At 35.2% G+C, this 57,671-nt stretch carries 52 protein-coding genes (1 of these 52 only partly in view); 32 read left to right on the top strand and 20 right to left on the bottom strand.

Features of this window, described 5'->3' with window-relative positions:
• The 7 genes from CJF42_RS02180 to yacG form a co-directional block, all read left to right on the top strand.
• Window positions 1-59, top strand: the 3' portion of a protein-coding gene (locus CJF42_RS02180; protein WP_095365124.1) for a pilin. Its footprint begins 358 nt before the window's first position; only the last 59 of its 417 coding nucleotides appear in the window; its start codon lies beyond the left edge, outside the window; the stop codon is at window positions 57-59.
• Window positions 60-803: 744 nt separating this feature from the next.
• Complete coding sequence (locus CJF42_RS26605) at window positions 804-1,505, top strand: O-antigen ligase family protein (protein ID WP_141235463.1); 702 nt, start codon at window positions 804-806, stop codon at window positions 1,503-1,505.
• Between the two features lie 84 nt (window positions 1,506-1,589).
• On the top strand, window positions 1,590-3,281 hold the full coding sequence (gene pilB / locus CJF42_RS02170; protein WP_095365096.1) for a type IV-A pilus assembly ATPase PilB: 1,692 nt from the start codon (window positions 1,590-1,592) through the stop codon (window positions 3,279-3,281).
• A gap of 106 nt (window positions 3,282-3,387) precedes the next feature.
• Window positions 3,388-4,620 carry a type II secretion system F family protein gene (locus CJF42_RS02165; protein WP_095365095.1) on the top strand — a complete coding sequence of 411 codons (1,233 nt, stop codon included), beginning with the start codon at window positions 3,388-3,390 and terminating at the stop codon, window positions 4,618-4,620.
• Between the two features lies 1 nt (window position 4,621).
• On the top strand, window positions 4,622-5,530 hold the full coding sequence (locus CJF42_RS02160; protein WP_095365094.1) for a prepilin peptidase: 909 nt from the start codon (window positions 4,622-4,624) through the stop codon (window positions 5,528-5,530).
• A gap of 224 nt (window positions 5,531-5,754) precedes the next feature.
• Window positions 5,755-6,363: a dephospho-CoA kinase gene (gene coaE, locus CJF42_RS02155; RefSeq protein ID WP_095365093.1), complete on the top strand. Its 609-nt coding sequence runs from the start codon at window positions 5,755-5,757 to the stop codon at window positions 6,361-6,363.
• 99 nt (window positions 6,364-6,462) lie between these two features.
• The gene (gene yacG / locus CJF42_RS02150) at window positions 6,463-6,696 is read left to right on the top strand and encodes a DNA gyrase inhibitor YacG (protein WP_095365092.1); all 234 of its coding nucleotides are present in this window, start codon (window positions 6,463-6,465) and stop codon (window positions 6,694-6,696) included.
• Here yacG and CJF42_RS02145 read toward each other — a convergent pair.
• On the bottom strand, window positions 6,686-7,372 hold the full coding sequence (locus CJF42_RS02145; protein WP_095365091.1) for an START domain-containing protein: 687 nt from the start codon (window positions 7,370-7,372) through the stop codon (window positions 6,686-6,688). The two genes, yacG and CJF42_RS02145, sit on opposite strands and share 11 nt — an antisense overlap.
• Window positions 7,373-8,926 (bottom strand): CYTH domain-containing protein, encoded by a 1,554-nt coding sequence (locus CJF42_RS02140; RefSeq protein WP_095365090.1) that lies wholly within the window; start codon window positions 8,924-8,926, stop codon window positions 7,373-7,375. It abuts the gene before it with no gap.
• Window positions 8,927-9,104: 178 nt separating this feature from the next.
• Here CJF42_RS02140 and CJF42_RS02135 point away from each other — a divergent pair, with 178 nt between their 5' ends.
• Window positions 9,105-9,713 (top strand): TIGR04211 family SH3 domain-containing protein, encoded by a 609-nt coding sequence (locus CJF42_RS02135; RefSeq protein WP_095365089.1) that lies wholly within the window; start codon window positions 9,105-9,107, stop codon window positions 9,711-9,713.
• A gap of 272 nt (window positions 9,714-9,985) precedes the next feature.
• Here CJF42_RS02135 and CJF42_RS02130 read toward each other — a convergent pair whose 3' ends face one another.
• On the bottom strand, window positions 9,986-10,468 hold the full coding sequence (locus CJF42_RS02130) for an Lrp/AsnC ligand binding domain-containing protein (RefSeq protein ID WP_095365088.1): 483 nt from the start codon (window positions 10,466-10,468) through the stop codon (window positions 9,986-9,988).
• 139 nt (window positions 10,469-10,607) lie between these two features.
• On the opposite strand from CJF42_RS02130, the gene putA reads away from it, so the two are divergent.
• Together putA and CJF42_RS02120 are read left to right on the top strand one after the other, a co-directional pair.
• Window positions 10,608-14,408: a bifunctional proline dehydrogenase/L-glutamate gamma-semialdehyde dehydrogenase PutA gene (gene putA, locus CJF42_RS02125; RefSeq protein ID WP_095365087.1), complete on the top strand. Its 3,801-nt coding sequence runs from the start codon at window positions 10,608-10,610 to the stop codon at window positions 14,406-14,408.
• A 165-nt stretch (window positions 14,409-14,573) separates the two neighbouring features.
• Window positions 14,574-15,764, top strand: a complete 1,191-nt coding sequence (locus CJF42_RS02120) for a cyclic di-GMP phosphodiesterase (protein ID WP_095365086.1) — start codon at window positions 14,574-14,576, stop codon at window positions 15,762-15,764.
• A 9-nt stretch (window positions 15,765-15,773) separates the two neighbouring features.
• Here the strand turns inward: CJF42_RS02120 and CJF42_RS27150 are convergent, their stop codons facing one another.
• The 3 genes from CJF42_RS27150 to CJF42_RS02105 all read right to left on the bottom strand — a co-directional run bounded on the left by CJF42_RS27150 (window position 15,774) and on the right by CJF42_RS02105 (window position 18,237).
• Window positions 15,774-15,980 carry a hypothetical protein gene (locus CJF42_RS27150; protein WP_170940440.1) on the bottom strand — a complete coding sequence of 69 codons (207 nt, stop codon included), beginning with the start codon at window positions 15,978-15,980 and terminating at the stop codon, window positions 15,774-15,776.
• Window positions 15,981-16,267: 287 nt separating this feature from the next.
• On the bottom strand, window positions 16,268-17,191 hold the full coding sequence (locus CJF42_RS02110) for a general secretion pathway protein GspB (protein ID WP_095365085.1): 924 nt from the start codon (window positions 17,189-17,191) through the stop codon (window positions 16,268-16,270).
• A 137-nt stretch (window positions 17,192-17,328) separates the two neighbouring features.
• Window positions 17,329-18,237 (bottom strand): ExeA family protein, encoded by a 909-nt coding sequence (locus tag CJF42_RS02105; RefSeq protein WP_095365084.1) that lies wholly within the window; start codon window positions 18,235-18,237, stop codon window positions 17,329-17,331.
• A gap of 256 nt (window positions 18,238-18,493) precedes the next feature.
• Here CJF42_RS02105 and CJF42_RS02100 point away from each other — a divergent pair, with 256 nt between their 5' ends.
• A complete protein-coding gene (locus CJF42_RS02100) occupies window positions 18,494-19,597 on the top strand; it encodes a tRNA nucleotidyltransferase/poly(A) polymerase-related protein (protein WP_095365083.1) in 1,104 nt (367 codons plus the stop codon).
• Here the strand turns inward: CJF42_RS02100 and CJF42_RS02095 are convergent.
• The 4 genes from CJF42_RS02095 to folB are packed head-to-tail and all read right to left on the bottom strand — an operon-like array spanning window position 19,594 to window position 21,875.
• A complete protein-coding gene (locus tag CJF42_RS02095; RefSeq protein WP_095365082.1) occupies window positions 19,594-20,172 on the bottom strand; it encodes a DUF4136 domain-containing protein in 579 nt (192 codons plus the stop codon). The two genes, CJF42_RS02100 and CJF42_RS02095, sit on opposite strands and share 4 nt — an antisense overlap.
• Before the next feature lie 19 nt (window positions 20,173-20,191).
• Window positions 20,192-21,010 (bottom strand): undecaprenyl-diphosphate phosphatase, encoded by an 819-nt coding sequence (locus CJF42_RS02090; RefSeq protein ID WP_095365081.1) that lies wholly within the window; start codon window positions 21,008-21,010, stop codon window positions 20,192-20,194.
• Entirely contained in the window at window positions 21,007-21,495 is a 489-nt protein-coding gene (gene folK, locus CJF42_RS02085; RefSeq protein ID WP_095365080.1) for a 2-amino-4-hydroxy-6-hydroxymethyldihydropteridine diphosphokinase, read from the bottom strand. Before folK ends, CJF42_RS02090 begins: the two co-directional genes overlap by 4 nt.
• 14 nt (window positions 21,496-21,509) lie before the next feature.
• Window positions 21,510-21,875, bottom strand: a complete 366-nt coding sequence (gene folB / locus CJF42_RS02080; protein ID WP_095365079.1) for a dihydroneopterin aldolase — start codon at window positions 21,873-21,875, stop codon at window positions 21,510-21,512.
• 179 nt (window positions 21,876-22,054) lie between these two features.
• Between folB and plsY the strand changes: the two genes are divergently transcribed.
• Window positions 22,055-22,645 carry a glycerol-3-phosphate 1-O-acyltransferase PlsY gene (plsY, locus tag CJF42_RS02075; protein ID WP_170940439.1) on the top strand — a complete coding sequence of 197 codons (591 nt, stop codon included), beginning with the start codon at window positions 22,055-22,057 and terminating at the stop codon, window positions 22,643-22,645.
• Between the two features lie 180 nt (window positions 22,646-22,825).
• Here plsY and tsaD read toward each other — a convergent pair whose 3' ends face one another.
• On the bottom strand, window positions 22,826-23,851 hold the full coding sequence (gene tsaD, locus CJF42_RS02065) for a tRNA (adenosine(37)-N6)-threonylcarbamoyltransferase complex transferase subunit TsaD (protein WP_095365076.1): 1,026 nt from the start codon (window positions 23,849-23,851) through the stop codon (window positions 22,826-22,828).
• 225 nt (window positions 23,852-24,076) lie between these two features.
• Between tsaD and rpsU the strand changes: the two genes are divergently transcribed.
• The 11 genes from rpsU (at window position 24,077) to CJF42_RS02010 (ending at window position 36,543) form a co-directional block, all read left to right on the top strand.
• Window positions 24,077-24,292 carry a 30S ribosomal protein S21 gene (rpsU, locus tag CJF42_RS02060; RefSeq protein WP_042147013.1) on the top strand — a complete coding sequence of 72 codons (216 nt, stop codon included), beginning with the start codon at window positions 24,077-24,079 and terminating at the stop codon, window positions 24,290-24,292.
• A gap of 22 nt (window positions 24,293-24,314) precedes the next feature.
• A complete protein-coding gene (locus CJF42_RS02055; RefSeq protein WP_095365075.1) occupies window positions 24,315-24,761 on the top strand; it encodes a GatB/YqeY domain-containing protein in 447 nt (148 codons plus the stop codon).
• Window positions 24,762-24,959: 198 nt separating this feature from the next.
• Entirely contained in the window at window positions 24,960-26,744 is a 1,785-nt protein-coding gene (gene dnaG / locus CJF42_RS02050; protein WP_095365074.1) for a DNA primase, read from the top strand.
• Between the two features lie 124 nt (window positions 26,745-26,868).
• Window positions 26,869-28,692 (top strand): RNA polymerase sigma factor RpoD, encoded by a 1,824-nt coding sequence (gene rpoD / locus CJF42_RS02045; RefSeq protein WP_095365073.1) that lies wholly within the window; start codon window positions 26,869-26,871, stop codon window positions 28,690-28,692.
• Window positions 28,693-28,899: 207 nt separating this feature from the next.
• A complete protein-coding gene (gene prmA, locus CJF42_RS02040) occupies window positions 28,900-29,790 on the top strand; it encodes a 50S ribosomal protein L11 methyltransferase (protein WP_095365072.1) in 891 nt (296 codons plus the stop codon).
• Window positions 29,791-30,106: 316 nt separating this feature from the next.
• Window positions 30,107-31,069, top strand: coding sequence for a tRNA dihydrouridine synthase DusB (gene dusB, locus CJF42_RS02035; RefSeq protein ID WP_095365071.1), 963 nt, complete (start codon window positions 30,107-30,109; stop codon window positions 31,067-31,069).
• Window positions 31,070-31,086: 17 nt separating this feature from the next.
• The gene (gene fis / locus CJF42_RS02030) at window positions 31,087-31,377 is read left to right on the top strand and encodes a DNA-binding transcriptional regulator Fis (protein WP_042146997.1); all 291 of its coding nucleotides are present in this window, start codon (window positions 31,087-31,089) and stop codon (window positions 31,375-31,377) included.
• Window positions 31,378-31,479: 102 nt separating this feature from the next.
• Complete coding sequence (purH, locus tag CJF42_RS02025) at window positions 31,480-33,084, top strand: bifunctional phosphoribosylaminoimidazolecarboxamide formyltransferase/IMP cyclohydrolase (RefSeq protein ID WP_095365070.1); 1,605 nt, start codon at window positions 31,480-31,482, stop codon at window positions 33,082-33,084.
• 155 nt (window positions 33,085-33,239) lie between these two features.
• The gene (locus CJF42_RS02020; protein WP_095365069.1) at window positions 33,240-34,079 is read left to right on the top strand and encodes a class I SAM-dependent methyltransferase; all 840 of its coding nucleotides are present in this window, start codon (window positions 33,240-33,242) and stop codon (window positions 34,077-34,079) included.
• Window positions 34,080-34,093: 14 nt separating this feature from the next.
• On the top strand, window positions 34,094-35,380 hold the full coding sequence (gene purD / locus CJF42_RS02015) for a phosphoribosylamine--glycine ligase (protein ID WP_095365068.1): 1,287 nt from the start codon (window positions 34,094-34,096) through the stop codon (window positions 35,378-35,380).
• A gap of 356 nt (window positions 35,381-35,736) precedes the next feature.
• The gene (locus tag CJF42_RS02010) at window positions 35,737-36,543 is read left to right on the top strand and encodes a DUF2797 domain-containing protein (protein ID WP_095365067.1); all 807 of its coding nucleotides are present in this window, start codon (window positions 35,737-35,739) and stop codon (window positions 36,541-36,543) included.
• A 65-nt stretch (window positions 36,544-36,608) separates the two neighbouring features.
• Here the strand turns inward: CJF42_RS02010 and CJF42_RS02005 are convergent, their stop codons facing one another.
• From CJF42_RS02005 to CJF42_RS01995, 3 genes are read right to left on the bottom strand one after another with little or no spacing between them, the layout of a single operon-like run.
• Window positions 36,609-37,199 (bottom strand): YjaG family protein, encoded by a 591-nt coding sequence (locus CJF42_RS02005; RefSeq protein WP_095365066.1) that lies wholly within the window; start codon window positions 37,197-37,199, stop codon window positions 36,609-36,611.
• 48 nt (window positions 37,200-37,247) lie between these two features.
• Window positions 37,248-37,568 carry a putative signal transducing protein gene (locus CJF42_RS02000; protein WP_095365065.1) on the bottom strand — a complete coding sequence of 107 codons (321 nt, stop codon included), beginning with the start codon at window positions 37,566-37,568 and terminating at the stop codon, window positions 37,248-37,250.
• A complete protein-coding gene (locus tag CJF42_RS01995; protein ID WP_095365064.1) occupies window positions 37,568-39,001 on the bottom strand; it encodes a coiled-coil domain-containing protein in 1,434 nt (477 codons plus the stop codon). The genes CJF42_RS02000 and CJF42_RS01995 overlap by 1 nt, the downstream gene beginning before the upstream one ends.
• A 251-nt stretch (window positions 39,002-39,252) precedes the next feature.
• Between CJF42_RS01995 and CJF42_RS01990 the strand changes: the two genes are divergently transcribed.
• The 3 genes from CJF42_RS01990 (at window position 39,253) to CJF42_RS01980 (ending at window position 42,533) form a co-directional block, all read left to right on the top strand.
• On the top strand, window positions 39,253-40,779 hold the full coding sequence (locus tag CJF42_RS01990) for a DUF3369 domain-containing protein (RefSeq protein WP_095365063.1): 1,527 nt from the start codon (window positions 39,253-39,255) through the stop codon (window positions 40,777-40,779).
• Window positions 40,780-40,959: 180 nt separating this feature from the next.
• A complete protein-coding gene (locus CJF42_RS01985; protein WP_095365062.1) occupies window positions 40,960-41,850 on the top strand; it encodes a LysR family transcriptional regulator in 891 nt (296 codons plus the stop codon).
• 89 nt (window positions 41,851-41,939) lie between these two features.
• Window positions 41,940-42,533 carry a 2OG-Fe(II) oxygenase gene (locus tag CJF42_RS01980; protein ID WP_095365123.1) on the top strand — a complete coding sequence of 198 codons (594 nt, stop codon included), beginning with the start codon at window positions 41,940-41,942 and terminating at the stop codon, window positions 42,531-42,533.
• A 58-nt stretch (window positions 42,534-42,591) separates the two neighbouring features.
• On the opposite strand, the gene CJF42_RS01975 is transcribed toward CJF42_RS01980, so the two are convergent.
• Both CJF42_RS01975 and CJF42_RS27145 read right to left on the bottom strand, forming a co-directional pair.
• Window positions 42,592-43,002, bottom strand: a complete 411-nt coding sequence (locus tag CJF42_RS01975; protein WP_095365061.1) for a hypothetical protein — start codon at window positions 43,000-43,002, stop codon at window positions 42,592-42,594.
• Between the two features lie 281 nt (window positions 43,003-43,283).
• The gene (locus CJF42_RS27145) at window positions 43,284-43,427 is read right to left on the bottom strand and encodes a hypothetical protein (RefSeq protein ID WP_170940438.1); all 144 of its coding nucleotides are present in this window, start codon (window positions 43,425-43,427) and stop codon (window positions 43,284-43,286) included.
• 586 nt (window positions 43,428-44,013) lie between these two features.
• On the opposite strand from CJF42_RS27145, the gene CJF42_RS27140 reads away from it, so the two are divergent.
• The 4 genes from CJF42_RS27140 (at window position 44,014) to CJF42_RS01950 (ending at window position 48,657) form a co-directional block, all read left to right on the top strand.
• Window positions 44,014-45,480: a TonB-dependent receptor gene (locus CJF42_RS27140; protein WP_212668770.1), complete on the top strand. Its 1,467-nt coding sequence runs from the start codon at window positions 44,014-44,016 to the stop codon at window positions 45,478-45,480.
• Between the two features lie 150 nt (window positions 45,481-45,630).
• Entirely contained in the window at window positions 45,631-46,371 is a 741-nt protein-coding gene (locus tag CJF42_RS01960; protein ID WP_141235462.1) for a TonB-dependent receptor domain-containing protein, read from the top strand.
• Window positions 46,325-47,377 (top strand): class I SAM-dependent methyltransferase, encoded by a 1,053-nt coding sequence (locus CJF42_RS01955; RefSeq protein ID WP_095365059.1) that lies wholly within the window; start codon window positions 46,325-46,327, stop codon window positions 47,375-47,377. Before CJF42_RS01960 ends, CJF42_RS01955 begins: the two co-directional genes overlap by 47 nt.
• Window positions 47,374-48,657, top strand: coding sequence for an MFS transporter (locus CJF42_RS01950; protein ID WP_095365058.1), 1,284 nt, complete (start codon window positions 47,374-47,376; stop codon window positions 48,655-48,657). The genes CJF42_RS01955 and CJF42_RS01950 overlap by 4 nt, the downstream gene beginning before the upstream one ends.
• Window positions 48,658-48,664: 7 nt before the next feature.
• On the opposite strand, the gene CJF42_RS01945 is transcribed toward CJF42_RS01950, so the two are convergent.
• On the bottom strand, window positions 48,665-49,600 hold the full coding sequence (locus CJF42_RS01945; RefSeq protein WP_170940436.1) for a helix-turn-helix transcriptional regulator: 936 nt from the start codon (window positions 49,598-49,600) through the stop codon (window positions 48,665-48,667).
• Window positions 49,601-50,487: 887 nt separating this feature from the next.
• Between CJF42_RS01945 and CJF42_RS01940 the strand changes: the two genes are divergently transcribed.
• Together CJF42_RS01940 and CJF42_RS01935 are read left to right on the top strand one after the other, a co-directional pair.
• Window positions 50,488-51,459, top strand: a complete 972-nt coding sequence (locus CJF42_RS01940) for a helix-turn-helix transcriptional regulator (protein ID WP_170940435.1) — start codon at window positions 50,488-50,490, stop codon at window positions 51,457-51,459.
• A 101-nt stretch (window positions 51,460-51,560) separates the two neighbouring features.
• Window positions 51,561-53,765, top strand: a complete 2,205-nt coding sequence (locus tag CJF42_RS01935; protein ID WP_141235459.1) for a TonB-dependent receptor — start codon at window positions 51,561-51,563, stop codon at window positions 53,763-53,765.
• 397 nt (window positions 53,766-54,162) lie between these two features.
• Here CJF42_RS01935 and CJF42_RS01930 read toward each other — a convergent pair whose 3' ends face one another.
• Genes CJF42_RS01930 through CJF42_RS01920 form a run of 3 tightly spaced genes read right to left on the bottom strand, consistent with a single transcriptional unit; the run spans window position 54,163 to window position 57,124 of the window.
• Complete coding sequence (locus CJF42_RS01930; protein WP_095365054.1) at window positions 54,163-56,535, bottom strand: TOTE conflict system archaeo-eukaryotic primase domain-containing protein; 2,373 nt, start codon at window positions 56,533-56,535, stop codon at window positions 54,163-54,165.
• A gap of 24 nt (window positions 56,536-56,559) precedes the next feature.
• Window positions 56,560-56,850, bottom strand: coding sequence for a type II toxin-antitoxin system RelE/ParE family toxin (locus tag CJF42_RS01925; RefSeq protein WP_252097500.1), 291 nt, complete (start codon window positions 56,848-56,850; stop codon window positions 56,560-56,562).
• A complete protein-coding gene (locus CJF42_RS01920) occupies window positions 56,837-57,124 on the bottom strand; it encodes a type II toxin-antitoxin system ParD family antitoxin (protein ID WP_095365052.1) in 288 nt (95 codons plus the stop codon). The genes CJF42_RS01925 and CJF42_RS01920 overlap by 14 nt, the downstream gene beginning before the upstream one ends.
• Window positions 57,125-57,671: the final 547 nt, after the last annotated feature.

Genomic DNA, 57,671 nt, shown 5'->3' with positions numbered 1-57,671 from the left:
CAGCAATAACTACATCTGATGGTCAAGCGTTAGCACCAAAAAGCTGTCCTCATTCGTAAATTGATTTAAGTTATAAATAAAACGCCCTAATGGGCGTTTTTTATTACTTTTAATTAAATAAATATTAGATTTTTAAATTGCCAATAGAAAAATTAAAATCAATAATCAACAATCAAAATTTCATAGCTCTCTTTTTAGGAGCTTATTTTTGCTCGGTATTAATTCCACTCATCCCAATACTATCTTATGATTATCATAATCATCAGCGTATTTTTCAAATTATATTAAATGTTTCTGTTTTTATTTTTGCTTTGTGCCGATTTATAAAAAAACCAAGACTTGAACTAAATATAACTAAAAATAACTCTCTACTAATACTATATTTTTTAACATGTGGTTTATTATCAATGTTCTTCAGTGATGAAAATTTATTTAGTTTAATGTATATTATACATTTTATGTTGTTATTTCACTTATTAATAGTTAGTACCAATATAAAAACAAAGCAAGCAGTTTTATGCTTTATTTATATTTTAGTTGCCGCACATATTAGCCTAATTTTAATATGCTTTTTAAATATTCTATTTAGCCTTTACGACGGTTCAGGGCTTAATCGTTTTAACATTTACGTGGGCTTTATTAATGTTCGATTTTTCAATCAAGTGCAAATTTTTATTTTACCACTCCTTCTATTATTATTAAAAAATAAACATATAAATAAGTTAATTATATTTTCGATTGCGCTTAACTTATTACTTATGTTTATAGGGCATGCTCGAGGGGCATTACTTTCATGGACAGTAGTGTTATGTTTCATTGTTTTATCGAATTCAAGCTTAAAAAAACAAGCTATTACCAGTATTTATATTAGTGTATTTAGCTATCTACTTTTTTTATATCTAAACCACTTAACAAATAGTGAAATTGAAGTCATAAAAACAACGACTAGCGGACGATATGAAATTTGGTTACTTACTGTGTCTGAACTTAACTGGGGTCAACTTATTTTAGGTAACGGCCCTGGAATTTTTGAAATATCAATTAATAATTCAAGCCCTTTTGGACATCCTCATAATTCCCTCATTGAAATATTGAATGAGTGGGGCGGGCTTGCTTTAGTAGCAATAATACTCTTAATTTCAAACACCATTAAACAAAGCTACAAACATTTAAAAAAATATAAAAAAGATAAGCTAACAGCAACTGTTTTTTATTCGTGGCTTGGGGGAATAACATACTCTTTTGTTTCTGGAGTTCATGTAATGCCTGTTTCACAAACCTTGATATTTGTTACTTGGGGTATTTTACTAGGCAGAATAAATAAAAAAGTACCATTAACAATCTCAAAAAATAAAAGTATCAAAGTAATATTATGTATTCTATCTTTCATTTTATTAACCACATATCTGTATTTATGTTTGAAATCCTACGATATCATTGATCCCGAACAAGGTTATATCGTAGGTCCTAGATTTTGGTCTGTAGGTAAAAGGTTTGAACTTTAATAATTATGGATAACAATCATTTATATTGACTTAATTACTATAATCTATTGAAATACAATTATGAATATTTAATCTCTGATAATAATGTTAATAAACTCTCCTTTAATACGTAAATTAGTGCACTTAGGTGTACTGGATTTTGAAAAAATCAGTAAAGCTGAAAATACTGACAATATTTCTGTGGCCGAACTGATTTGTAGGGAGTCTAATTTATCCGCAACTGAACTTGCCCAACGTGCTTCGCAACTTTTTCATGCCCCTTTATTAGATTTAACTGATTTTGATACCACCCTTTTACCTAATGAAAAAATACTTAATGAAAAGCTCATAAAAAAGCATCATGTATTACCGATATCTGTTAAAGGAAAAACACTTTATTTAGCGACCAGCGACCCGACCAACTTTGATGCCTTTGAAGACTATGAATTCAATACAGGTATGCAAAGTGAAGTGATAGTCGTGAGCTACGATCAACTTGAACTTGCCATTGAATCATTATTTGATTCGACTTCTGCATTAGAGCTAACCGACGCTCAAATGGCTGAGTTGGATGGTGACTCTGCAGAAAGTGATAAAAAGAATAATTTATCTACCGATGTAAATAGTAAAGAAGATGATGCGCCTATTATTGTTTACATTAATAAAATTTTGATGGATGCGATTAAGCGCGGTGCGTCTGATTTACATTTTGAACCTTATGAACATATGTATCGTATTCGTTTTCGTATAGATGGTGTATTACATGAGATTGCAAACCCACCGATAGGATTAGAAAGTCGTATCTCTGCACGTATCAAAGTAATGTCACACATGGATTTAGCTGAAAAACGCAAACCGCAAGATGGTCGCATCAAATTAAAAATAAATAAAAAGAAAAGTATCGACTTCCGTGTCAGTACCCTACCAACATTGTGGGGCGAAAAAGTCGTAATGCGTATTCTTGATTCATCAAGCGCTATGTTAGGCATAGATGTATTAGGTTATGAACCAGAACAAAAAGAATTATACCTAACTGCCTTAGCACAACCTCAAGGCATGATATTAGTCACAGGTCCTACGGGTTCAGGTAAAACAGTCTCTCTCTATACGGGTTTAAATATACTTAACAAGCCAGAACGTAATATATCCACAGCAGAAGATCCGGTAGAAATAAACTTAGTTGGTGTCAACCAAGTTCAAATAAATGTTCGCGCCGATATGACATTTGCTAATGCATTAAGGGCTTTTTTACGTCAAGATCCTGATATCGTGATGGTAGGTGAAATTCGTGACTTAGAAACCGCTGAAATATCTATAAAAGCGGCACAAACAGGACATTTAGTATTATCGACCTTACATACTAACTCAGCCCCAGAAACGCTAACCCGGTTAATTAATATGGGTATACCTTGCTATAATATTGCCAGTTCTGTTACTTTAATTATTGCACAACGTCTTGCACGTCGCTTATGCCACCACTGTAAAGAGCCCGAAACATTACCAAAGGAAGAGCTTATTCGCTTAGGTTACCTTGAAGATGACATTCCAAATTTAACACTTTTTAAGGGAGTAGGCTGTGAACATTGTACTGATGGTTATAAAGGTCGATTAGGCATATATGAAGTGATGCCCATTACCCCCAATATTGCACAAATTATTATGCGCTCAGGAAATTCATTAGAAATAGCCGAAGCAGCCGAACAAGAAGGTATCAATAATTTAAGAAAATCTGGATTGAAAAAGGCAGCAAGTGGCGTAACTAGCCTAGTTGAAATAAACCGCGTGACAAGTTTTTAACAAAAACGATTAAATACACTAAAGTTTATGTTATAAATTAAAATAAAACTGCCACTAAGTGGCCTAACAGAGATGCAAAGCAACTCTGTATAATAAAGAGCTAAATATGGCCACAAAAAAAGTAAAAATAAAAGAGCAAGATATATACCTATGGATCGGCGTAAACAATCGCGGTAAAAAGCTAGAAGGAGAAATGAGCGAAGATAGCCCAGCGCGTGTAAAAGCAAAGCTTCGCCAACAAGGTATCGTGCCCTCTAAAGTAAAGAAAAAAGCAAAACCATTATTTGGCTTATCTTTAGATCCAAAAATCACTGCAAAAGATATCGCTTTATTAACTAGGCAAATTGCTACTATGCTTTTAGCTGGAGTACCACTTGTTCAAGCCATTGATATGATAGGATCTGGCTCAGATAAAAAGTCGGTTCAGAAACTTACCAATAATATAGGTGCCGAAATAAAATCAGGCCAACCTCTCAGTGATAGTCTTCGAAAACACCCTCTCTACTTTGATGATCTTTATTGTGACTTAGTGCAATCAGGTGAATCTTCTGGTGCATTAGATCGTATTTTTGATCGTATCGCTATTTATAAAGAAAAAACCGAAGCTTTAAAGTCTAAAATAAAAAAAGCCATGTTTTATCCTGCTTCGGTCTTAGTTATTGCAGGCATAGTTACATCAATTTTACTCATTTTTGTTGTACCTCAATTTCAAGATGTATTTGCAGGATTTGGTGCTGAACTACCTGCATTTACACTATTTGTAATTGGAATTTCTGATTTTATGCAAGCTTATTGGTGGGTCATATTAGCCGGTTTATGGATATTTGGTTATGGTTTTAGACAAGCACACAGGGCTAGCCCAAAGCTTAGAGATAATACAGATAAAGCAATTTTAAAATTACCTGTAATTGGCATGATATTAAACAAAGCAGCTGTCGCCCGCTATGCAAGAACCCTATCAACGACCTTTGCCGCCGGTGTGCCTTTAGTAGAAGCATTGGACTCTGCAGCTGGTGCTTCCGGCAATGCTGTTTATCGTGATGCGATATTAGAAATAAAAGCAGAAGTCAGTGCCGGTAATCAAATGAATTTTGCCATGCGTAACTCTAATATATTTCCTTCTATGGTAATTCAAATGGTGGCCATTGGCGAAGAATCAGGTTCATTAGATAGTATGTTAGAAAAAGTCGCAACCATATATGAAGCTGAAGTTGATGATGCAGTTGATGGTCTATCTACTTTATTGGAGCCTTTAATTATGGCTGTTTTAGGCGTACTAGTGGGTGGTTTAATCGTCGCTATGTATCTACCTATTTTCGAATTAGGCTCCGTTATTTAATATGTTTGAATTTAGCTTGTTACAAAATATAACTTTAATTTTTACGCAAAGTCCTTTATTTTTTTTATTTATTGTCGCTTTGGTCAGTTTATCTATTGGTAGTTTTTTAAATGTGGTGATATATCGTTTACCGGTAATGATGCAAAATGAATGGCATCATGAATGTAAATTATTATTAACCGATGATTTAAAAAAACCATATGTGAATGAGGATGTTAAAACTTTTAATCTAGCAACACCAGCTTCGACTTGCCCTCAATGTCAAAGTAAAATTAAAGCCTGGCAAAACATCCCAGTACTAAGTTGGATATTTTTAAAAGGCCGCTGCGCCAGTTGTGATAACCCTATTTCTATTCGTTATCCTAGCATAGAGCTATTAACTGCCATTACAAGTGTTGTAATTGCCCATTATTTTGGCCCAACAGCAATAAGCTTTACTTACTTAGTTGTTACTTGGTGTTTGGTTGCACTGATATTTATTGATATTGATCACATGTTATTGCCAGATCAAATCACTTTACCTTTGCTTTGGTTGGCTTTATTAGCTTCAATATTAGGTATTACCATAACGCCTGCGCAAGCTATTATGGGTGCTATGGCGGGTTATTTATGTTTTTGGTCTGTTTATTGGGTATTTAAACTCGTAACAGGCAAAGAAGGCATGGGGTATGGTGACTTTAAATTAATGGCTGTGTTTGGTGCTTTACTTGGTTGGCAAGCTTTGCCTATGATCATTCTATTATCGAGTCTAGTGGGTGCCATCATTGGTATTACACTGTTAAGTATTCAGGGTAAAGATAAAGCAACGCCTATTCCATTTGGCCCTTACATTGCTATTGCAGGCTGGATTGGACTTATTTGGGGCGAACAAATCACAACAGCTTATTACCAATTTGCTTTAGGAAATTAATAACTCGCTCTAAGAGATGGTTAATGGTTATGAAAATACAGTTTTCAGAGCTTGGCTATAGAGATTTAATAACTGACTAAATTGTTATTTCTCTCGTTTGATATTTTTGCTGAATCCAAAGCTAATTTACGTGTCAATAGTTAGCTTATTACAAGTAAATTAACGCAAAAGTTAGTGAAAATAGCTTCGAGATAAACATTTATTGAACCGGGTTGAAGTTAAATATGACATCGAAAACAATTATTGGTTTAACTGGCGGCATAGGCTCAGGTAAATCAGCCATTAGTAATAAATTTGAACAATTAGGCATTAACATCGTTGATGCCGATATTGTTGCCCGTGAAGTAGTTGCAATTGGCTCTGATGGTCTTAATCAGATCCATACTCGTTTTGGTTTTAATATTTTAAATGAAGATAAAACACTTAATCGTGCCAAATTAAGAGAAATTATCTTTAACAATGAGTCTCAAAAAATTTGGTTAAACAATTTACTTCACCCCATGATCAGAGAACAAATCGTTTATCAGTTGAATCAAGTTATCAGCCCCTATGCCATTTTAGTTGCCCCATTATTATTTGAACATGGTTTAAATAAACTATGCTATCGCTGTTTATTAATTGATGTTCCCGTTGAAATGCAAATACACCGAACTACCGCCAGAGATAACGTCAGCATAGCGCAAGTTAAAAGCATAATAGCCTCTCAAATGGTGAGAGAAGATAAATTAAATTTAGCTGATGATGTGTTAGATAACTCACTACCATTAAGCCAAGCTGATACTCAGGTTAATGAATTGCATAATCGTTATTTACAGTTAAAAGCAGATCCTTGATGATACGATTTAAGAAGTAGCGATCCATCAGTAAAACTTAATAGAAATAAAAAGATCTATTAATTTATATAATGAAAATTTTAAACGAGACAATTTAATATGACACTAGAAGTAAACTGCCCGACTTGCCAAAACAAAGTAGTTTGGAATGAAAGTGCAGAATATCGCCCTTTTTGCTCTAAACGCTGTCAATTAATTGATTTAGGTGAGTGGTCATTTGAAAATCATAAAATTTCATCACCAATGAAAGTAGATGCTGAAATTTCTGCTGATATGATTGAAGATATTGAAGCGATGCTTGCTGCAAATGAGCAGGATTTTTTTAAGGAATAGATTCAGTTTTAAATTGTAACTGCTGTAATAAATTTTTAAACGTATTATATGTGCTAGATAATGCAACCTTATTTATCAACCAGTTTGGAAGGTTACCGCCAGGATCTGCATAAGCGATGTAAGTTATTTCAAGCATATTGTCAGTTATAGGGGTTAGTTGCCAACTCGCTACGACTCCTGTAATTGCGATATTATCTTGATTTTTCTTAAAGTCATTTATTAAAGTACGATCTGCCGTTTTCATATTGATAACTAAGCTACCATCTCCTTTAAAATTATATTGAGAATAAATCAACATATCACGATTTTTAACTGGCCAGGGAGCTTCGAATACACTATAAACAAAATTTTCAGATTCAGATAAGCGTTTCAAAACTTTTACATAAATAACACCATCCAACCATTGAGGCGCATTGTTTGTATTTTCAAGTAATGTTGTAAAGTCACTTACCTTGGCTTTTAATTGCATCTGAGCTTTTAACTCAACCAAACCAGTTGGCTGCACTTTTTTATAAACTTTAATACCTGATTCATTTTTATGTAACACCCAAGTTTCAGCCGAGTTTGCCATATTAATATGCAATAAACTCAGCATAAGTAATAATTTAAGCTTAACCTTAATGTACTTCAAAGCTATAAACTCGAAATAACCAAATGTTTTATAATTAAACTGCATTTACCGCCAATATGGTGATGATTTAAATGTCGCTAAACGGCTTTGCTCCATTGCTGATAAAAGATTTTCAGATTTTTGCTCTAACCACATTTTCATCTTATTTAAACTATCATCATTTTGCTGGACACAAAGTCGTTTCAAATAATCTAAAGTACATAATTCATCAATACCATGAATTATATCCAACCAAGGCGTTCTAAATTCTTCTCTAAGGGTTTGATTAAACAAATCACCAAGGCAACAACCACTTAATAAGTTTCGCTCTAATTGTGCTTTTTGCGCAATATAGGCTTTTTCTGAAATGTCTTGATCTGAAGCAATTAACCCACGTATTTCATGCCAATCTTTTTCAAACAAGCTAGCGGCCTTGTCCGTTACCTTTTGCTCTGCAATTTGTAAATGACTTGCGTTCCAGTCATTTTTCCAACTGGCATCCACTAAAAAAATAGTCAGGTTTAAAATTAAGTGATTATATCTAGCACTGCAAAATACTTGATGCATTTTACCTACATCTGGATGTTGTAGCTTTAAATTATCAATCACTTGATTTAATTCAGGTGCACTTTTTATTTTTTTATAATAGGCGTGTTTTTTTGAAGTATAATTTTTAAGTTGAACCGCAGTTTCTACCCAATTAAGCTCATTTAAAAGCCAATTTAATTCATCTAGTAATGGTTTAATTTTATCTTTATTCAAAATATTATTAAATAAACCAAAAGCATGATGAATTAAACTTACACCATCATTAATGCGTTTTAAGATATGTAAAGCTGGTGCGTCGAAATAACATTGCTCATGCTTTTGCACAAATTCAATACCGTATTGCAAGCATAAGCTAAAAGTTTGCTCTAAAGTACTGTCTTGCTCTAAAGAAACAGAGCTTAAAGCAATATCTGCAGTGAGTGGCTGATTATCTGCAATTCGATATCCTCGGGCTGCTTTACTATATAAACCCAGTCTTACTTCTGAGTGCGCGATCAATTTTTTTGCTAGATCAAATAAGTCAGCTCTACTTCCACTCACTAATTCCATCTCAACTTCACAAATCGTTTCAACTTGATTTGAAGCACTGATCTCACCTTTATCTAAAACAAGTTCTATTTTAGTGCCAGATTCAGTTTCTAAAATCCATGTACGGCGTATAAAGTGAGTGGTAAATATGGTATAAATATTTTTATTTATTTCATCAATTTGCATACCATACGGCCAAATATTAGCATCAAATAGTGATAAGTCAGGATATTTACCCTCTAAAGGTAAATTATATTCAGGCCTTTGATGTAAGCCACCAACAACTTGCCCGGCAAGCTTAATGGTTTGTTCACAATGATTATCATTGTATGTTTCCCCGCCAAAGCAGCGAGTTCGTAAACCAATATCAAGGGCACGAAGTTCTCGATTTACAGTATCAAAATAAGCATTTTGTAAATTTTTTGATGGTTTATTTATCACTTTTTTAGCAAATTCAGTGATAATAGCAGGAATGTGAGCGATGACATTATCTGAGACTAAAAACTTAAGCTCTATCTCAGTATCCGTTAGTTCTGTATCCATTCGGTTAGGAAAATGACTTTAATAAGTAAACAAGTGTTCAAAATAAACTAATCCTTAGTATAAAAGCAAATTTTTTGAAAAATAATGTGCCATCTAATTTCTGTCCTCTTGCTATTAAACCTTTAACTCCATATTATTGAGACGCTTTTCATCTTAAAAAAATAATCAAAGGCTCAATATGTTTAAACCATGCATTTTTTTCATTGTACTACTTAACTTTTCTTTTGGGGTTGCAGCCGAAGACTCTAATGCTGATATTGAGCAGGTTACAAATCAAAAAGTGTATATTAGCGATAGCTTATACATCTATATGCATGCTGGTGCTGGAAAAAACTTCCGAATTTTAGGCTCTATCAATGCAGGCACTGAACTTGATTTATTAGCACAAAACGATGATTCTGGTTTTACAAAAGTAAAAGATACAAAAGGAAGAACAGGTTGGGTAGATAAGCGCTATATCTCTAAAACACCAGGACTGGCTTTTCAAAACCAAGAATTAACACGAAATATGTCTATAGTACAAAATGATTTAAGAGAAGCGCGAATTCAATTACCTAAACTACAGCAGCAAAGCGCCGTATTACTCACTGAAAATACCGATTTAAAATTACAAATAAAAACACTAAATAATAAAATAGAACAACAAACTAATGTAACCCAGGCAGCAAGTGAAAAAGAGAAACAACAGCTTTTACTTTATGGTGGTGGAATTGCTTTCACGGGCTTATTTATTGGTATATTACTAACTTTAATGCTTTCTCGCCGTAAACGTAGTGGTTGGGCATAAATAATAAGCTCGATGGTCATACCAATTACAATAAATATATGATCAATTTAAGTTATTTAAATCTGATCACTAACTTAATATTATTAATGGTATTAATAATCACACGTTAGCGAGCGACTAAAAAAGCTCGCTAATTTAAAACTCATTATTCAACCTTTATTGAAACTTAATACCATCAGTAATGCTGACAAAAACGTTTATACCCATGATATCTCAAAATGCACGATTTCAGCGAGTCGAGAAATACAGATATAATAGCTACTTTAGTTTTCCTATTCCTGAAATATAATGCCGTCATCTTGCTTGATGTTTTCAATGACCATATAAGTGTGATGTGTTGCCACTCCGGGTATATCAACTAAATCACCTAAAACCTCACGGTACTGTGCCATATCGGCAACTCTTATTTTAAGTAAATAATCATAACCACCAGCAACCATGTCACATGTAACTACTTCTGGAATGGCAAAAATATATTTTCTAAACTCTGTAAATACATCAGTTGTCGATTTTTCCAGTGTGACTTGTACATGAGAAACTAGACTTTGATTTAATTTTTCAGCATTAAGCTTAGCGAAATAGCCTTCAATATAACCATCAGCTTCTAGTTTTTTGACTCGGTCTAAACAAGGGCTTGGGCTTAAGTTTACTTTGTTGGCTAAATTTACGTTCGAAATTCGACCATTTTTCTGTAAAGTATCTAAAATAGCTAAATCGATGCGATCCAGAACACGTGTTTTAATAGAAACAGTCATAGCAGCATAATATATGGTTAAGTAAAATCATTACCCCGAAAAATACCGGATATTTGCAAAATTCGCCAGCACATACTGCTGCTGTTTCTATAAAATGCTCACTAATTGATATCAATACCGAATTTTAGAGGCTCATCACATGTTATTTAACGGCAACTTAAAAACAGATTGCGAAATTCGTCAAAAAATCCGTGATTTTTACCGCATTGATGAAGAAAAAGTAATAGCTCATATTTTACCTTTAGCTGAAGTAGGCGTATCTGCAAGAAGTCGAGCGTGGGAACGCGCACGCCAACTCGTGGTAAACATACGAAAAGAGCAGCAAGGTCAAGGCGGTGTTGATGCTTTACTAATAGAGTTTTCGCTTTCTTCAGAAGAAGGTATCGTACTTATGTGTCTGGCTGAAGCTCTACTGCGAGTACCGGATAATAATACTCAAGATGCACTGATCCGCGATAAACTATCAGGTGGTGATTGGAGCGCTCATTTAGGCAATAGCGATTCAATATTTGTAAATGCTTCGTCTTGGGGTCTATTAGTTACGGGGAAAATGGTTAACTACTCAGATGAAAATAACCAAAATAAATTTGGTTTATTGAAAAAAACCATTGGCCGTTTAGGTGAGCCTGTTATTCGTCGCTCTGTACGTGTTGCGATGAAGATTATGGGTAAGCAATTCGTTATGGGTCGTACAATAGATGAAGCCTTAGAACGTGCCGTTGAAAAAGAAAATAATGGTTATGCGTACTCTTATGACATGTTAGGTGAAGGCGCTCGCACCATGACTGATGCTGATCGTTATTTCAAAAGCTACATAAATGCAATTCACGAAATAGGTAAAGCGGCAAATGGTCGTGGTCCAATCAAAAGCCCTGGTATTTCTATTAAATTATCAGCACTTCACCCTCGATATGAATTTAGCCATTCAGAGCGTGTTGTTGAAGAGTTAATTCCTAAAGTAAAAGAGTTAGCACTTATCGCTAAGAGCTATGATATCGGTTTTACAATTGACGCTGAAGAAGCCGACCGCTTAGATATCTCTCTAGATATCATTGAAGCTGTTTTCTCAGATACCGAATTAGGTGATTGGAGTGGTTTTGGTTTAGCAGTTCAGGCATACCAAAAGCGTGCAACTTTTGTAATTGATTGGATTGTAAAATTAGCGCAAAAAGTAGATCGAAAAATGATGGTCCGCTTAGTAAAAGGTGCATACTGGGATACAGAAATAAAAACATCACAACAAGATGGTTTAGAAAATTTCCCGGTATTTACCCGCAAAGCATCAACGGATGTATCATACAAAGCCTGTGCAATTAAACTAATGAATGCTCGCGATGTGATCTTTCCTCAATTTGCAACACATAATGCATATTCAGCAACAACTATTTTAGAAATGGCTGGTGGCAATCATTCTAATTTTGAATTCCAGTGTTTGCACGGTATGGGTGAGTCTTTATTTAAGCAAATCATTGCTGAAGATAAAATTCAATGTCGTATTTACGCGCCCGTGGGTCAACACGAAGATTTATTAGCTTATTTGGTACGCCGTCTACTTGAAAATGGTGCAAACTCATCATTTGTAAATGCGATTGTTGATGAAACACAACCCGTTGAGAGCCTATTACAAGATCCGGTAGAAAAAACACAATCTCTTAAAAATAAAGCAAACTCTCAAATTAAACTCCCTATCGAGATGTTTGGTGAAGAGCGTAATAATTCAAAAGGACTGGACTTAACTGATATCAATCACATTACTCCTTTTAAAGAAAATCTTGATAAGTGGTTCAGTGTAAACCAAATCAGTGCAGCTAATGTACCCCAAGGTGCAAATGCAGTTTTAAATCCAGCGAATCATGATGAAATCATAGGGCATCTTACACATCACAATGAGACGCAAATGAAGCAGTTAATTGTTAATTCAGAAGCTGCTTACACTGATTGGTCTACAACACCAATAGCACAAAGAGCTGAGTTATTACGTCGTACTGCTGATATTTTAGAGCGTCATCGCGATGAACTAATCGCTATCTGTATTAAAGAAGCAGGTAAAATCCCTCAAGATGGTATTGATGAAGTACGTGAAGCTGTTGATTTTTGTCGTTATTATGCAGCACGCGCGGAAGTATTAGCGAAAGATGAACGTTTTGAATCTCGCGGTGTGATTTTATGTATCAGCCCTTGGAATTTCCCGCTTGCGATTTTTCTTGGTCAAGTTGCAGCAGCGATTGTGACGGGTAATACGGTAATTGCAAAACCTGCTGAGCAAACGAGTTTAGTTGCACTTCGTACCATTGAATTAATGAAAACTGCAGGTCTTCCTGAAAACGTAGTCCAAGCCGTTATTGCACGTGGTAGTAAAGTGGGTCAAGTAATAGTACCTGATACACGTGTCAAAGCTGTGATGTTCACAGGTTCTACAGAAACAGGCACTCGTATCTCTCAAACCCTTGCTGAACGTGGCGGCAATCAAGTGCCATTGATCGCTGAAACTGGCGGTCAAAACTGTATGATCGTCGATTCTACTGCACTTCCAGAGCAAGTTGTAGATGATGTTATTTCGTCTGGTTTCCAAAGTGCGGGCCAACGATGTTCTGCACTAAGAGTTTTATTTATTCAAGAAGAAATTGCAGACAAAGTAATTACGATGCTTAAAGGCGCATTAAAAGAACTTCATGTTGGCAACCCAGCAATGCTTTCAACAGATGTAGGTCCAGTGATAGATCAAAAAGCATTTGATGCATTAAATGAGCACGTTGAATACCTTAAAGGCCGATCTACTTTACATTACCAATGTAAAACACCAGAGATGGGTGATACGGGCAATTTCTTCTTTGCACCTCGTTTATACGAAATCAGCGACTTATCAGTATTAACAAAAGAGGTATTTGGCCCTTGTGTTCATGTTATACGCTTTAAAGGTACCGATATTGAAAATGTAATAAATCAAGTAAATGGTACTGGTTTTGGTTTAACTATGGGTATCCATACGCGTATTGAAGAACGTGCGCATTACTTAGCAAAAATGTCTCGTGCAGGTAATGTTTACATCAATCGTAATATGATTGGTGCCGTAGTTGGCGTACAACCTTTTGGTGGTCGAGGCTTATCAGGTACTGGACCTAAAGCCGGTGGTCCAAACTACCTAACACGTTTGATAACTGAAAAAGCATCACCAAAAAGCATTCAATCAACTAATTTCAAAGTCACTGATACTGAAATGTCTCACTTACCAGCAGCGCAAGAACAAGTAAACACACTACTACAAAATGCAATGAACGTAGAAAATGCTTGGCGTATGGCACCGTTAAATGATCGTATTTCTGTATTACGTCAGTTACTTGCAAAAATAGCGACAGTAGAGATAGTAAATGAATTAGCGGATGATTTAGCACTGACCTTAGCTGATGCACGTACTCAGTTAAACAACATAGAAAAACGCCTAGATAAAGCAACTGTTTTGCCTGGGCCAACGGGTGAATCAAATATCCTTTATCTAGAGCCTCGTGGTTGTGTTGCATGTTATGCAGATAAAGATACTTCGTTTAATTTCTGGGTATTATCTATCGTAACAGCATTAGCAACAGGTAATACAGTGATCACTGTGGTTTCTGACTTATTCTATAATGAAGCATTAGCATTTAGAGATAAGTTAATTGCGACTGGTGTTGCTGAAGGTATATTACAAGTAACTAAATTAAGTCATTTACACTCCCTACTTGCACATCCTAAACTTGCAGGCGCTGTTATTGGCAGTGGATGTGAGCATAAAGGTTTTGTGAGCAAACAACTCGCTGCACGCAATGGTGCGATATTACCTGTGATCAGTTCTGAATATTACGATACTTTAATTAATCGCTTAGTAACGGAAAAAACAGTGAGTATTGATACAACGGCTTCTGGCGGTAATACATCTCTCATGACTTTAGCTGAAGAAGATTAAATTTCTGCTTTAACTTAATTTACTATAAAATTAGCGAGGGAGTCCCCTCGCTCACTCCCTTTTTAATCTCTCACTATGCTTTAGATTTCGGTTTGAAAATTGGAATTATCCCTTATATTTTGCTAGCTTTAAGTTATCCACTTAGCTTTGGCTCTGCAATCATTTATGTTACAGAAACTATCGATAGATCAGTTACAACCTGGAATGTTTGTCAACAATGTAACTAAACAAAATGGCAGAATTAAAGTTAAAAATCAAGGATGGGTACGCACACAATCAAGCATTAATAATCTGATCAAAGCCGGAATTCTTGAAGTAGAAATTGATTCGAGTAAAACTATCATTCAAAAATCGGATGATAAAATTGAAGTGACAACATCTGTACCTGAAACAGTTTATGACCCGACACATGCAAGTGTCAGCCTAGAAAATGAAATAGGTAAAGCTAAAAATCTCTATAATGAAGCAAAAAACCTGCAAAGCAAGGCATTTGAAGATATAAAAGCGGGCCGTAAAATTGAAATTGAGCCGTTTAAAGAAGTTGCCAATGATTTTATTGATTCTGTATTTCGTAATCAAGATGCTTTAGCTTGTATCACTCGTATTCGTGACAAAGATGCTTATCTTTTAGAGCACTCTATTAATGTTTCTGTGTTGATGACCATTTTTGCAAAACACTTACATATAGATCCTGAAATCATTAATGAATTAGCGACAGGAGCCTTATTACATGATATTGGCAAAATTAAAATTGAAGATGAAATTTTAAATAAGCCGGGAAAATTTACCGATAGCCAGTTTGATGTAATGAAAAATCATGCCCGGTACAGCAAAGAAGTAGTTGAAGCAGCAGGACTATCAGGGATCGCGGTAGATCTTGCAGGTTACCACCATGAACGTATTGATGGTAATGGTTACCCTTTTGGTTTAAAAGGTGATGAGATAAGTCAGTATGTACGTATGATCTCAATTGTAGATGTATACGATGCCTTAACCGCTAAACGCGTTTACAAAGATGATATGCCACCTATTAAAGCCTTCAAAATTTTAAAAAAAGATACGCCAACTTGTTTTGACGAACAGCTATTAAATCAATTTATCACATGTATCGGTGTGCACCCCGTAGGCACTTTAGTTAAATTAACCAGTCAAAAATTAGGGATCGTCTCTAAAAGTAACTTTAAAAATCCTTTAAAACCTTGTGTTAAATTATTTTATAGTGCAAAACATCATCATTATACTGAAGTTAAAGATATTGATTTATCTAAAGAAAGTTGCTCAGATGAAATTGAAAACTCAATAAAGCCTGAAGATTTTAATATAGAATTAATGCGTTTTTTTAAAACTGTTTTTTGAATTAAGTGATTAATCTAAAAAATTTTCGATAACAAAACTCACTATTAACTCCCATGTATACCCAAGCCACTTCAAGATGTGAGGTTCAGGACTGCTGAGCAATTCATGATCTAAGCGCATCTTTGCATTAATGGTTACTCCCTTAAAAAAAGATGGACCGGCAATATGCTCCTGCATTGCTCTAGTACCTACATCCATGCAGGCAACAACGAGCATGATTTGCTCAGAAGTCCCTGTAAGGTTGGTTTATAAATACTTTATGCAGCGTTATTGATTTTGAAAAGGGAATAACCATGTTCTTCAATCAATGCCTTGCCTAAAGTATTTCTAATTCCAACTGAATCCTGCATCTTGAAGTGGTTTGGGTATAAAGCAAGTTTCCAAGCAACTAACCATGTAAAAATAATAAAAACCGGTTGGATCATAAATAATAAAGCGATTGCATAATTAAAACGATTAAACAGGGGCCGTTATTCAAATAATTTATACCTAACTCAAAGCTACTATGGCAACCAATCATCCATAGCAGTCAAACTAAAACGATAGCCTTCAATGCTCATTAGCGTAATTTCAGGTGCAATTTCCAATATCTTAATTGGCCCTAAACTATCTCCTTCGTACAATTCAGCTCCATTTAATTTAATCCAACGCCGACTTGAGTCAGTTGCATAGATATGAGCTTGATACGTTATTTTAGGAATTAAACTTTGTATTACATCCGGTAATAACTGTATAGGTTGTGCCATTGCTGAATTTTTTGTTGCTGTCGTGACTTCATAGTTATCATTTTCTTCAGCTTCAATTGCTGCAACGGCCTTAGCAAATGCAGTTTTTAATGAGCTTGGTAATTTCGCTATTTCGCTATCTGCTATATTTTTTTCTGTACTTTGTTCATTGAATACAGACTGTTCAATGGGTTTACCTACCACTTTATATTGACTGTAATCTATCTGTTCTTGCTGAACATTTTGAACAGGAACAAGCTTTTGATTATTTGGATAAGAGTTGTGTACTATTGACTGCTGATTTGGGTAAGCTTGTATTGTATTATATGTATTTGGCACAGGTACCAGTTGATATTGCGTTGGCAATGCTTGCTGTACTAGTACAGGACTGGTTTTTATTTGTACCGACGCAGGTTGCACATGAGTTTGATTTTCAGTTACTTGCGCTTTTTCAATAGCCGCTTGTTGCTTTACAACCGCTATACCTTGAACCTTTGATTCTTGAAACCATCTACCAGCCAAAAAGCCAATTGATAAAATAACAACAAAAGCCACTATTGCTAGTAATGAAAAGGCCAATTTACGGTAAAAACTTAAGTCTTTTTGTTGTGAATAATCTTGAATTGATTCTGCAGCGTATTGTGCCTTACGACTCACTTCACCTTGCTCTGACTGTTTTAATGCATCTAATAAATATGACATGAAAAATCCTATCCTAATTCAATTCCCGTAAAAACAGGCTCTGTTAGCCTCTCATTCTATTTTGAAAGGGCATTTGTTGTTCTATAATAAAAATACACGCCACGTAATGACTTTAATAGAGATGCGTAGCAGATCTATTAAAAAATAAAAGACAAAGCAAAACCAGCTGTAATGCATAATAATGCGGCCATAGACAACATTACTGAATAAGTAACTTTTTTTGACTCTTGCTCTGGTTGTAAAGGTAGTACTTCCGTTGCAGCTTGTTTTACTATGTGTTTATTAATTTTCTGCTGTTGATTTGCAAAAGCCCCCATAAGTGCCCTATCACATAATAAGTTAATTAGCCTCGGGATCCCAGCTGTAAGCTGATGTATCAGCTTAATAGAGTTAGTTGCAAATATAGGTGTATCATTACCGGCTTTATTCAACCTATGTTGAATATATGCAAATACCTGCGCTTCAGTTAAGGGTAAAAGGTGGTATCGTGCAGTGATCCTTTGCGCTAATTGGCGCAATTCATTACGCTTTAATAACTGTTGTAATTCAGGTTGGCCCACTAAAATAATTTGTAACAGTTTCTTATGGTTAGTCTCCAAATTTGTCAGAAGTCTTAACTGCTCTAATACCGCGGGTGCTAAATGTTGCGCTTCATCTATAATCAACATGGTATGACCACCAGACTGATGATTTTTCAATAATCTATTTTTTATTTTATCCGTTAAATTTTTTAAACTTGCATCTGATTTTTTGTATCTAATACGAAGTTCATCACAAATACTGGCAAGTAATTCTAACTCAGATAAAGATGGGTTTAATACAAAAGCGACTTGCGTTGTATCTGGTAATTCGGCCAACATACAGCGAGTAACGGTTGTTTTTCCTGTACCGACTTCGCCTGTTAATAAAACAAACCCTCCTGCATCACCTAAACCAAATGTTAAATGTGCCAAAGCTTCTTTATGCCTATCGCTTAAAAACAAATATTCAGGATTAGGAGCAATAGAAAACGGTTTTTCGATTAAACCAAAAAAGCTCAAATACACAAATAAAATCCTCAATAAAAATAGCGAGACTATAATGACAAAAAACCGCTCACAAAAAAACTATAAACATAAATTAAACACTATTTAGTCACTAAACAAGGAAAATTAAACGATATACCCATGTGATATAGAAATACGCGATTTCTGTATTTTCAAGTAGCAAGTTCTACCGCTACTAAGCAACATTTCATAAATACACGCAATCAATTCATAATCTGATAAAATGATTTCATTACTGATAAGTTTAAATTTAAAAATGAAAATATATTTAGTAGGTGGTGCAGTTCGCGATGCTCTGCTCAATAGAACAGTCAAAGAACGTGATTATGTTGTTGTTGGTGCCACTATCACGCAAATGCAACAACAAGGGTTTACACAAGTAGGTAAAGACTTTCCTGTATTTTTGCATCCTAAAACCAAAGACGAGTATGCATTAGCACGCACAGAAAAAAAACAAGGTACTGGATATACAGGGTTTATATGTGACTTTAATCCTCATATTACACTTGAAGAAGATTTAATTAGACGTGACCTGACAGTAAATGCAATTGCACAAGATGATGATGGCAAAATAATAGATCCCTACAATGGCATTGAAGATCTCAACATTAAAATACTTCGCCATGTATCAAGTGCATTTAGTGAAGACCCATTACGTGTACTGCGTGTAGCGCGTTTTGCTGCTCGCTATCAATACCTTGGCTTTACCATAGCTGATGAAACCATGACTTTGATGGTTAACATGGTTAAAAATGGCGAGATCAATACCCTTACGCCTGAGCGTGTATGGATGGAATTTCAAAAATCCTTATCGGATGGTAATTTTTTTACTTTTCTAAAAGTACTTAATTCTATCAATGCTTTAGCTTGTATTGCACCATCGCTTTGTAAGTTGTTTTCAAATACATCATCGGAACTATTAAGTCAAAGATTAATAAATACCCAAACTGAAAATGATATTCTTTTTAGTCAATTAGCGGACTTTTTATCTGCGGATCAAATTGCAAAATTAGTTGTAGATTTAAAAGTTCCAAATCAATTTAAAGAATTATTATTTTTAAAAAATAATAACCAAGCCGATTTATTAAAAGCTGACAGCTTAAATGCTAGCGAAATGCTTGAACTATTCAATAAAATCGATATTTGGCGTAGATTTGAACGTTTTGAGAGATTGATACAATCAATGCAAAGTAATAACGCGTTCACTGTTAAAAAACGTGAATACTTAGAAACGTCATATAAAATCGCAGCAAATGTTACTGCTAAGCAGATTGTTGTTCAGGGTATTAAAGGCCCCGAGATTGGTAAAGCAATTATGGCTGAAAGATTACTTTTATTAAAAAATTTTTTAGAGAATTAATCTTTAAGTTTTAGGCTTTTTAATAATTTAACGACTGAAGTTGAAATACGTTTTTGACGAGTATTTTTATCTAGGCTTGGCTCTAAATATAATTGAATAGAGCCTCTCCATGCCGATTTTCTTTGCACAGGATCAACAATAGCAACAATCAAGGTGCCTTTTTTTAAATCACTATCATTACCTAACTCAGGAAAAAGTTGAAATAAATTTAAATACTCTGAGCTTGTAAAGTTATCATCTGCCACCGCTAGAGCAACCACCTGATATTGGGTTTCTTCTAAACCCGCTTCAGGAGTAAAATTAAAACCTTTATCTATAATCTCTTGTTCTATTTTTTGTTTTATTAATTGTGTAAATTCAAAATTTTCTGATTTTTGCTGCGCTGTTGGATTTTGTGTACCAGTATATATTTTAAAGTCTGCATACCAGGTCAGTTTTGTTTTTCTTGTGAGCTGTATTTGAGGATCACTTACTACTACTACTCTTTTTTCTTTTAAGTCATTAATATGATTTCTACACCCTCCCCCTGTAAAAATTGATAATAATAATATTATTAATAACAGGAAGTATCTCATGGGTTATCCTTAATTTATTTTAATAAAGTAAAAATATAAATAATCCTATACCTAATAATAAACGATAAATCACAAATGGCATCATTCCCATACGCTCTATTATTTTAAAAAATAAATAAATACAGGCATATGCTGAAATAAATGATAATAAAGTACCTAAACCTAAGGTCCCCCAAGCAACTGTCTCATCACTCAAAACCAATTCCATTGTGTAATATAATCCCATCATAGAAATAATTGGAATCGCTAATAAAAATGAAAATCGCGCAGCACTTTGTTTATTTAAACCCAGCATTAAACCCGCGGTGATAGTAATACCTGAACGAGAAGTACCAGGGAATACAGCCGCTATCGCTTGAGAAAAGCCAAGTATTAAAGCTGACTTCCAATTCAATTGATAAATTGTTTTAATTTGTTTACCTTTAACATCTGCGTACCAAAGTAATAAACCAAACACTATGGTTGTAATTGCTACCACCCAAGCGTTTCGTAGATAAAGCTCTACAAAATCTTTCGCTAAATAACCAATTAATGCAGCAGGAATTGTGCCTAATATAATTAACCAACCTAGCTTACTATCATCAGTCGCATTACTTTTCATAGATTCAATGCTGCCTAAAGACTTAAACCAAGCAGATAATATATCTGCCACTTCTTTGCGAAAGTACATTATGACGGCAATTAATGTTCCCACATGAACTGCGATATCAAATGCTAAACCTTGATCTTGCCAACCTAAAATTTGTGAGGGTAATAATAAATGCGCGGAACTTGATATAGGCAAAAATTCGGTGAAACCTTGGATCAAGGCCAATACAATTATTTCGATAATACTCATTTAAAAGATAACTCCACTTTCCATAGTTTTTGTTGCGTTTTATCATATTCTTGCCAAATTTCAGACATTGACCTGTTATTAACTGGATGTATAAATTCAGGGGCAATTTCAGCTAATGGCCATAAAACAAATGCGTTTTTAGTAATTTCATCTCTGGGTAATTGCGCAGGGCTATCGCATATAACATCATCAAAAAATAATAAATCCAAATCCAATGTTCTTGGGCTAAACTTTTTATCTGATGGCAAGCGTCCGTTATCTCGCTCAATTTGCTTTAACAGTGAACATACACCCTCTAATGACATATCCGTTTTGGCACCTGCGACTAAGTTATAAAAGTTATGGCCATTAAAGCCTACTGATTCACTTTCAAAAACCGCAGAGCAGAATAAATTTGGAAAATATGTTTGCAATATTTTAATTGAACTTACAATATTTGATTCTTTATCCACATTAGAACCAATACTGATAAATATATCTGCCATTAACTTTACTTACCTTAATTACACGTATTATTTAAAGCACGAATGATTTCAACACCGACTGTATTTGCTTCTTTCACAGCAGCAGGCTTACTTACTCTAACTTTAACTTCACTGACATTAAAATCTGATAAAATAAACTCAGCGATTTGCTCTACCAAAGTTTCTAATAGCTCAACAGGTTTTGCTGTGACATGCTTAATAATGCGCTCACTGACAACAGCATAATCAACGGTGTCATTAATATCATCAGAATGAGCGGCTGCGCGAATATCAGTTTGCATCTCAATATCAAAAAATAAACTTTGTTTTGCTTCTTTTTCAAAGTCGTAAACACCAATTATGGTATCAACATGTAATTGGCTTATAAATACTTTATCCATATATGGCATACTCTTAGAATATAATATTCCGCTTTAATAAACTTCAGGTTTTTTGTTTGTAACTGCGCTAAACTTAGCTAGTCGGATACATTTTTTAGAAATTTACGTATCCTTGCGCCAAACAAATTAATAAGTGGCGATGATAGCTCAATTTTACCAATTTAAATATAAGGATTACAGTGATAGCCGGATCGATGTTCATATTTGCATACCTTTTGGGATCAATCTCATCTGCAATCTTGATCAGCAAATTATTTCGATTACCCGACCCTAGGCATTTTGGCTCTAAAAACCCGGGAGCGACAAATATTTACCGTTTAGGAGGAAAACTTCCTGCTATGCTTGTGATGACTTTTGACATACTCAAAGGCACAATCCCAGTTTGGGGCGCTTACTTTTTAAAAATTGAACCCATTTATTTAGGTTTTATAGGTATTGCAGCCTGCTTAGGTCATATGTACCCCGTATTTTTTGGTTTTAAAGGTGGAAAGGCAGTCGCAACAGCATTTGGAACTATGTTACCCATAGGATTATCTCTGGCTGGGTTATTGATTTTAACTTGGATATTAATTGTATGGCTTACGGGATACTCTTCATTAGCTGCATTATTAACAGTCGCTATCGCACCAATTTATACTTGGTTTATTAAACCTTTATATACAGTGCCTGTACTTATGCTGAGTGTATTAATTATTTTTCGACATCACGAGAATATATTTCGCTTACTTAAAGGTGAAGAGCCAAAAATAAAAGATAAGAATAAAATCTAAAAGGTATAGGGGCTGTTGATCTTTCGAGATTACTTTTGCAGCGAATTGTTAGGCATTTATACAAGGCAGAGGCTTTGTCATGTGGTTGTGCCACATAAAAAGGCGGTAACGCAGTAAAAATGCCCCACAAACGCTGTCCGAAGGATTCGACTAAAAGCATTTTATTCTTTTCTAACTAAATTAAATTGGCGGTAATGAATCTATAGGCCATCTTGGATACGCCTTCATATCCATAGGTGCATACTGCTTTGCTTTTAATCTTTGCATACCAGCATAAGCTATCATAGCGCCGTTATCAGTGCAAAACTCTGTTCTCGGATAAAAAACCTCCCCCTGCATACCTTGCATCATACGTTCAAATTTTTCTCTTAAATCTTTATTTGCGCTTACACCACCGGCGATCACTAATCGCTTAATACCCGTTTGTTTTAAGGCGCGCTTACATTTTATTGTAAGGGTATCAACAACAGCTGTTTGAAAAGCATGGGCGATATCCGCTTTTGTTTGCTCGTCACAGCCTTCAACGCCACCTTGCTCACGAATGGTGATCGCTGTCGCCGTTTTCAAACCACTGAAGCTAAAATCAAGCCCTGGCTTAGAAGTCATTGGACGAGGAAATACAAATTTTTTGTCTTCACCTTGCTCCGCCAATTTAGCCAATAATGGACCTCCGGGGTAATCTAGTCCTAGCAATTTAGCTGTTTTATCAAATGCTTCACCAGCTGCATCATCAACCGACTCACCTAAAATTTGATATTGGCCAATACCTTTAACTTCCACTAATAATGTATGTCCACCAGATACTAATAACGCAACAAAAGGAAAGTCTGGTTTTTTTTCTTCAAGCATAGGTGCTAATAGGTGCCCTTCCATATGGTGAACTGCAACAGCAGGTATATCCCAGCCAAAAGCTAAAGAGCGACCAATTGATGAACCAACTAAAATAGCACCAACTAGGCCAGGCCCAGCAGTAAAAGCGATGCCATCTAAATCTTCAGCGGTACAGTTTGCTTCTTCAAATGCAGCTTCAATTAATGGTAAAGCTTTACGGATATGATCTCTTGATGCTAACTCTGGTACTACGCCGCCATAATCAGCATGCACTTTAATTTGACTGTATAGCTGGTGCGCTAATAATCCTTTTTCATCATCATAGATAGCGATACCTGTTTCATCACATGACGATTCAATACCTAAAATTCGCATTATTAGTTACTCCCAGCGCTCATCAAAGAGCAAAATATTATAAAAACCATAAATCAGAGCGCAATTTTACTGACTTGATTAAATTTTGCCAGCTATTAATATATTTACTATAATTAACCTTTACATCAAAAGGCGATTCGGATTACAATACCGCACCATTTTTAAACCAAACGGTCAATTATTGATCGGTATGAGTTGATCTCATTAGCTATTAGGTGATTTTTAATGCCAGTAATCAAAGTAAGAGAAAACGAACCGTTTGACGTTGCATTACGTCGTTTTAAACGTTCATGTGAAAAAGCAGGTATCCTTTCAGAAGTTCGTCGTCGTGAGCACTATGAAAAACCAACTGCAGAACGTAAGCGTAAAAAAGCTGCAGCTGTTAAACGTCTTATGAAAAAATTATCTCGCGAAAATGCACGTCGCGTTAGATTATACTAAAACTTTTCCCAGAGTCTTGTAGATGAGTTTATTAGTAACACTAAAAGATGCAATGAAAGATGCTATGCGTGCCAAAGACAAAATGCGTCTTGGTACCATACGTATGGCGCTAGCTGCAATTAAACAACGTGAAATTGATGACCGTATAACTTTGACTGATGCTGAAATAACATCCATTATCGTTAAAATGGTTAAGCAACGTCACGATGCCCACGATCAGTATCATGATGCAGGTCGTCAAGACTTAGCTGATATCGAAGCAAATGAAATAAGTGTGCTTGAAAGTTTCTTACCGAAACCTTTAACTGAAGAAGAAATTCTTTCGCTTATTGATACTGCTATTACTGATTGTAATGCAGCAGGCATGCAAGATATGGGTAAAGTAATGGGGTTTATTAAAAGCCGAGCTGAAGGTCGTGCCGATATGGGTAATATCTCAGGTTTAATAAAGCAAAAATTAACCGCATAAGAAGTAACGATTATATATTTGTTACTAAAAACCGAGCTTAATGCTCGGTTTTTCATTTTTAAAACCAAAATAAACTCTGCTTCAATAAGTTGAATTGATTTAACTATATATCCTAGATCAAATGGCAGTTTTTGGTTATTCTTCATCATATCAATTCCACTTTATATACTTACTTAAAAGTTGATGGCTTAGACATTTATGGCTGGAAAAATCCCTCGTAATTTTATTGATGATATAATCGCTCGTACAGATATTGTTGATCTCATTGATTCTTACGTAACTTTAAAAAAAGCAGGTAAAAACTACCAAGCCTGCTGTCCATTTCATAATGAAAAATCTCCCTCATTTAGTGTCTCTCAAGACAAACAGTTCTATCATTGCTTTGGCTGTGGTGCCAGTGGTAACGTAATTTCCTTCATGATGGAGTATGAAAAGCTTGAATTTGTAGATGCCATTGAAGAACTTGCATCCTTATTACATTTAGAAGTGCCTAGAGAGCAAGGAAACTTTAGCAAGGGCCCTACAATCAGTTCTGAGCAAAAACGATCTGATTATGAATTAATGCTGCAAGCTGCACGATTTTATGGCCATCAGCTAAAACATCATAAAAATTCAAATCAAGTAATAGAATACGTTAAAGGACGTGGTCTCAGTGGCGAAACGGTCAAAAAATATTTAATTGGTTATGCGCCAAGTGAGTGGGATGGTTTGTGCTCTTTATTTGCACGTAACCCAAGTCAAAAGCAGCAACTTGTTGATTTAAAACTCGCAAACTTGAAAGATTCTGGCGGCTCGTATGATTTTTTCAGAGATAGGTTAATGTTTCCTATCAAAGATAAACGCGGTCGTGTAATCGGGTTTGGTGGTCGTATCATGCCAAGTGATGGTGATGATAAAAACAGCGGGCCTAAATATCTCAACTCTCCTGAAACACGTATATTCCATAAAGGATTTGAACTTTATGGTTTATACGAAGCAAAACAAGCCTATAAAAAGTTAGAACAAGTGCTAATCGTTGAAGGTTATATGGATGTGGTTGCGCTTTCTGAACAAGGTATTGAATATGCAGTTGCTTCATTAGGCACAGCAACAACTACTGAGCACATGCATACATTATTTAGAACCACTGAACGTGTTATATGTTGTTATGATGGTGATAGAGCAGGTCGTGATGCAGCATGGCGTGCACTCGAAAATGCATTGCCCTATTTAGCTGACGGTAAAGAACTAAAATTTGCCTTTTTACCTGATGGAGAAGATCCTGACACTTTGGTACAAAAAGAAGGTAAAGAAGACTTTGAGCAACGACTGAATCAATCTAAAGATTTTACAAAAGTACTATTTGAAAAATTAGCAATTGAATGTGATTTAACAACCGACGCGGGCAAATCAAAAATACTTAGTTTAGCGTTACCTCTAATTGAAAAAGTGAAAAGCGAGTTTTACCAAGAAAACTTATTAGAGCAATTGGCGCGTCTTATTGGCAGAACAAAGGAACAATTAAATCAAAAACTAAATAATCCAAGACAACAAAAGAGCTTACAGAAAAAATTCAAAATGACACCGATGCGAATTGCCATAGGATTAATAGTTCAACATCCAGAATTATCACGCGAAATCCCGCATTTACCGGAGCTTGTTGAACTTGGACTCCCTGGTCTTGCATTATTTAAGAACTTACAAGCTTTAAGCCTTAAAAATAATGGCATCACCACAGGCCAAATATTAGAGTTATATCGGGATACACCAGAATATAGCGCTTTAACCAAGCTTGCTGCATGGCAGCATCAAATAGATGAAAATAAATTAATCTACTATTTTCAAAATACTTTTAAATTTATTGAAGATCAGTGTTTAAATCATCGTGCCGAAACCCTATTAATTAAAGATAAGACCAGTGGACTAAGTAGTGAAGAAAGGCAAGAATACCAATTATTAGTTTTAGCGATGGCTAACTCGAAAAAAGAACCAACACAAGACTAATTAAGGCCTAGCTGATATTGAAAACCTGTGTTATACTGCTCTATTAATCTGCGCTTGCTGATTTTCAAATAATTTCAGCTAGCGCTCGGCGCATCAACTTATCTAAGTGGAAGAGAAAATCTCTATGGAGCAAAGTCCTCAGTCTCAGCTAAAACTCCTCATTCAAAAAGGTAAAGAACAAGGTTATTTGACATTCTCACAAGTGAATGATCACCTTCCACAAGATATCATCGACTCAGATCAAGTTGAAGATATCATTAGCATGATTAATGACATGGGTATTAAGGTTAGCGAAAACGCTCCTGATGCCGATGAACTAATGATGCAAGAAACAACAACTGATGAAGATGCTGCAGAAGCAGCAGCTGCTGCTCTTGCTACGGTAGATAAAGAAATTGGCCGTACAACAGATCCTGTGCGCATGTATATGCGTGAAATGGGAACTGTAGAGCTATTAACACGTGAAGGCGAAATTGTAATCGCTAAGCGTATTGAAGATGGCATCAACCAAGTTCAAATTTCAGTTGCTGAATACCCGGAAACAATTACATATCTATTAGATCGTTGGGATAAATTCGAAGCAGAAGAAATTCGCTTAAGCGATATCATCAATGGCTTTATTGATCCCGATGCAGACGAAATCGCAGTCCAAGCAACGCATGTTGGTTCAGCTTTAAGTACGGAAGAACTTAAAGATGAAGACGGTGAGGACGAAGAAGAAATTGATACAGGCCCTTGTCCTGAACTTGCTCGTGAAAACTTTGAAAATCTAAGAGATTTAAATACAAAAGCACGTGAAATAATAGAAGCTAATGGTCGTGACCATGCTGATACCAAAACTGCTTTTGCTGAAATTGCTGAACTATTCCAAACTTTCAAATTAATTCCTAAAGAGTTTGATCGTTTAGTTAATAACATGCGTGAAACAATGGACAAAGTCCGTGTCCAAGAACGCCTTGTTATGAAACATGCCGTTCAATATGCAAAAATGCCTAAGAAGACTTTTGTTAAGCATTTTGTAAATAATGAAACAAACAATGCATGGTTAAAGTTTGAAGTTGCACTTGGTGAGTCTTACTCTGATAAATTAGCCGAATGTGAAGGCGACATTGGTCGTTGTATTAAAAAGCTACATATCATTGAGAAAGCGTGTGGTTTATCAATTTCAAATATAAAAGACATTAACCGTCGAATGAGCATAGGTGAAGCGAAAGCCCGCCGAGCTAAAAAAGAAATGGTTGAAGCAAACTTACGTCTTGTTATATCAATTGCTAAAAAATACACAAATCGCGGTTTACAATTCTTAGATTTAATCCAAGAAGGTAATATCGGCTTAATGAAAGCGGTTGATAAATTTGAATACCGTCGTGGTTACAAATTCTCAACTTACGCTACATGGTGGATCCGTCAAGCAATTACACGATCAATTGCGGATCAGGCACGTACAATCCGTATTCCAGTACATATGATTGAAACGATTAATAAACTTAACCGTATTTCACGTCAAATGCTACAAGAAATGGGTCGTGAGCCAAATCCAGAAGAATTAGCAGAACGCATGTTAATGCCTGAAGATAAGATTCGTAAGGTATTAAAGATTGCTAAAGAGCCAATCTCAATGGAGACACCAATTGGTGATGATGAAGATTCACACTTAGGTGACTTCATTGAAGATTCAACTATTGAATCTCCAATTGATGCTGCAACGATGGAAAGCTTAAAAGGCGCAACTTTAGATGTACTTTCAGGCTTAACAGCACGTGAAGCTAAAGTGCTAAGAATGCGTTTTGGTATTGATATGAATACCGACCATACTTTAGAAGAAGTAGGTAAACAGTTTGATGTAACACGTGAACGTATTCGTCAAATTGAAGCTAAAGCTCTACGTAAGTTACGTCACCCTTCACGTTCTGATTTACTTAAAAGTTTCTTAGACGCTAAGGGATAGAGTCGCAGCGCGATTTTATTCAAGCCTTTCATAGGCCGATGCTAGAAAATAAAAAAAGGTCGCTTTGCGACCTTTTTTAATGAATATATATTTTATTATCTGTAAACTTTCGTTTTTCAGAACACCAAAAAGACAGTTAAAGTACACTCGATAAAAATAAAGAGGGTGATAACTATTTTAGGTGAACCAAATAAAGAGGATAATTCCATGGCTTGGATCCAAATTATTATACCTGCTACAAAAAACACAGCCGATGTGATCAGTGACTATTTAGTTGAAGCTGGTAGTGCATCAGTCACCTTCATGGATTCAGATAACAGCCCAGTATACGAACCTAAACCAGGTGAAGTCATTTTTTGGGCGAAAACTACCATTATTGGCCTTTTTGATGCGAGTAATGATATGCAGCAAGTCATTGAGCATTTACAAGTTAAACCAGAACTGAGAGATAACTTTAACTATAAAATTGAACAGCTTGAAGATAAAGACTGGGAACGTGAATGGATGGAAAACTTTCACCCTATTCAATTTGGTAAACGTTTGTGGATCTGTCCAAGTTGGAGAGATGTACCCGATCCAACTGCTGTTAACGTCATGCTAGATCCAGGTTTAGCATTTGGTACTGGAACTCACGCTACAACAGCTTTATGTTTAAGATGGTTAGAGTCTTTAGATTTAACAGATAAAACTGTGGTTGATTTTGGCTGTGGTTCTGGCATTTTAGGTATTGCAGCAATTAAATTAGGTGCAAAGCGTGTTATTGGTATTGATATCGATCCACAAGCATTAGACGCTAGTCTTGACAACGCCGAACGTAACGGTGTCAAGCAGCAACTAGAAGTCTATTTACCAAAAAATCAACCAGCTTTCCTTGAAGGTACTGGAGCTGATGTCGTAGTTGCCAATATCCTAGCTGCACCACTGCGTGAATTACATCACGTTATTTTGGGTTTAGGTAAAAGCGGCGCTGAGTTTGCGTTATCGGGTATTTTAGAAGAACAAGCACAATCTGTTTGTGACGTTTACCAACCTTTATGTGATCTGTCTCCAATTGAAATAGACGGAGAGTGGGTCCGTGTTAGTGGTACAAAAAAATAGACAGGAGTATTATTAATACTTATGTGAGTTAGTGTTTTTATAATATTAATACTAACTCAATTTCATTTATAGCCAAAGCTACATCAAGATGCGGCAGTCAAATATCTGACTTAACACCTTAGGTGAATTTATAGCAGTAACTTTAAATTCCCTGAGTTAGCGCCTCTTAATCACAAAAATAAATCAATTTTCTGTAGCTTATAGAAAGTCAATAGAAAAAATCAAAAAAAAACACTTTTGTTCAAAATATAACCTTTGATTTTTGCTGAAAAAAAAGTAAAATTAGCGCCCCTTGAATGGTGAGCCATAAAAAATAGTGCAGATAGGCCCTTATAAACTGGAAAACAATGTCTTAGTTGCGCCAATGGCTGGTGTAACAGACAGACCTTTTAGACAACTTTGCCGACGCTTAGGCGCAGGATTAGCTGTATCTGAAATGTTATCGTCAAATCCAAAAGTATGGCACACAGAGAAATCTATGAACCGTATGGACCATAGTGGTGAGTCAGGGATCCGTGCAGTTCAGATAGCCGGTTCTGATCCGACATTAATGGCACAGGCAGCACAATTGAATGTAGCTAATGGCGCCCAAATTGTTGATATCAACATGGGTTGCCCAGCCAAAAAAGTGAATAAAAAACTTGCGGGTTCAGCATTATTACAATATCCGGATTTAGTTGAAATAATTGTAAAATCAGTAGTGGATGCTGTTGATGTTCCGGTTACTTTAAAAATTCGTACCGGTTGGAATACCGATAACCGTAATGGTATTGAAATAGCAAGAATAGCTGAACGAAATGGTATCGCATCTTTAGCCGTGCATGGTCGTACAAAGGCCTGTATGTATAAAGGTGAAGCAGAATACGACACCATCAGGGATATAAAACGTTCAGTGTCCATACCTATTGTCGCTAATGGTGATATTACATCACCTATAAAAGCAAAGCAGGTTTTGGACTACACGGGGGCAGATGCCGTCATGATCGGACGAGCAGCTCAAGGCAGACCCTGGATTTTTAAGGAAACTGCACATTACTTAAAAACTGGTGAATTTTTACCTGAGCCAGAAATCGCTGAGGTAGAATGTATATTAATGGAACACTTAGTTAATTTGCATCAATTTTACGGTGAAGTAATGGGAGTACGTATCGCACGAAAGCATGTATCTTGGTATTTGCAATCCCATGATAAAGAAAGACAGTTTAGGCGCGTATTTAATGCCCTAGAGACAGCTCAAGAGCAAGTTTCGGTACTAAATAATTATTTTCAAGCAATTTAAGAAAGAGAAACAAGACAATGTTCGAACAAAATGTGACTTCTCCATTTATTACAAACGCTCATGTCCAGTCACAAGAGAAACCGCAACCGTTACGTGACGCAGTTAAAAAAGCTGTTCATCACTACCTGAAGCAGCTTAATGGTCAAGACGTTGAAGACGTTTATGAGCTTGTTCTTTCTGAACTAGAAGCGCCACTACTTGAAGAAGTAATGACATATACACGAGGTAATCAAACACGTGCGTCAATCTTACTTGGCATCAATCGTGGTACTTTACGTAAGAAGCTTAAAAAGTACGGCATGAACTAAATACGCAGTTTTAACTGCATAAAAAGCACCCTAGGGTGCTTTTTTGTTAACTCTTTTAAATAACAACTTTAATCCACTCCACTATAGAGGTTATAAAACTACATGGATACTCTTCGTCCAGTACGTCGCGCATTATTAAGCGTTTCAGATAAAACCGGTATTGTTGAATTTGCTCGTGCTCTTGCAGCAAAAGGTGTTGAACTACTTTCTACAGGCGGAACTTGTAAGCTACTAGCTGACAATAGCATCCAAGTAACTGAAGTATCAAACCATACAGGTCATCCAGAAATTATGGATGGTCGTGTAAAAACACTTCACCCTAAAATTCACGGTGGTATTCTAGCTCGCCGCGGTCAAGATGAAGATGTAATGGCTGAAAATAATATTTCAGCTATTGACATGGTTGTAGTTAACCTTTACCCATTTGCACAAACTGTTGCAAATGAAAATTGTTCTTTAGAAAATGCGATTGAAAATATTGATATTGGTGGACCTACTATGGTTCGCGCAGCGGCTAAAAATAACAAAGATGTCACTATCATAGTAAATGTAGCTGATTATGACCGCGTATTAACTGAAATGGACGCTAATGAAGGTGCCACAACATACCAAACACGTTTTGATCTAGCGATTGCTGCTTTTGAACATACAGCACAATATGATGGTATGATAGCGAATTACTTCGGCACAAAAGTATCAGCACATGTACTTGACGAATCAGCTGAAAATAACAACAATCCAGAATCAAAATTCCCACGAACAATTAATTTCCAGTTTACTAAAAAGCAAGATATGCGCTACGGTGAAAACTCACATCAAGATGCCGCTTTTTATGTGGAAAATGGCATCGAAGAAGCTTCTGTTGCCACTGCTAAGCAATTACAAGGTAAAGCATTATCTTTTAATAATATTGCAGATACAGATTCAGCACTTGAATGTGTTAAAGAATTTTCAACATCTGCATGTGTTATCGTAAAACACGCCAACCCATGTGGCGTTGCACAAGGTGATAATATTTTAGAAGCATACGAACGTGCTTTCAAAACGGATCCTACATCTGCATTTGGTGGCATAATCGCATTTAACCAAGAATTAGATGCTGACACTGCTGAAGCGATTGTTTCACGTCAATTCGTTGAAGTTATCATTGCGCCTAAAGTAACTGATGCAGCAGCTCAAATTGTTGCAGCTAAGAAAAATATACGTTTATTAGAATGTGGCCAATGGTCAGCTAAAACATCCAGTGTTGATATCAAACGTGTTAATGGTGGTGTTTTAATTCAAGACCGCGATACTGGAATGGTAGAAACAAGTGAACTGACTGTTGTTTCTAAACGCCAACCAACAGAAGAAGAAATGAAAGATTTAATGTTTAGCTGGAAAGTTGCCAAATTTGTTAAGTCTAATGCCATTATCTATGTAAAAGATGGCATGACAATCGGTGTTGGCGCAGGACAAATGAGCCGCGTATATTCTGCTAAAATAGCAGGTATCAAAGCAGCTGATGAAAACCTTGAAGTTAAAGGTTCTGTAATGGCATCTGATGCGTTCTTCCCATTCCGTGATGGTATTGATGCAGCAGCAGCAGCAGGTATATCTGCAGTTATTCAACCTGGTGGTTCAATTCGTGATGAAGAAATCATCGCTGCAGCTGACGAAGCAGGTATGGCAATGGTGTTTACTGGCATGCGTCACTTCCGCCACTAAAAGCCAACAAAAAAGCCGATTTATATCGGCTTTTTTGTTTTTATATATAATTTAGTGTGCTATAAAATTTTATTGGGATCTTAGCATTTTTTTGTTATTTTTATCTCCTTTATAACAATAATAAATTACCTAAATTTTAGTATCTTGAGGTAACAATGAAATTATTATCACGCGTATTAAAAAATGCACTTGTTCTCGTTTTCGCATCTGGCCTAACGGCATGTAAATCAACAGATATTAATTCCCTATTAGATAACAGTATCAATAGTGATTTACGTTCAGTGCAAAACAAAGATAGAGATCAGTACCGAAACCCTAAAGAAACTCTAGCATTTTTTGACTTACAACCAAATATGACCGTCGTTGAAATTTGGCCCGGTTCTGGTTGGTACTCTGAAATACTTGCACCAGTACTAAAGGAGCAAGGTACCTATTTCGCAGCAAATTTTCCTTCTGACTCAGAAGTGAAATATTACCAAAGAGCGTTGCAAAATTACAAAGATAAACTTACAACCGACAAAGCTTTTAGCAAAATAAGAGTTTCGGAATTTTATCCTGGAAGTCATCATGCTATTGCGCCTGAAGAAAGTGCTGATATGGTACTCACTTTTCGTAACTTACATAACTGGTATATGCAAAGAGACAACGAAGGTGTTGAGAATGCCTTTAAAGCTTTTTATACTGCTTTAAAGCCTGGAGGTATATTAGGACTTGTAGATCACCGACTTCCTGAACTAAGACATTCAGCAAAAGCGAAACGTTCAGGATATGTAAAAGAAAGCTGGGTGATATCTTTAGCTAAAAAAGCAGGATTTGTATTAGTTGATAAAAGTGAAATTAATGCAAACCCAAAAGATACAGCTGATCATACTAAAGGCGTGTGGACTCTGCCACCTCGTTTAGCATCTGGTGATACTAATACAAATAAATACTTAGCGATTGGTGAAAGCGATCGCATGACTTTAAAGTTTAAAAAACCTTTAGCCAAACCTTAAATTAGGAAGAAAAAATGAACATACTTGTTATTGGTAGTGGTGGTCGTGAACATGCATTAGCATTTAAAGCCGCTCAATCAACGAAAGTAAAAAACGTTTTTGTCGCACCAGGAAATGCAGGTACTGCATTAGAACCAAAACTTGAAAATGTTGCGATTGGTGTTGAAGATATTGAAGCACTAATCAACTTTGTTAAAGCAAAAAAGGTTGAGCTTACAATTGTTGGTCCTGAAGCTCCTTTGGTTCTTGGTGTAGTAGATAGATTCCGTGAAGAGGGACTTGCTATTTTTGGACCAACTCAAGCAGCGGCACAGCTTGAAGGTTCTAAGTCATTCACAAAAGACTTCCTAGCGCGACATGATATTCCAACTGGTTACTACCAAACATTTACAGAAATAGATCCTGCGATTGCTTATGTAAAAGAAAATGGTGCACCAATTGTAGTTAAAGCTGATGGCTTAGCCGCTGGTAAAGGCGTTATTGTTGCTATGACTGAAGTTGAAGCGATCGATGCAATCAGAGATATGCTTGCAGGCAATGCTTTTGGTGAAGCAGGTAGTCGAGTAGTAATTGAAGAGTTTCTAGAAGGTGAAGAAGCCTCTTTCATCGTAATGGTTGACGGTAAAAATGTACTGCCATTTGCAACTAGTCAAGATCACAAACGTGCTTATAATGAAGACAAAGGCCCTAATACTGGTGGTATGGGCGCATATTCTCCAGCGCCAGTAGTAACCGATGAAATCCATCAACGCATTATGAATGAAGTTATCATTCCGACAGTGCAAGGCATGCATAATGAAGGTCACCCATACACAGGCTTCCTATATGCTGGTTTAATGATAGATATGAATGGCACACCAAAAGTAATTGAATTTAACTGTCGTTTTGGAGATCCAGAAACACAGCCAATCATGTTACGTTTACAATCAGATTTAGTTGAGCTATTACTTGCAGCTGATCGTGTTGAGCTAGACCAAGCTGAAATTCAATTTGACCCACGTGCTGCAGTTGGTGTGGTATTAGCTGCATCAGGTTACCCTGCCTCTTATCCTAAAGGCGATGAAATTTCAGGCCTTAAAGTTGAGTACCCAGCTGGCACTAAAGTATTTCATGCTGGTACCAAGGAAGTACAAGGTAAAGTTGTGACTTCAGGCGGTCGTGTTTTATGTGCAACCGCACTTGGTAACTCAGTGACTGAAGCACAGCAAAATGCTTATGAATTAGTTAAAGAAATTAATTGGAAAGGTGTTGAGTATCGTACTGACATCGCTTATCGCGCTATAGAGCGTGAGCAAAGCTAAATTATTTACACGGTCAAGTCTGTAAATGGGGATTTTACAACAGTCCCCATTATTTATATTTTGTAAACTTCATTCATACCTAAATTCGGATAATAATTGCAACTTCTGAGATATAGCCGATTCAAAAAAAATTTAACTATCGATAAAACCACGATAGGCATGGCGAAAAGCTTAGAACTCAAAGTTGTTGCTGAAGTAAGCAAAAATTGAAAATAATTCACTGAATTGTCAGTGTGATATAGACCAAAGTTACTATTACTTAAAACCGCTAGCATTCGAACAATACCAGCAATAGTTAGCTGACTATCCAAGTATTTAACGATAATATACCCCCTCAATATTAAGGGGCATACAAGATGAAAGGCACACTTTCAAAATTAAAATCATCATTAGTAAAACCAATTGAGTACCAACTGCCTGTTGGAGAGCAACTATTAGACTTAAATCCACTAATAGGCCAAAAACTCACCTTGATCCACACAGGCAATATTTACTGTAGTAATTGCAATAAAAAAACCAAAAAGAGTTACTCACAAGGGCATTGCTTTGTATGTATGCGTAAGCTTGCTAGTTGTGATATGTGTATGATGAAACCTGAGACATGTCATCATGAACAAGGGACCTGTAGAGAGCCACAATGGGGCACTAAAAACTGCATGATCCCACATACTGTATATCTAGCAAATACCTCTGGCCTTAAAGTAGGTATTACTCGTCAAGTACCTATTCGTTGGATTGATCAAGGTGCAACGCAAGCACTTCCTATATTTACAGTACAAACGCGTCAACAGTCAGGGTTAGTTGAAATCGCTTTAGCTGAGTTTATTAATGATAAAACTAATTGGCGTAATATGCTAAAAGGTAATAATAAAGAAATAGATTTAAAAGTAGCAGCTGCTGAACTCATTCCACAAATACAAAGTAAACTTGATGAGTTAGCTGAAATTTATGGTGCTACAGCGATTGAAAAACTAGATGAAGATATTGTTGAACTAACATTTCCTGTATCTGAATTCCCCACAAAAATAAACTCGCTTAACTTTGATAAAAACCCTGAAGTCAGTGGCATTTTAAAAGGCATTAAAGGACAGTATTTAATCTTTGACAATGGCGTAATTAATATTAGAAAATTTAGCTCTTATGAAGTTGAAGTAAGCGTTTAATAAGTAAATCAATAAGAATGAGTAAAAAAGGTTTCCTCACTCATTCTTATTTAATTGACCTGAAATTAAATTTCGATGCCGATATTTGTTTGACCGTCTTCAATAGATTTGGCTTTTAAACCTTTAACCGAATCAGAATTTATTCGACCCATCTTTTCTACATAATCAATTAATTCTGACAATACTTCAATTTCATACTTCATCAATGGATGTTCTCTAATCACTTTATTCTCAGCGCTCAAATTATCAGAGCTTAATTGATACTCAATTAATTTAGCGACAGAAGCTTGAGATATCTTACTAATATTTACAAACTCAAGTTCATCTTCAATCATCATGCCGTTTAGCATACTCAATAAAGCTGTGCCAGTATCTATTGCGGGATAAACACCAAACATGTCAAAGTTTTCAATTTCAGGGACGTTGGGCTCTATTTTATCAACTAACAGCTCTAAGTTGATTTTACTTTTAGGAAAAACTAACTTTTCCCAAATCGAATTAAGCGCATTTCTAAAAATTTTAGCATCACCAAATTCAGTGGCATCACTAAATAGCGCATAATTTGGTAACATACGCTCTAATAACGCAGCTGCTAGCACTGCTTTTTGCATATAATTTAATTCACGAACACGCTGAAAGTTATTAGGCTTTTTCATTTATTTCCATCATATAATTGGTATTTGCTACTTTATTAATTAAAGCTGTTATTTAGATATTGAGCAAAACCAACAGACCTCGAATCCACAACCATTGTATTCATTACAATTTGTGCATTGCCAGTCGTTAGAGGCTTGCTGTTTAGATTGGTATTCTAGCAATATTTTTTCTGCTTGGCGCTGTTTTATCTGAGGAACACAAATTTTAACTTCAGTTTGCTCAAAAGGAATTTCTCCTAGAGCACCACCTAATGATTCTCCTTTTAATAAAACTTTAATAGAATCTAACGCTAATAAGCCTTTTAACAGATTAGCTTCAATCGCGTTTTGGGCAGAAAATACTTCCACCCAATCAAATGGTGATGCCATTAGCTTACGAGCTGCTTTTGTGCATATTCAAACTTCAATTTAAACTCCATAACCTTAGCTTCTAAATCTTCAATTGTTTGAGTATGCTCTATATTCTCTGAACGTAAGCCCTCATATGCAGCTCTAGCCTGATGTATTTCAGTTTCTTGTCTTGATTGCATGCTTGAATTTCTGCCTTTTGCAAAATTCAATTCATTACCTTGTGCCTCTAGCTTGTTTTGACTTTTTAAAATTTCATCTCTATATTCAATGCTCTGCTCTTTTAGTTTATCAACTTGCTCTATAAATTCTTTTTTATCTTGCTCTAAGGTTTCAATATTACTTTGTGCTTCTAGTAAAGCAGCTTCTAAATGCTTAGTTTCTTCTCTAAGGTCTTTTTTAAAGTCATTAAAACGCTCTTCATTTTTTGTTGTAGACGCATCTGAATTTTCTTTTAACGCTTTAGTTTGTTGCTTTAATTCATCTAATTTTACAATATGCTGTTGTTCTAATTTATCTAATTCTGTTTTAGCTTGATGCTCTAACGCTTCTATTTCTGATTGAAATTTTTGCTCTAATGTTTCAAAGTCAAACTTTGAGTTTTGTCCTAGTTTATCTATTTCAGCTTTAGAAACTGATAACCTTTGCTCTAGTTTTTTAATATCTTCAACTAAACGCGCGTTATCTTTTTCATATTCAGCATTTGATTCACTTATTGCAGTGTTTGTATTTTCAAATTTGACTAACGTATCACTTGATCCTAGAAGCGCTTGCTTAGTACTCTTTAAATCTTCGGTAAGTTTTTTCTTATCAGCTTTCAATAAGTTAACTTCTTTCAGAAGCTGTTCAAACTTCTGAGCTAATAAACTCTTTTCTTCACTACGCTGAGTAATAAGTTGCTTTAGTTTTGTAGATTGCAGTGCATTGTGTTCTTTTTGTTTTGTTAAGGCATGATCAGTTTGTTCAATGAGATGTTCAAACTTTTCAATTTCAACTTTGGATTCATCTAACTGCTTTTTTATAATCAAATTTTCATTAGAGGACTTATCAAATGCTATTTTCAGATGTAAAAATTCATTTTCAAATTCAGTGTTTTTATCTTCATTAAACTTTTTAGCTTCTTGTAAAATTTTCAGTTGCTCAAGCGTATTATTTAACTGCTCATCTTCATCAGTCTGCTGCTGAACCATAGCTGATTGATGCCCTTTTTCTAATGCCTGTTGACACGCAGCTAACATAAAACCTTGTAATTGAGGCATAAGCAAATCGATTAATTGCTCAGAGACTTGTTCTATATAAGGGTGTTTCGTTGATATTTCATCAAAGAGTGCTTGTTTGGCCTCTTGAGGTTGTTGCTCTAATTTATCTGCCATAGGTTGAAAAATATCAACTGCTGATGTAGAAGTAAAAGCTTGCAGTAATTCATGTAACTGCTTACCTTGAGATTCCACCATTTTCTTATCCCCTTTGAGCTTTTTGTATTGTTATTGATTACTTTATTATTCATTAACTTACAAAGATTAACATACCCGACATAGATCTGAAGCTATTTATTTTTATCAGTTTAGCTTACCACTACAATTTAGTGAATATTAAACTTACTTACTTACTTATTTTTTGATAACAAAAGATTTAAGCAAAATAATTGTTCTTTAAATTGTCTCTATACTAAGCTTAAATTAAAGCAAAAGAGGAACTTGACTTTGTGACCGATTTTTTATTCGCTAATGACATTCAAGAGACCCAATCACCGACGATTAAAAATTTAGATGAATGGGATATTTTAGTTATTGATGATGAAGACGATATTCATCATGTAACTAAACTTGTTTTATCTGGTTTTAATTTTGAAGGTAAAAAACTTCATTTCCATCATGCATATTCCGCAGCAGAAGCCAAAATTAAAATTAGTGAACTTAAAAATGTGGCAGTTTGTTTGGTTGATGTTGTAATGGAAACAACACATGCAGGGTTAGATTTAATAAAATATATAAGAGAAGATGTCAATAATCATGATGTGCGCTTAGTTCTACGAACTGGTCAACCAGGAGAAGCGCCTGAAGAATCTGTAATACGTGATTATGATATTAATGATTATAAAAATAAAACAGAATTAACCGCGATTAAACTTAAAACACTTTTATATTCAGCACTTAGAGCTTATAGAGATATTAGGATAATAAAAAAACATAAACATAGCCTCGAAAAAATAATTGATGCCTCTGCACATTTTCTTAAGTGCGATACCGTAAATCAATTTGCTTCAACTATTTTAAGTCATGTTTCTGATGTTATGGGTTTAGAGGATAATGAAATTTACTGCGCTGCTGCAGTAAACTCACAATCAAAACCCGGATCAAATTTCAAATTATTAGCCGCATCTGGCGTCACCGATACCAATGAGCATAATGAAGTACCTGATGATATCAAAACCCTCTTTATCAATGCACATAATAACAAAAAATCTTTAAAAAATGATAATCACTTTGTTGGTTACTTTCCTACCAAAGATGGTTTAGAAACGATGCTTTATGTGAGTAAATCATCAAAACTACAAGTGTCTGATCATCAATTATTAGAATTTTTTTCAAATAATATATCTCTTGCATATGATAATTTATGTTTACGTGAAACAGTGAGGGAATCACAAAAAGAACTTTCGTATATTTTAGGTGAAGCAATAGAAAAACGTAGTAAAGAAACTGGTAGCCACGTTAAGCGAGTAGCGAACTATAGCTATATATTAGCCATAAAATATGGCTTAACCTCTTACCGAGCAGAAATCATTAAATTTGCATCTCCACTGCATGATATTGGCAAAATTGCCATTCAAGATGTTATTTTGAACAAACCAGGAAAACACGATGAAAATGAGTGGAATATAATGAAATCTCATGCGCAAAAAGGGTTTGAAATTTTGAAAAATTCAACAAATGAAATTTTACAACAAGGCGCATTATTGGCACATCAACATCATGAAAAATGGGATGGTTCAGGCTATCCCCAAGGATTAAAAGGTGAAGACATTGACATCTCAGGGCGAATTACAGCTTTAGCCGATGTATTTGATGCGCTGGGAAGTGATAGATGTTATAAAAAATCTTGGCCTTTAGAAAAAATTATCGCTTTATTAAAAAAAGAAAGAGGTAAGCATTTTGATCCAAAGCTGATAGATCTATTTATGAGTGATCTTGATTCTTTTCTTGCCATAAGAGACAGCTTTCCTGATTAATTTGAGTTATTAATTCCTTTTTAAGCTATTTTTATAAAATCCTCGTATCTTCTTCCTTTTTAAAGTGCATTTTTATTGCAATTACCTAACATACTTTATTAGTATAGCGTCATATCAGTTTTATAATGATATTAGCAGTAGGAATTTGCTCTCGTTAAATGAGTATAAAAGGAAAATAAAGTGAGACTGGAACAATTTGAACAGTTTTTAGCACTAGCTAAATTTCGTCATTTCAGACAAGCAGCGGAAAATTGTAACTTAAGTACCTCAGCGCTAACACGAAGCATTCAAACATTAGAGCAAGAGCTCGACTGTAAGTTAGTAACAAGATCGACACGTTCAGTCTCCATTACTGAATCAGGAGAGCTTTTTTTACAGTATTGTTCCGATACCTTAAGTCAATTTGATCATTTCAAACAAAACTTGCATCAATTCAATTGCAATAATACAACCCGAATTAAGATAGGTGTTACTCAAAATACTGCTTCAATTACCCCCCTTGTTTGCAACAAATTTATGGAAAAATTTCCAGATGTTAAAATTGAAATTCAACAAAAAAATAGCAATGAATTATCAGATAAATTAGCCTCTGCTGAATTAGATATCATCATAGATAGCCCAAAACAATTATCAAACAACTTACCCATAACTGAACATTTAGTTTATTTACCTGATCAAGTTATTTTGTTTGTAAATAAAAACCATGCATTAAGCTCTGGTACCAATATAGATAAAGAAACTTTAACGCCTTATCCTATTCTTGGTTGCTTATCAAAAAATTTACAAGTACAGAAAATGCTTCAGGAGACAGCTGCATCATTACAAAAACTAACAACGATGAAAGTGGGTACATTTGAACAAATCATTGGATATTTAAAAGATGCTGAGCATGTCGCACTTGCAGGTATAGAGCATACAAATGAGATAGAGCATAATCCCGAACTTGTGATCATTAAACCCGAAAAACTACTCCAATATTTCAATTTGGCTATTTCTGTTGCCAGCGATAAAGAATCTCATCCTGATATATTAAATTTATTAAATTATATAGCTGAAGAAACCAAAGTTTAATTATCGTATAATGAACTTCCTATAAATAAATATTATTAGGTCACTTTGTGGATAGCAGTAATAAGCAATTCTCTCATACTATTGAAAAAATGCTTGATAGCATTCATCATAACGGATATGACGTTATTGAAAATGCCATTCCCGAACATTTAATAAAACAGTTATATCAAAACTGTTTAACGGCTCCTGATAAATTTAATTCGGCAGGGATCGGCCGCCAACAAAGTTTGAAGCAAGATGCAAGAATTCGAACAGACAAAACTTTTTGGCTTGATAGTAAAAACCAAGAACAAACAAACTACCTAGCATTAATGGATAAAATTAGATTAACTATAAATCGTTATTTTTATTTAGGTTTATTTGACTACGAAAGTCATTTTGCAAAATATGAAATCGGTGACTTTTACAAAAAACACTTAGATGCATTTAAAGGACGTTCAAACCGTGTATTTACAACGGTATGTTATCTGAATACCCCTTCTAAAGGTGGAGAGTTATTAATTTATTCAGATAGTTCAAACCACATTATTGAAAAAGTCATTCCAAAAGCAGGAACCCTTGTTGTATTTGAAAGCGAACGCTTTCCGCACGAAGTCATGCCTGCTGATGATGTTCGTTACTCTATCGCCGGTTGGTTTAGAAAAAATAACTCAGTATCAGGCACAATAGATCCATCATCATAAAATATGAAAAGTAAGTTAGCGAGTCTATTAATCAAAAATATTCACTAACTCTGTATTCTCAACTTAAAGCCAATGGGAATATTTCTGAAATAGATGATTTTAGAGTACCGGTCATATCACCAACAAAACATATTTTTGACTCTGCTGGTACTTTATTAAAAACAGCCTCTATTTGTGCTTGAATTGAACCGTTTTCCACTTTAAGTTCTTCAGCATAATAATTATCTTGCTCAACTTTTACGTTCGTTAAAGCCTCAAAAGCGCCTAACCCTACTGGTGTAAAAACAATTTCATTGTTTTCAACAATCCCACCAGATAAACAACAATAAATTTCTTTATCATCTACTAGGGTATGATAAACATGAAATTGAATATCACCTTGATGATCTAGTTGTAATATATCTAGTATTTGTTTATTTGTTTCTTCGCTTGCCGTTACATTAGTCAATAATTCGCTGTTAATTTGCATATTGCCTCCATTGAAGTTCAAAATATTGTCACTTACTAATCTTAACAAATATTAAACAAGAAACGTGCCAAAGATCTTAACAAGAAAAAGATAATCAAGAATTTAGACCCGTATAAATTCATGGTTATTCCCTGATGATGAATCATAACGCCGTAATTTTTTTCTGCCAAAACTCCCGTAGGGCAAGACGATAAGCGGTCAACTGCATTGTTATAAGATATGAATTAATAATGACTTAACCACACATTTTATACCTAGCATTTAGCACGCCTATCGACTTGCTAAAATTGCGTATCTCCATTTAGTATGGGTATATACCCAAGCCACTTCAAGATGTGAGGTTCAGGACTGCTGAGCAATTCATGATCTAGGCGCATCTTTGCATTAATGGTTACTCCCTTAAAAAAAGATGGAACAACGAGCATGATTTGCTCAGAAGTCCCTGTAAGGTTGGTTTATAAATACTTTATGCAGCGTTATTGATTTTGAAAAGGGAATAACCATGTTCTTCAATCAATGCCTTGCCTAAAGCATTTCTAATTCCAACTGAATCCTGCATCTTGAAGTGGTTTGGGTATATACCCTTTTTTCGTTTCGTACATATAAGCTGTAATATTAAAAAACCATAAATGAAATATCTAAATGTGGCAGTTAAAAACATTCACCAACATATTTTTCAGCGTTAAGATATCAACCAGACATTGAGCAGAGTGAATTTCAAAATTTTCATTTGAACTACTTTTTAAGAAGCATTATTTGAAGTCTTGAGCTTAAATGCACTCAATTAGCAATGGATCAAAATATTTTTATGTCAATAACTAAAAATGAATATGTCGTGTAAAAATAAAATGAGTCAAACTTCGTCGAACATACTGCTAATAAAATCAAAAAGAAATAAGTATAATCTTCTCTCACTAATGTTCGCCATATGATATTTAACTGCGCCTTAAATGATATCGACAAACATCATTTAGTTTTAACATAAGTTATCTTCCTCCGCAGATAAGAAAAATGAATATAAAACCTTTGGTTCTCGTTATAAATACGGCATTAACAACCACGGCTTTTTGCCATAATAGTGTTTATGCAGAACATATTACTGACAAGAATACGATCGCTGCTACCGACATAGAAGTGATTGAAGTAACGGCTAGAAAATGGCAAGAAAACATTATTCAATCTCCAGTAACAGTAAATTTGTTTTCTCAAATTAATCAGATGAACTTAGATAATATCGCTACGGTTAGTGGTAATGTAGCATTTGAACAATCTTCGGTTCAAACACGTACTATCATTCGGGGCGTATCTAGCTACGATACTAGTTTAACTGAACCTGTTGCTTATTATTATAATGATATAGCTCTTCCTTTAGGCGGAAACCAGTTACCAAGACTTGCAAATTTGCAGACTTTAGAAGTAATAAAAGGACCACAAGGAAGTTTATATGGTCGTAATTCACAAGCAGGTGTTATTAATCTTAAAAGTCAAAAACCGAGTAATGACCCAACTGGATTTGTAAGCTTAACTTATGGCCAACAAGATGGTGCTATACAAAAATCACCAGTAAAAGACATTAGTATATATGCAAATAATACAATCATCGATTCAACCTTAAAAGGTAATATCTATATCGCCTACAAAGATGAGAAAGGCCCTTTTTATAATCAATATTTAGCAGATAAAAAAACAGCACAACATGAACAAAAACATATTAACGGACAACTTGAATGGCAAACACAAGATAACACCGTAATAAATCTATTCGTATTGAAGGAACGTAATGATAATGGAAAAGGACAATTGCGTTACAATACAGGCCCATTGTCAACAGGTATGTTTATGGTTAACTATAATACCCTGACCTACGATAATAATGAAATAGATCTTTATGGTTTAACCATTAATCACACATTTGATGATTTGATGCTCACTTATATCACAGGGATAAGTGATTACCAACGTAATTTTGAAGCTGACTTAGATTTATCACCTGCGCCTATCCCATCAACACTGATGCAGACAACGAATAAAGCTCTTTCTCAAGAGTTTAGGTTAACAAATATCAATAACAAAAATATCAAGTGGTTAATTGGTGCTTACTTATATCAACAAGATACTGGCACTGATTTTACTATTGGGGGAAGCCGTTTATTGGCAAGAAGCCAACGAGTTTCAAATATAGAACAAAATAGTGCATCATTTTATGCCCAGTTAGATTGGCAACTCTTCTCTAAATTGTCGATAACATTAGGTGGTAGAATTGAATTTTTAGAGCAAGACGGTAAACAAAAATTCATCAATAATTCTGTTGAAAATAATTATCAAAAAAAATTAAATACAAACGAATTTCTAGTAAAAGCAGGCATAAAGTATCAAATAAATTCAAACCATATATTTTTCGCTTCATTTGCTCAAGGTTATATACCCAAGCCACTTCAAGATGTGAGGTTCAGGACTGCTGAGCAATTCATGATCTAGGCGCATCTTTGCATTAATGGTTACTCCCTTAAAAAAAGATGGAACAACGAGCATGATTTGCTCAGAAGTCCCTGTAAGGTTGGTTTAGAAATACTTTATGCAGCGTTATTGATTTTGAAAAGGGAATAACCATGTTCTTCAATCAATGTCTTGCCTAAAGCATTTCTAATTCCAACTGAATCCTGCATCTTGAAGTGGTTTGGGTATATGCCATCAGGCTACAATTACGCTGCGGCACAAGGAGAAAGCTCCTTCACTTATGATAATGAAAACAGTGATAATTATGAAATTGGGTATAAAAGCGCCTTTTTAGATAACAACTTAACCCTTAGTGCTTCATTGTTTAATACTAAGATCCGCAATAAGCAAATTGTCGATTTATTACCCGGTTTTATACAAACTATTAACAATGCTGCGAAAAGCACCAATAAAGGTGTTGAGTTATCTGCACGCTACTACGTAAATAAAGATCTTATATTAGCAGCTCATTATGCAGCATTAGATGCTATTGCTGAGGAATATCAATTAAATGCCTTTAATAGCACTGGATTTTCGACTATTGAATTATCTGGAAAACACTTACCTTTAGCGGCAGAAAATACTTACGGTATGTCAGTTGAATATTGGCTTTCAGACTCATTGTCTTTTAAAGTAAATGCCCTAGGAAGTAGTGATTATTATTTTGATATAAACAATACAGTCGAGCAAGCAGGTTACCTAAAATTTAATGCTGAATTGATGTATGAATATAAAAATCTAACAGTAACATTATCCGCCGATAATTTAACTAATGAAGAAATATTAAGTCGTGCGGTAATCACACCAGTTGGGATTGCAGTTGAAGATGCAGCGCCTCGTTATGTATCAATCAATGCTAAGTATGGCTGGTAAAAAGATGAATTTTGCTAATAAAAAACAGAACTATTTACTCGAATTGGTTCATGCACCTATTAGATGGAGTTTACTTGAATCTGCTTTAAAGTTACATTTGTTTGATCATATAACTCAATGGAAATCATCACTTGAAATCGCCAAAATATTGCTGCTAGACAAGTCCTCATGTGATATTTGGCTGATAGGATTAACATCATTAGGCTTACTTGAAAAGTCAAAAAAAAACTATCGTGTAGCACCGTTATACCGTGAATATTTATCAACTAATACGGAGCAAAGCATGGCTGTTTTGCTTCCACACATGGCAAGTTTACGACATTGTCAAACGAACGAATTCATTAAGCTTTTAAAAGAGAAGAAACACCCGATTAAACAAGGAAAATTTTTCAATGCCCTGCATTGGGAAAATACAGTTAATAAACTCAGAGCTCACCATCGATGTGGTGCGACAACCTTTTCTTTAGCGCAGCTATCAAAACTTAATTTATGGCTCGATGCTAAAAAGATAATGGACTTAGGCGCTGGCTCCGAGCAACTCGCCATTAAAATTACTGATGTTCATCCAAGCATTCATGTAACGATAGTTGATTTACCCGGCTGTGCTGACAAAATCAATCAAGCATTAACAGAACAACAAAAACAAAGGGTAAGCGTATTATCTGGTGATTACAATGACATGAAATTGCCCAAACAATACGATATTGTTTGGGCGTCAATGTCTCTTTATTATGCTAAAAACCTCAGTGAACTTATAAATAATATAAAAAAGTCACTAATACAAGGCGGTTGTTTTATTAGCTGTCATGAAGGGTTAACACATCAGAGAACCCAACCAGAAAAACATATGGTGGGTAGGTTACTTCCCTCTTTAACTGGTAACAACGTCTCTTTCAAACAAGGAGATATTGTTACTGCAATGCTAAAAGCAGGTTTTAGACAGATAGTAAGTCGTACAATCGAAACAAATATTGGCCCCATAGATTTAGATATAGGGTACGTATGATACAACTCAATACGAAAAATAATGGTATTAATAATATTGAAGCGCATGATATATCCCCTAGTAACGTTAAAGTCATAGCAAATACACCTAGGTTGATATCATTCAAAATCACATTAAAGCAACAGCTGTCATTATTAATAGCTTTAATGATTAATGCGATGGCTCATGGTTATTTTTCAATTGTATTTCCAATTATTGGCCGAGAATACACTTTAGAACAATGGCATATCAGTTTTATTTTATCGTTATCAGCAGGCGCAATGATTTTATTTACGCCTTTGTGGGCGAGGTTTTGCGATAGATTTGGCCGAAGAAATATTTTTCTAACAGGCATTGCTAGTTCATCACTATCCTGTTTCGCGCTAGCTTATTGCTTTTCAAATAATAATTTTACAGGTGCCGCTATATTTTGGTTGTTTAGTACTTTTCTCACAATACGTATATTTCACAGCGTTTTCACTGCGGGAGTTCACCCAGCAGCTCAAGCTATATTAGCTGAGACTTCGGCAGAGAATAAGCGTGCAAAAGTAATGGCTTTCATGGGAGCCTCTTTTGGGTTAGGAACTATTTTAGGTGGTGCATTAGCGATGTTTACTGGAGCAAATGGCGTTACCTTAGGCTTTAGTATTATTTTAATTTTATTAATTATTGCATTTGTTATTTGCTATAAATATCTACCTGAAACATACATAAAGCCCACTCAAACCACTAAATTTACAATAAATATAAAAGCACTAACGTCTATGCTATTAACAACATTAGGTGTTATTGCAATTTATAGTGCTTTACAGCCATTAACTGCTTGGCGCATGCAAGATGATTTTGCTTTAAATACTGAAGAAGCCATTAAGTTTACAGCTGCAATAATGATGAGTTCAATGGCCTCAATGATAGCTATACAATCATGCATAGTCCCAATATTAAAATGGCATTATGCACGTTTACGTAGTTTTGGCTATATTATTAGTGTGATTGCAATGTTATGTGCAGCCTTGGTAAATACGCCTATTTTATTACTTATGTCTATGGCTTTATTTGGTATAGGCGTTGGTCTGTTAATTCCTGGAAACTTAGCTGCTATAAGCATAAATACTGCTTCACAACATCAAGCTAGAATCGCAGGAGTAAATGGTACGTTTAAGGGGTTAGGCATGGCGACAGGGCCTATTTTAGGTAATGCTTTATACGCCATTGATAGCACTGCTTTTTATTGGTTATCTGCATTAATGCTGTTTACTTTACAGACTTTATCTAATAGTCTCATTTTCAAAAAAGCATAGGAAAGTATTACCAAGAAGAGTTGATCTTTTGTAAGCGATATTCGCGAGGTGAAAGAGAAAATTTCTGTTTAAATAATTGAGAAAAATGGCTCGCACTACTAAAACCGCATAATAACGCAATATCAGTAATAGCTCTTTTAAAGTCAACGAGATATTGCTTTGCTCGCTTTAATCGATAACCTCTTAACCAATCAAATACGGTAAGACCAAGCTCTTGTTTAAATTTTCTATTTAAACAACTATGGCTTATTTCAACCATCGCTGCTAATTTTATTAAAGTAGGAGGAGTTGATATATCAGATATTAGTATATCAATAACTTTTTGTATTTTATTATCTTGTATTGTTTTTTTTAGGTTTTCATTAGGGGTAAGCCATCGAGCTAATACCTGTAATGCTTCGGCCTCAGCTAAAAGCCTATCAGCCACATTCTTCATTGGGTTATCAATCAAACCTTGCAACCAATTCATAATAGGCTCTTGTTTAGCTAATCTGACCATCTGATTTTCATATGACAATAACTGCATTTCATCACTGTCTTTAAAAGCAGTTCTTAATCTATCCGTTTCATATTTTATAACCAACATTTTATTATGTGTATAAGCGGATGTTTCGCGGCACAATGTGTTTTCAGATATCGTAAAAAGCCAAATATCACCTGCACGTATTACACACTTATTTTTTTCACCTAAATAATTAAATTGACTTAAACCTTCAATGCCAAAAATAAGTAAAGTAATATCATTTTCATAATGAATTTTAGCACTGTAATTTTGAGTAAACAGGCAGTCACTTATAGAACAACAAATATCTTCACAAATATCATTAATCACCACATTAGAAAAGCCTAACTCCTCTGGTAGTTTTTTTTTATTCCATTGACCTACTTCTCTATTTTCTCTCAATAAAGTTTCATTTTTAATGATGACTGCTGGATTAATCATAAAACCGTCCATACAAATACAAATGAGAATTACTATAAATAATAACTTTATCATAAGTATTAGTGAAGGATATCTAAAATGATCATTTTATAGCAATAAAAAAGAATACTAAAAAATATTTAGTTATACCCTTGCTACTGAGAAATGAAGGTTTCAGAGCTTGGATAGGAGTACAAGGCATGATTTGTAATTCATGGTACTCGTTAATTATGAATCATAACGCCGTAGTCATTTTCTATACTAACTCCCGTAGGACAAGTCGATTAATATATCCTTTAGAGCTTTAATAAATTAACCATCTTTCATAAAAATGCGCGGTACCATTGGAACAAAGCAATCGATAGCATTGCTAATAAGATTTTATTGTATTAAAGCAAAAAGCATAGCTAATCCATATTCCAGTATATCTATCTATTCACGTCCTAGCTTTCTAGTCATTATATACCCAAACTATTTCAAGATGCAGAATTCATAAGGCAGTGGCCGCTAACCTTGATTTGCTTACGAATAGAAAAGCCAGACGATCTTGTGAGTCAGTAGGCACGACTCATGTGTCATTGATGCATTTATTGCAATTAAAAGCATTATTAATGGTGTTTGGACTAAGCCTTGATAGACTTACATGACAGAGCTAAAAGTGTACAAAGTGCGAAACAAGATATCATCTAACATAACCACACAAATAACAGCTTGTAACGGTTAAATGCACCAAAAAGGCTTAAAACGTTGCTAAAAGATGTGTTCATTTTAATCGGGTCATGTCCCACTTTGGTTGAACAAAAAATTAAATTCCATTATTATACAATAAAGAAAAGTAATAGTTCTCATTTGTGATTATGTCCATAAGACACATTAGCTTCACTAAATTTTTAACTGGCGCGAAACTTTTGCATCAGTCGCATCAAAGTAGAGATATTAGCCAACAAGTAAAACAGGACGTTGGGAGACAACATTATCAAATCAATCCAGACTATGGTCAGGGCTGGATCCAAATTTCTCCGTTAATATCAGGCTCTAGCCTAGTCACCATGAGCTTTACACCTAAATATGATATTGAAATATTTGAACAAGATATAAAGCATTCAGGGCTAGGTTTCACCCTGTGTCTTGAAGGCAAAGTTGAGTGCATTGCTGATGATGTGAAAATAATGGTTTCAGAAGATGAATCTTGCTTTCAACGCTTTCAATCTGTTTGCCGTTATGGTGCTTCTCGCTTTGCAAAAGGCATAAATCACAAATACTTAACCATGCACCTTTCACATGATTGGTTAACGCAGTGCGGTCGCTCTTTGGGATTGGCTATAATCAATGATAGATATTGGTCTGGATTATATAATTTTGGAAAATACTCTTCTCAAACTAAACTGCTTGCTAGTACTGTTTATCAAAGTGTATTAAATAATACCGTGAACCATCACCTGCTATCAGCTAAAGCGCTGGAGTTATGGTCACTGCAGTTGGAAAAATTTCAAAAACTTGAAAAATTTAACGTCACCACGAGTTCATTACGTAAAGCTGAGGATGTTGCCAGAATTATCCAAGCAGAACAGTTCATAAGAGAAAATTACCAGTCTCCACCTAATTTATTATCACTAGCTAGATACATAGGTATTAATGATAACAAACTCAAATATGGCTTTAAGGAAATATATCAAGAGACGGTTTTTTCTTATTTACGAAAAATCAGGCTAAAACGAGCAAAAGAGTTACTCTCCTATCAATGTTATTCTATATCTAAAGTTTCGCTGGATGTTGGATACACCAGTAGTAGCCACTTTGCCGTCGCATTTAAAAAAGCGTATGGATTAAGCCCCCGAGATTATCAAAGGCAATTGTTAAACACTGCCAAACAAGAATAACAAAAACTCCGACAAACAAAGGTATTTCTCCGTCCAACAAGCGTCTTTTATTAGCCGCTCTTTTACCATATATTCTTTTATGAATTACAAGAGAGACTCCTTTGAAATGCTACCTAATACCTATTCCTTTATGTTCTTTGTTACTCGCTACTTTTTCATTAGCCAATACTGATACAGAGCAGGAGATCGAGAAAATCACAGTTAAAGGCAGTAAAATGCAGTCTGAGTTGATGCAGGTCCCTGCATCAGTGAGTGTTATCGATAGTCAGCAAATCAATCAAGCCAGAATTGAGCGACTGACAGATATAGAACACTTTGTACCCAACCTGAAATTCAGCCAACTAGGTGAGGTAGGAGCACAATTTATTAGTATTAGGGGTATAGGTGCTAATCCACTGAGCGAAAATCGTGTAACTGTTTATATTGACGATATTCCTTATCGCACCGTGAATGACAAGTTATTAATGGGCGTGAGTCAGATTGAAGTTTTACGGGGTCCGCAAGGCACACTATATGGAGCTAATACAGAAGGAGGAGTGATTGTAATTAACACAAAAATGCCAGACACTGATCTAACGGCTAAAGGTGAAATTAGTACTGAACACTATACTAATGGTAGTAGACAAAATACTCGCTTTAACGTAGCTAGTCACATTAATGAACAATGGTCTGCCCGTGTTACTGTAAGTCGAGAGCAAGGTGACACTTATACACAAAACATTGATCCTTCAACTAACAATAAAGGTGATATTGAAAATTCAGCAATATTAGCAACTCTAAATTATTATCCGACTGAGCGATTAAGCATGAGCTTGCAATATGCCGGAGAATTTAATCGCGCAAACGGCATTTATGAGCAAACCTATATTCCGATGAATGCTGAACTCTACAACCAGGTATTTGCTCAATCAAATCCGGTATTTGAGCAAATGTTTGGCATTGCTCAAATCAATGCTAACCCCATAGCTAGTCAGCATGAATATCATATGGATGACATTCGTGTTTATGATGAGAACGAGCGCTCCCTGAACTTTAAAATCAATTATGACTGGGATCACTTAAGTTTAGTTTCTGTAACCAGTATGCTGAACAAAGAGTCCTATGGCTGGGGGGCACAATTTGAATTGACCAGCTTACCTTTTATCAACACAGGTGGTGACGATAGAAGAGATCAACTGTTTCAGGAAATACGCTTACTTTCACCTGAAAAAAATGGTATTTCATGGGTAACAGGTATTAGCGCATACAGAGGTAAACGAGAGTTTATTGTTGGCTACAAGGATATTATTGGCGACGCGACTGACTTCATTTCATTAGTCCCATTGGAAGAAAGCAGTACGGACATTGCAATTTTTGCAAGCAGTAATATTGAGTTTGATAATAACTGGATACTGACGCTAGGCGGACGATATGAGCGGGCAAAACGCGAATCTTTCAGAGCCAGTAATAGTGCTTTCATTCTTGGTGGTCAGGTAACTGCTGTATTTCCTCAACTAGACGAGTCAGGCAGCTATAATGAATTTTTGCCAAAACTCGCGTTAGCTTACCAATTTAATGAACAAATTAATGGATATATGTCTGCAGCCAAGGGCTGGCAACCCGGTGGATTTAATGACGATGCCTTTACTGATGAAGAATCGCGTAAAAACGGCGTAAAGTTTAAACCAGAAACCATTTGGAATTACGAAATGGGCTTTAAAGGGTTAACTCAAAATAACGACTTATACTGGAGCATATCAATCTTCTCATCTTATGCTGAGAACTGGCAAGAAATGAACTTTTTACGTGATACATCAGGCAAAGCGGTTTCAACTTCTGTGGTGATAAATGCAGCAGAACTCAATGCCAAAGGTCTGGAAGCTGAATTCAAATGGCAACCAGCAATAAATTTAAGTGTACATGGTAGTATTGGCTATACCGACAGCGAGTACAAAAATTTTGAACTCGCTTATGGTAAAGGCTTTTCTGGCAACAGCTCAATTATGATGCCTAAGAGCAGTGCCAATGTAAGTGTAAATTATCACTTTACAGACAATTGGCAGGCTCACTTACAACTGTCAGCCTATGGCGATATGTATCTAGATCTCGATAATAAAGTAACGCAAAAAAGCTACGAAGTTGTTGATGCCAATATCAGCTGGACTCTAGATAACTACCGAATAACACTTTTTGCCGATAATCTACTGAATGAGTATTACTTTACCGGACAGGCCTTTGCAGACTTCACTTTCCCAACAGAAGGTTTGTATTTTTCTAGTCCAGCTAAACCACGTCGTTTAGGTCTATCAGTGGAAGTCGATTTCTAAACAAAAACAATTAACAAATGTGTTATTGCAGGTATGAGATGAAATTACTGAAAAGTACCCAAGCAAGTCTTTAAATTGAGTTGATCGTTACAATAATGTAAGGGCTAATTTAACTAGAAGATTAGTCAGTTTATTATTAATAAAAATAAAAGCCCGAATATTTCTATTCGGGCTTTTATTGATAAGTAAGAGCTAAGTAATAGATTTAAAATCTATTACTTCATGCCGCCCATTAAGCTATTATCTAATTGTTTTTATTAAACTTGTTAAATGGGAGATCGTGCTGACACCCCACTTCATACCCCTAAAGTTCAGATGCTTGAGTTAACCTTTGAAAAGTAATGAAACATCGTTGTTTCATGTTTGTAAAAATTATTTTTAATAATTGACTTAAAAATCAAAACTCTAACATTTTCTGTTCATTAAATTCATACCCTAGCGCTTTATAACCTTTTTCACGTTTCTTCCACATACGCTGTAATGTCGGGAAATCATCAATAAAGTCGTAAACTTGAATAACAGTTTTACTACTCCATTCTCGCTGAATGCGCCCAGCGTATTGCGCTAAAATGCCTTTCCAAGCTATCGGTAGCGTTATAAATAAAGTATCTAAATGTGGTAAATCAAAACCTTCACCTACATATTTTCCTGTTGCCAAAATAACAATAGCTTCACCATTACTTGGTTGACTAGATAACAGGGTGATTCGTTCTCGCCTTTGTTTGGCAGAAATACCGCCATGCAGTTCAACAACCTTTATTCCCTTAGCAGTCATCATCTTAGCAAGTAATTCAATATGCTCTTTTCTTTCAGTAAGTACCATTACAGATCTATTGTTATTCACCGATAGCTCTATGCTGTTAACGATTATTTCATTTCTAGCTTGGTCACAAACTAAGTGTTTATAAACTTGAGATATATGTGGTTTAGTTTCAGGGATTAACCATTCTGATGGGAAACTAGTATCAGTCTTAATCACCTTCACATGTTGTTCAAAACTATTGGTGGTGCTTGCTGCCTTATAAACAACAGAGCCTATTTGGAAGTGCATTAATTTTTCTAAACCATCTTGGCGTTTAGGTGTCGCTGTAAATCCGTGGATATATTTAGCATTTACTGACTTTATCAAACACTCATAGTTTGATGCAGGCAAGTGGTGGCATTCATCTATTAATATTTGCCCATATTTTTCAATGGCAGGTTTAATGTCTATCCCATTACGACTTACTAAACTTTGATATGTAGCAACATCAACTTCATAAGTTAATTTATCCTTCCCTCCCAACAATGAGCCTACTTCCACATTAATTAAGAAGACCTTTATCCGTTCAAGCCATTGTTCCGCCAATTGTCGGTTATGAACCAAGATTAAAGTATTTACCTTTCTCTTAGCGACAAGCGCCAATCCAGTAACTGTTTTACCGAAGCCCGTTGACGCAACAAAAACACCATTGGTTTGTGAAAATAATGCATCAACAGCTTTCTTCTGTTGGCTTTTTAATTTACCTTTGAACTTAATTTTTTCTAGTTGGCTACCTTCAAATCGTTTATCGATGTATTCAATCTCTATTGTTTGGCCTGATATGATGCGAGTAACTTCGGTTAAACAACCTCTAGGTAAGGTTAAATAACCATTTTCTATATGCGCAGCACAAATATATCGACTAGTGCCAATGGTTGATAAACGTAACGCTTGTCGTTTGTAAAATTCAGGATTAGAAAATACTGCGCAATGCTTCAACTTAGAGGTTAATTTTCCGGGTAAATTAGCAATTGGAACATATAACTGATCAGCTAGAGTCAATGTGACCTTCTGTGGGCATTCGTTGATCTTAATGATTTCATTGCCATTAAGTTTCTTCCATGGTTCGTTATTTTCAATGTCTTCTGGCGTTATTTCAATATAAGAATTTAGCTGATTCAGCGTTGATTGAAGCTGCGGTTTAGTCACTTTTCGAGTAGCAGCCAGTATTGACCACTGATCATTATAAGGCACGCCTTCATTATTAATGAAAACACTATTATTATATTTTCTTGGCTCTAACTGTAGTGGTAAAGCAATCAGGTTACCAAAGCCGCCCTCTGGCATAATATCTTGATTAGGAAATAGCCTATCGAAGCAATCAAAGGATAATAACGGGTATAACTCCATTGTTTTACGAAGTAAACCATTGCCTAATCGTCTGGCATCACTAGCAGCTATAGCTTCTGAAAAAAAGATCCATATATGGCCACCGTTACCACTTCTTGAACGTTCTAATAGATAGGGAATACTTAACGAGTCGCAAGTCGTTGCAAACGCAGATGTAGCTTCAAACCAATCCTTTTTATCAAAATCAGCCGCAAGTAAATACGTTGAATTATCACTTAATAGAGGATAGATGCCGATGGTTTTAATACCTTTCAAATGTCCATAAACGGCTTGATTATCAGGTACTTTAAAGTTCTGATTTTTACATTCAGTACAGCTAATTTTTGGTTTGTTACAAATCTTGGGCTGCCATTCATTCCAACAAGCAGGTGAATAACCACTTCTACCGTTTTTTGATTCCCATCTAAATGGGTAAACATCGTTTCGGCCTTTAAAATATGAAAGAAAAAGGTCAATTTTAGATTCGGGAGAGGCGTGTAGATTGAAGTTTTGAGCTAATTCAGCTTCATGTTCAGTTATTAACGCTTGACGATCATTAAGCAAAGCAAGCCGCTCTTCATTTAATAATTGAAGACGAGCATCTAGTTTAGCAAGTTTATTAATATGGTTTTCAGGCATGATGATAACCTTACCAAAATATGATTAAAACTGCTTTGAGGGATCCATGCGCTGATGAAGAATACGAGCAACATCAATACCGTCATCACTAACTTGGTAGAACACAATATGTTTTTCTACAGGAAAACTTTTAGCGCCATTATAAACATCATTTCTTTCCCTGCCAAAGTCAGGGTATTGAGCTAACTTCAATAAGACTGCATCGATAGTTTGAGCATACACCTTTGCCTGTGCACTTCCCCAAGACTCAATAGTTATTGAGATTATTTTAAATAAATCCTCTTCGGCTAGAGGAGATAACCTATAGCTCGACATTTGTATCTTTGCTTGCAGGTTTACTATCTACTGAGCGGGAAACTTGTTCAAATATATCCATCACACTGTGCGTTGATGAATCACCAGCAGCTAGCTGTTCAAAACCCTTCGCTACTTCTTCTCGTAATATTTCAAGTTGCTGGTTTTTAGCAACGTCTTTCTCAAATAACATTCTTAATCCATCACGGATCACTTCACTTGCTGAGGTATATAAACCATCAGACACTTTTTCAGTAATTCTTCGTTCGAACTCTTTACCTAAAGTAATATTCATAATTAGCACTCCAACCATTCATTGATCACATTATGCGCGTGATATGCACATAATTCAAGTTTGAAAAAGTTGAGTATCAAAATAAAAAGAAAATATTGAGATTAGAACTTCAGTTTTATTGAGGCATTAAAACAACGAAAATCCATGCTATGCATTCCATTTATGACTTATCACTCTGTTTTTAAAGTGATAACCATATGGGAGGGTTTATTGGTACCCCACTTTATACCCCTAAAATGATGAAAATTCATGAAATTTAAAAAAGCCCGAATATTTCTATTCGGGCTTTTATTGATAAGTAAGAGCTATGTAATAAAAACTACATCATGCCGCCCATATAAGACTTACCTGTTTGTTTTTATTGGATTAGTTGAGTGGGAGTTAGTGATAGTACCCCACTTTATACCCCTACGAACTCAACACTTAAGCTAACCCATTGATTAGTAATGAAGTATCATTGTTTCATTAAGTTAAATATAATTTTTACATATACGTTAACATTATTAAAATGAAAAGATTAAAAGCATATAAAGATTCTGATGTATTT

Source organism: Pseudoalteromonas sp. NBT06-2 (assembly GCF_002276045.1).
GTDB lineage: Bacteria > Pseudomonadota > Gammaproteobacteria > Enterobacterales > Alteromonadaceae > Pseudoalteromonas.
Note: the sequence above shows the minus strand (reverse complement) of the source record. Positions and strands in the feature narration are given on the sequence as shown.

Bases quoted from the DNA above. Each gene is read 5' to 3' on its own strand.
- pilB (WP_095365096.1), top strand. From the start codon at position 1,590: ATGTTAATAAACTCTCCTTTAATACGTAAATTAGTGCACTTAGGTGTA.
- CJF42_RS02165 (WP_095365095.1), top strand. From the start codon at position 3,388: ATGGCCACAAAAAAAGTAAAAATAAAAGAGCAAGATATATACCTATGG.
- CJF42_RS02160 (WP_095365094.1), top strand. From the start codon at position 4,622: ATGTTTGAATTTAGCTTGTTACAAAATATAACTTTAATTTTTACGCAA.
- coaE (WP_095365093.1), top strand. From the start codon at position 5,755: ATGACATCGAAAACAATTATTGGTTTAACTGGCGGCATAGGCTCAGGT.
- yacG (WP_095365092.1), top strand. From the start codon at position 6,463: ATGACACTAGAAGTAAACTGCCCGACTTGCCAAAACAAAGTAGTTTGG.
- CJF42_RS02145 (WP_095365091.1), bottom strand. From the start codon at position 7,372: ATGCAGTTTAATTATAAAACATTTGGTTATTTCGAGTTTATAGCTTTG.
- CJF42_RS02140 (WP_095365090.1), bottom strand. From the start codon at position 8,926: ATGGATACAGAACTAACGGATACTGAGATAGAGCTTAAGTTTTTAGTC.
- CJF42_RS02135 (WP_095365089.1), top strand. From the start codon at position 9,105: ATGTTTAAACCATGCATTTTTTTCATTGTACTACTTAACTTTTCTTTT.
- CJF42_RS02130 (WP_095365088.1), bottom strand. From the start codon at position 10,468: ATGACTGTTTCTATTAAAACACGTGTTCTGGATCGCATCGATTTAGCT.
- putA (WP_095365087.1), top strand. From the start codon at position 10,608: ATGTTATTTAACGGCAACTTAAAAACAGATTGCGAAATTCGTCAAAAA.
- CJF42_RS02120 (WP_095365086.1), top strand. From the start codon at position 14,574: ATGTTACAGAAACTATCGATAGATCAGTTACAACCTGGAATGTTTGTC.
- CJF42_RS27150 (WP_170940440.1), bottom strand. From the start codon at position 15,980: ATGCTCGTTGTTGCCTGCATGGATGTAGGTACTAGAGCAATGCAGGAG.
- CJF42_RS02110 (WP_095365085.1), bottom strand. From the start codon at position 17,191: ATGTCATATTTATTAGATGCATTAAAACAGTCAGAGCAAGGTGAAGTG.
- CJF42_RS02100 (WP_095365083.1), top strand. From the start codon at position 18,494: ATGAAAATATATTTAGTAGGTGGTGCAGTTCGCGATGCTCTGCTCAAT.
- CJF42_RS02095 (WP_095365082.1), bottom strand. From the start codon at position 20,172: ATGAGATACTTCCTGTTATTAATAATATTATTATTATCAATTTTTACA.
- CJF42_RS02090 (WP_095365081.1), bottom strand. From the start codon at position 21,010: ATGAGTATTATCGAAATAATTGTATTGGCCTTGATCCAAGGTTTCACC.
- folK (WP_095365080.1), bottom strand. From the start codon at position 21,495: ATGGCAGATATATTTATCAGTATTGGTTCTAATGTGGATAAAGAATCA.
- folB (WP_095365079.1), bottom strand. From the start codon at position 21,875: ATGGATAAAGTATTTATAAGCCAATTACATGTTGATACCATAATTGGT.
- tsaD (WP_095365076.1), bottom strand. From the start codon at position 23,851: ATGCGAATTTTAGGTATTGAATCGTCATGTGATGAAACAGGTATCGCT.
- rpsU (WP_042147013.1), top strand. From the start codon at position 24,077: ATGCCAGTAATCAAAGTAAGAGAAAACGAACCGTTTGACGTTGCATTA.
- CJF42_RS02055 (WP_095365075.1), top strand. From the start codon at position 24,315: ATGAGTTTATTAGTAACACTAAAAGATGCAATGAAAGATGCTATGCGT.
- dnaG (WP_095365074.1), top strand. From the start codon at position 24,960: ATGGCTGGAAAAATCCCTCGTAATTTTATTGATGATATAATCGCTCGT.
- rpoD (WP_095365073.1), top strand. From the start codon at position 26,869: ATGGAGCAAAGTCCTCAGTCTCAGCTAAAACTCCTCATTCAAAAAGGT.
- prmA (WP_095365072.1), top strand. From the start codon at position 28,900: ATGGCTTGGATCCAAATTATTATACCTGCTACAAAAAACACAGCCGAT.
- fis (WP_042146997.1), top strand. From the start codon at position 31,087: ATGTTCGAACAAAATGTGACTTCTCCATTTATTACAAACGCTCATGTC.
- purH (WP_095365070.1), top strand. From the start codon at position 31,480: ATGGATACTCTTCGTCCAGTACGTCGCGCATTATTAAGCGTTTCAGAT.
- CJF42_RS02020 (WP_095365069.1), top strand. From the start codon at position 33,240: ATGAAATTATTATCACGCGTATTAAAAAATGCACTTGTTCTCGTTTTC.
- purD (WP_095365068.1), top strand. From the start codon at position 34,094: ATGAACATACTTGTTATTGGTAGTGGTGGTCGTGAACATGCATTAGCA.
- CJF42_RS02010 (WP_095365067.1), top strand. From the start codon at position 35,737: ATGAAAGGCACACTTTCAAAATTAAAATCATCATTAGTAAAACCAATT.
- CJF42_RS02005 (WP_095365066.1), bottom strand. From the start codon at position 37,199: ATGAAAAAGCCTAATAACTTTCAGCGTGTTCGTGAATTAAATTATATG.
- CJF42_RS02000 (WP_095365065.1), bottom strand. From the start codon at position 37,568: ATGGCATCACCATTTGATTGGGTGGAAGTATTTTCTGCCCAAAACGCG.
- CJF42_RS01995 (WP_095365064.1), bottom strand. From the start codon at position 39,001: ATGGTGGAATCTCAAGGTAAGCAGTTACATGAATTACTGCAAGCTTTT.
- CJF42_RS01980 (WP_095365123.1), top strand. From the start codon at position 41,940: ATGCTTGATAGCATTCATCATAACGGATATGACGTTATTGAAAATGCC.
- CJF42_RS01975 (WP_095365061.1), bottom strand. From the start codon at position 43,002: ATGCAAATTAACAGCGAATTATTGACTAATGTAACGGCAAGCGAAGAA.
- CJF42_RS27145 (WP_170940438.1), bottom strand. From the start codon at position 43,427: ATGCTCGTTGTTCCATCTTTTTTTAAGGGAGTAACCATTAATGCAAAG.
- CJF42_RS27140 (WP_212668770.1), top strand. From the start codon at position 44,014: ATGAATATAAAACCTTTGGTTCTCGTTATAAATACGGCATTAACAACC.
- CJF42_RS01955 (WP_095365059.1), top strand. From the start codon at position 46,325: ATGCAGCGCCTCGTTATGTATCAATCAATGCTAAGTATGGCTGGTAAA.
- CJF42_RS01950 (WP_095365058.1), top strand. From the start codon at position 47,374: ATGATACAACTCAATACGAAAAATAATGGTATTAATAATATTGAAGCG.
- CJF42_RS01945 (WP_170940436.1), bottom strand. From the start codon at position 49,600: ATGATTAATCCAGCAGTCATCATTAAAAATGAAACTTTATTGAGAGAA.
- CJF42_RS01930 (WP_095365054.1), bottom strand. From the start codon at position 56,535: ATGCCTGAAAACCATATTAATAAACTTGCTAAACTAGATGCTCGTCTT.
- CJF42_RS01925 (WP_252097500.1), bottom strand. From the start codon at position 56,850: ATGTCGAGCTATAGGTTATCTCCTCTAGCCGAAGAGGATTTATTTAAA.
- CJF42_RS01920 (WP_095365052.1), bottom strand. From the start codon at position 57,124: ATGAATATTACTTTAGGTAAAGAGTTCGAACGAAGAATTACTGAAAAA.